The organism is Rubripirellula obstinata (assembly GCF_001642955.1).
Lineage (GTDB): Bacteria > Planctomycetota > Planctomycetia > Pirellulales > Pirellulaceae > Rubripirellula > Rubripirellula obstinata.
The window spans coordinates 1-57,671 of sequence record NZ_LWSK01000007.1; the positions used below are offsets into that span (position 1 = coordinate 1).

Here is a 57,671-nt window from a genome sequence, read left to right on the forward strand (position 1 = left end):
ACAACCGCAGTCGCTCGTCTTCGGGTAGCGCCCGGAAGTCGACCTCGGGATACGTCAACACGTAGTGAAAGACTTCGCCCAGTCCCGTCGCGACCGGTCCCATCTCGGGACGATTGACGCCTTGCGGCAACTCGACGGTCGCTAGTCGTTCGCCGACGACTTGCCGAGCGAAGTAGATGTCGGTGCCGTCTTCAAAGGTGACGACGACTTGCGAGAAGCCAAACTTCGATACCGAGCGAATGTTTTCGAGCGATGGCAAACCGCTGAGCGATTGCTCGATGCTGTACGTGATCTGACGTTCGATCTCTTCGGGCGAAAGCGACGCGGCGGTCGTGTTGACTTGCACCATCACCGGCGTCGTGTCGGGAAACGCGTCGATGTCCAGTTGAGCGAGCGCGTAGCCTCCGCCGGCGATCAGGACGACGACGCCGAGCAATACGGCGACGCGGTGGCGAAGCGATAGGTCGATGAATTTTTCGAGCATGAATCAGTGGCCGCAGGTGCAGCCGGCTCCCAAGTTGCTACGCAGGAGTTGAGCGCGGAGCACATCGCTTCCACTGCTTGCGACGACTTCGCCGGGCAACACGCCAGCGATGATTTCGACAAAACCATCTTGCTTCGCACCCGGACGCACCGAACGAGTCACAAAGAACTTCGGCCGGTCCTTTTCAAAGAATCTCGCGTCGCGAACAAACACGACATGGCTCGACCCATCCCACTGCAACGATTGCTCGGGAACAACGATCGCCGATGGTTCTTGTCGCAGAACGATCTCACCACGGCCGAACGACTCATTGCGAAGGCTTGCGTCTGCGTTCGATAGCTCGGCACGCACGCGAACGGTTCGAGTTTGCGGGTCGACATCGCTACTGATCCAAGTGATCAGGCCGTCGTGTTTGACTTGGCTGCCGTCGCCTTGGTAGCGAACCGGCAATTCAAGCCGAGCCAGCGATGCTTGTTCGGCGGCTACCCGAAGATCCAACCAAACCGTTCGCGTATCAGCGATGCGGAACATGCGGCTGCCGCGATCGACCACTTCGCCCACCGTGATGTCACGATCGACAATGCGCCCTTCGATCGGTGCCGTCACCGCGATCAGGTTGTCGCCACCGGTCGATGAATCAATTTGAGTCATTCCGATCTCACGAACCCGTCGCTTTGTCTCCGCGAGATTCGACGATTGCAGTGCGACATGATCGACGCTCACGCCAAGGTTGGCGAAGTCGCGAATGACTTGTTCGACGCCGACGATCGCTTTCTGCATCGCCGTTTTTACTTCGATCACGCGGCTGCCGGGCACCGCACCGCTGGGAGCGAGTTTCTCGACGCGAGCAAGCTGATCGAGTTGCAGGCGTTCTTCGAGGAGTGCCGACAGCAACTCCGACTTCAGCCGTCCGATGTCTTTGGAATCGACCACTGCCAACACGTCGCCAACTTTGACCCAGTCGCCGACATTGACCAGAACTTTGCGAACGATGCCGTCGGCCGATGGCGACACTTGGGCGGTCTTGGTCGCGTCGTATTGGATTTCGCCCGCCGCTTCGATCGACTCGGTGATGCTCGCCCGAGTCACCGGTTCAACGTCCACGCCTGCTTTGTTCATCGCTTCGATCGAGGCGAATTGAATCCGCGAACCCGCCGAACTGCTCAGCGGCAGATTCTCCGATCGCGGTATGAGCGACAACGCCTCGGCGGCTCGTTGCAAGTCCGCGTCGGTCACATCGACCGGCGTTTTGGTCTGTGCCAGTTCGGGATGATGTAGCACGCAACCATGGACGCCGTGTTCGTTACAGAACGTCAGTTCCGGCGGCGATTCGAGCAGCGACGGATCGCAAACGACGCAGTCATCTTCCGGCACGCCGTGGCTGTCGCACCACTGCGGTCCCGATGCAACCTCCGTCGTCGTAATGGAACTCAGCGATGGCAACTTCCAATCGTTGTGATGTCCATACCAGCCGATGCCGGCCAATAGGCTCAGCACCAAGACAGGCGGAATCCATCCAAGGATCGTTGAAGCGATGTTCGCCTGCTCGGTCGTCGCTAAATTTCGCTCGGCTTCCGGGACGCCATTTTGCGCCGGCTGTTTGGTCACCGGCGCATCGACGTCCGGCTTATCAAGAGTTGTAGACATACAGGCACACTCAAACGTTTTCGACTTTCAAAGATCGAGCGACGCCGACACAACATGCGCGCAGCAACCCGCTCAGAATTTGACGATCCGCTCGTCAAATGCGTAGGAAAGTCCGCTGCTAGATCAGCAGCGTGCAGAGAGTGGCCAATCGCTCGCCCGTCGTCGGCGGCCATTGACAGACATCGAGCCGAGCAGACGCCCGATGCAAAGAGGCCAGCGTCGACGCCAGCGTGTAGACAACGAAATCAAACGAGAGCGAATCAAGCGAAAGCGAGTCCAAAGCACTCGGCCCAACCGGCAGCGCCCCCGCACAGAAGCAATCGTGACACTCGCCACCCTCAGCCGGACAAGCCGGCTCCGGCAATTCGGAATCGTGGCAACAGCATGTTTCGCAAAGATCGACCGCCAGTGCGTCAGTGGACACGTCTGAACTTCCCGCATCGCAGCAGCGACCACCCAGTGCTGGACAGGCCAACACGGTGGCGATCATCAGAGTGCGAATCAATGCTTGAAACATGTCGTCATTATCGGTCGCGATGGTGTAAATGTAAAGCTCAATCCAATTTGTCCGACTGGGGATAAATGTCAAAACCAAACGACTTGCTGCATTGCATTGTGTTTGATTCTTCTGAATCACCCCGTCGGAACCAGTCGAAGACGTGATCGTGGCCTTCGATCCCGGTGACGGTGTGACGGGCGGGGGCGTCGAGGAATCCGGTGTGCTCGAAGCGTGATGTGATTTCTTTGTTGTGCGTTGGGTCCGGTGTTCGGTCGGAGTCCCAGCCGAGCATGAGATAGCCGCTGGGCTGTAGAACGCGGTGACAGGCTTTGATCATCGCGAGAACGTTGTCGGGCGAATCGACGCCGAAACCAAGTAAGCCATTGATGTGGATCATGTCAAAACGGACACCGCGAAAGACCTGGTCGACCTTGCACATGTCGCCGGTTCGATGGAGTTGGCCGTTGCCAAATGCCGCGGCTGTCGGATCGAAGTCAATCGTCCAGACGGCTGTCGTCTGGCGATCAAAGGCTTCCGGATACCGCCGCGTGTAGCGACGGGTTCCGGCGAGCAGCACATTCGCTGGCTTCATCCTCGCCATCGCTGGAAGCATGACTTGCCGCAGGTACACGCGATCGGGCAACGACTGCACTTGCATGTTGAATCTGATCGAGGCGACGGCGGACTTGGCTTTACGAGCAAGCGTCATAGTGTTTATTTAGCTCTCGACTCGATTTCCCAACCAGTTCACCAGCGTCGCCACTTCTTCTTGATCGCGAACGCCGACCGCCGTGACGCTGCGGGAACCCTGTTTCCACGTTGCCGCAATACTCGAATCGAGATCAACGAGGCAGCAATCCTTGTCGCCGCACATCGCCATGCTTGATGGCCGATCGCCGAACCAAGCGGCTTCTTCGTCGTCATGTTCAAACAAAACCAGCGTCGAACCGTCGCTACGTTTGCAAACTGCCTTCACGCAAGTGCAACAAGGCATCTTCAAGACGCTGGTCGACGCGAGCGAATAGCCCTCTGGCAATCCACCCGAGATGATCGGACGGTAACCGACCAACTTCACGGCACCATCCGAATCGACCGTTTCGCCGTTGTACTTCGACAGCAGCATCTGTTCCGCCGCGTCAGGATCGCTTGGCAATTTTTGCAAATAGTCATTCATCACGCCTGCGAACTCGACCATGTGCTCCGCCGACATCGCTTCTTCGCCGTCGTGCGAGTGCATTGCCATCGCTCCCCCACTGCCCATCTCCTTCACTCCCCCTCTTTCTTCGCCATACCACAGCCCCGCACCCAACAGCACCAAAACCGAAGCCGCCATCGACACCAAGCCCGCTCCGTAAGGTGACTCGCGAATCCAAGTCACGAACCGTCCTGACAGCATTACTGGCCGCCGCGACAACGTGACCGGCTCGGCTGGTGCCGGCAGCTCACGTTCAATTCGTTGCCACAAGTCCGACGGCCTTGCCAGCACGGGTGACTGGTCAAAAGCCGACCCGAGTGACTCGAACGATGCCAGTTCCGCCGCGCACGCGGAGCAGTACCCGACGTGCTTCGCGATCGCTTCGTTCTGCGCAGCCGACAACTCACCGTCGTGGTAGGCCGACAGATGACGCTGCACCGTTTGGCAATCGTTCGTTGACATGACCCGCTCGCTCTTCAGGGGGACGTTTCGTGTTCAGGGTTTTGGATGCTCGACCATCCCGTTTCTTCACCGTTTCGGCGGAAAAAGAAAATTCTTTCGGCACTGCGTGAAGAAAGCCACGCCCCAGGCATCGAAACGCACGTCCCAACCGATCTCCGCCCTCCCAACATCGCGAAGGCAAATTCATGAAAACGAAGCCAATCCTCTCCGCATTTCTGGTCGGCCTGCTCGCCATCGGCATCTACGGCTGCTCGTCGCCGGAATCCGATCCCGTCGCACCGTCAGCCACTCCCGCCAGCGACACATCCGACGATCACGCTGATCACGACCAAAGCGAGCACGATCACGCGGAACACGATCATGGCGATCAGGCCGACGTCGATGCCGATTCACCGATGGCCAAGATGATGCCCGGTTTGAAAGAGCTATCGCCAGAAGACTACAAGTCCGCGATGGCCCAACACATGTGCCCAGTCAGCGGCGAGATGCTGGGAACGATGGGAGCACCCGAGAAGGTCGACGTGAACGGCAAGTCGGTGTGGATTTGCTGCGACGGTTGCAAAGACAAACTGCTCGCCGATCCCGAGAAGTACCTAGCGAAAGTGAAGTAAGCATGTTGATGGCCACCGCGCAGTTCATGAAACGTGCCTTCACCAAAGGCCCATCCAATTCCCTGCAAAGCGTATTGAGCGTCGTCGATGACTATGCGTTCGATCGTCGACACCAACTCGACACGCGATCCGAAGTCGCGATCAACGACTTGGACATCAGCGACGAAGACAAACAACACGCCGACAAGTACAAGCCAACGCGGGCTCGATACTTTCGCAAGATCATGGCCAAGCTCGATCTGCCACGTGACGGCGTCTTTGTCGACGTCGGGTGTGGCAAGGGCCGGATTCTGCTGCTCGCCGCCGAACACGGTTTCGACCGAGTCGTCGGTTTAGAGATCTCTCCCGCGTTGTGCGAGATCGCCAAACGGAACGTCGCGACCTTCCAAGAAAGCACGCCCACCGCAAGCTCCATCAACGTCGTCTGCACCAACATCCTCGACTACCAGATGGACGGCAGCGAAACCGTCTTCTTCTTGTATTCGCCCTTCGACCGGCCGGTCACCGACAGTTTTCTGAGAATGATTCGGCAGTCACTCACTGATCATCCACGAGACCTATGGCTGATCATCGACGAGTTTCGTTTTCCCGAGTTGCTGAAGGACGACGAACTCTTGAAGCAATCGCTTGTCTACGAATACGGATCAGCCATCTTCCACGTTTATCACCACCACAGCTAATTCCCAACGGAGCATCTCCATGCGACATCCATTCATTGCCGCAATCGCCGCCGCCACGTTACTGACGACCTCGCCTTTCGCGACCGCCCAAGATGCCGTTGCCACGCACGGTCACGGACAGCACGCCGCTCAAGCAACCACTGGCCCACACGGTGGCACTCTGCAAACCGTCGGCGACCGTCGCGTTGAAACCGTGATCGCCGACAAAGGCATCATGTTTATGATCCTTGGCAAGAACGACCAACCGATCGCCCCACCCGACGCGACCGGCACACTGAAACTGCGAGTCGGCGACAGCGAGAAGGAATACACCTACAGGCTCAAGACGCTCAAGAACCTCGCGATCGGCGTCGGCGTTGATCTTTACAAAGTCGTCGATCAACCGTTGCACATGAACGTCGAGATCACCAACATCGGCAGCCAGCCGTTGGTCTTCCACACGATGGGCAAACTAGCCGGCGGCAAGCTGTCCGACGAACTCCTCATCAGCCTCCAAGCCACGTGCCCCGTCAGCGGCCAACCGCTCGGCAGCATGGGCAAACCACCCAAGATCACGATCGGCGATAAGTCGTTGTTCGTCTGCTGTGCCGGCTGCACAAAGAAAGTCGAAGCCTCATCCGACCAATACCTAACCAAATACTACACCGCCAAAGGCGAACAGGTCCGCGAAGGCGTCTTCAAATCAACGCTCGCAGACGCCGCCGCGATCGCCGCCCAGAAAATATGCCCCGTCATGGACGAACCACTCGGCGGCATGGGCGTCCCCGGCAAAGTGAACGTAAACGGCAAAGCCATCTACATCTGCTGCCCTGGCTGCGCCAAAAAGCTAACCGCCGAACCAGACAAATACCTCGCCGCCCTGAAAGCCAAAGGCATCACCCCGCCGGCGTTTTGATGAGAGGCTGAAGGGCAACGGCGTTCGACCGGTCTTCAGTTAACGATTCCGCAAAGTCATTGGACAGACGGTGTCTTTTGTCCATCGGCGACAATCGCGTCCCGGACGTGCTCAAGTAGTCTTCCAACGTGATCCGACATCGACCTCTTTGTTTCCTCAAGATCAACACCTTGTCGGTGGTGACTGATCTCATTTCGTAAGCGTGTGTAAACCGTTTCCATCACGCCGGCTTTGTGGTGCGGACTTTGCGACTCAGAAACGTCCGTTTCATGCTGACGAATAAAGGCATCAACGCGACCTTGATGATCACCGTGCAGCATCATCAGCAAGTTGTAGAAATGCATGAACCTCTCAACGCTTCCGTTGGATCGGATTGCTGAACGAAACATCTGTTTGTGGATCGACGCTGCAGGAGCCGAGTTCATGATTTGTTTTTCGATAGTTTGTGCGGAAGCACGGGTCAGCGTCGTTGCGTTGCAACTGAGGTGCAAAGTGACCCCAGATGAGATGCTTTGTGTCGCAGGAGATCGACTTTCATCTTCAAAAGCCTGCGATGATAATCGAGGCCGCCCAATCGCCATCCGTCGCTCGAAAGCCAATTCATCTAAAATCGTTTCAACTTCGTTAAGAGCGATCGCGACACCGTCTTCCTCTGACGAGACATTCGACACACTAACGGAAACACTGATCCCGTTCGCCGAATCCGCACGGAGATTCATACCCGAGACTTCGCCAGCACGGCCTGGGAGGTTCACCACGTCGAATTCGATGGGATTGTTTTCCACGGGGGCAGAATATTGAACAGTGCCATTTAACATTTTGTGAAGTCCTATTGAAAAACAGTAAACCGGCCGTCGTCGAGTTGGCGGACGTTGCCGACGGCGGCGAGGGTTTCGAGTAGTTCGGTGACTTGGGATTTGTTGGCGCGGGTGTAGTAGGCGGCGACTTCTTTGGCGTCGGCCGGGGCGGCGTGACGTTGCAACGCCGATTGGATCGCGACCATGCGGTCGGGCAGCGTTTTGGGCCACGGTTGTTTCTTCGGTTTCGCCGCAGCGGATTTTTTGGCCGGCTTGGTCTTGTCGTCGCCAGCGAACGCGGTTTGCGTCGCGCCGTCGGGATTTTGAAACTCGGGACGCAGCCAGCGAACGATGCCGCGCGATTCCTCTTCGGCCCGCTCGTGGTTCAGGTCGACCAGTCGCTCCAAGATCGCTTCGTCGTCCAGATCGTGAGGCCATCCGTAAGCGTCAAACACGGCGGCGTCTAAGTCGTCGTGAATCTGTTTTAGCACCGACACGAGTCCCTGTTCGTGGATCGTTTGATCCTTGGTCGTCAGCGTCTCGCCGGCCCGCAGTTTCTCCAGCACGTTGTACATCCCCGTCATCGTCAGCTTGGGATGTTTTTCCTGCTGCCGCTTGCGATGGGCGTCGAGCTGTTCAGCCAGTTCGGCGATGCGTTTGCGAGTGGCGTCGTCGGGATTGGGAAAGGGGAAGGTCTCGAAACAACGAGTTTTGTTGTAGCGAGGGTCGTTGCCGACACCCAATCGTCCACCGGTCGCCAATGCCCAGCAAACGTGAAGTTTGCTAGATAAGACGCCATGGAGTGATGCGTCGTCTACCGCGATTGCAATCAGCATGTTGTCGGGCAGCACAGACTCGTCGAGCATCACGAAGAACCGATGTTTCGCCGTCTCCGTGGTTGCGATATAGCGTTTGACGCTATTCAACGCGGGGCGGAAAGTGTTTCGCGTCTTCCCAAAAAGCCACCATTTCTCTGCGTAAGTGATTGAGTCTTTAGTGCCTCCCACTTTGTTGTCACGTTCTGATTTGACACGATCAACGACGTGTTGGTAGACCTCGGGATACTTTGCTTGGACTTGTTCAGCAGACAATCCGTAGAGATCAATCACCATCACATTCCGCGATCGCTGAGTGATGTCCTTTCCATTTCGATAGTGCCGGATGTGTTTTCCAAGACCTTCAAGGCGACCCAGTCCAAGCTGTACCGCTTCCTCCGGTGTCACAATAAAACCCGAACCGTGAAGCTTCACACCTGGACAGCTAACGTCCTCATTCGCTTGCAATGTGATCGCCGCTCCAACGTTTGCACCGACGCGCAAATCGGCCTGAATGATTCCGTCCTGAATGTCGAATCGAATTTCTGCCGCATCTTCGTCTCGCTCGGCTTCATGCTCGACCCGGTTTAGTTCACCGGTGCTTTCACCAGCCACGCCCACCGTCATCGCAATCCGAACCGCCGCGCACATTGCCGTATCGACCCAAGGGTGATCGGGGATGGCGAACAACAGCGACAACGGTTCTTTCGCTTGCAGGTGCGGCGTGACGACTCGACGATTGAACGTCTGCCGCAAACTGTTGGTGGTGATCAATCCGAATCGCTTCGCTTCGCCGGTTCGCACTTTCTCCGCCGCGTTGTGCCACCAATACATGACGTAGTCGCACGACTCGGGCAATTTGCTGAACGTCGACCGGATCGCCTTTGTGTAGCCGTCGCCGAGTGCCTCCCGCATTCGTGACGTGCCAATGAACGGCGGATTGCCGATGATGTAGTCCGTCTCAGGCCACTCGGCTTTTCGCGGATTGATGAAACGCAATTCTTGAACGCGAGCGTCTTCGTCGGGGACTTCTTCGCCAGTGACGCCGTGCGGCTTTGTTGTTCGTCCGTCCCAGCGGGTTACCGGATTGCCGTCGTCGTCGGTGACTGGTTCGATGCTGTCCCAATCCAGTACCGCGTCGCGGCACTCGATGTTTCCGTAGTCCTTCAAGATCGGCTCGGGGATGCTGACCGAGTCGCGGGTTCGCTTGTACCACTGGATCGAACCGATCCATAGCACCAACTCGGCCAGCGCCGCCGCTCGCGGGTTGACCTCGATGCCCAGAAACTGATGCGGGTCGATCGTCAAACCCGGCAACACGCCTTCATCGAAATCTCGCAGCGTGTTGAGCACTTCGCCCTCGAGCCGTTTCATCAACTCCATTGCGACGTACAGAAAGTTGCCGCTGCCGCAGGCCGGATCCAAGACTCGCGTTTCGCAAAGCCGGCCATGGAAATCACGCAGCAACTTGCGAGCTTCCGCCCGCTTGTCGTCTTCGTCCAACTGCATCGCCGCCGCGTAGGTCGCATCCCACTGCTCTCGCAACGGCTCGATGACCGTCGGCATCACCAACCGTTCGACGTAAGCCCGCGGCGTGTAGTGCGCCCCTAACTTGTGACGTTCGACTGGATCGAGTGCCCGTTCCAGCAACGTGCCAAAGATCGCCGGCTCGACTTCTTCCCAGCGATACTCCGCCGCTTCGACCAACAGTTCGACTTGGTCATGGTTCAGTGGCAAAGCGGTTTTGTCTTTAAAGAACTTTCCGTTGAATTGTTTGATCTTCTCTTGCAAGATCCCCGAGAACGTACCCTCGTCCATGGACGCCCAAAGGTTCTCAGCCATCGGTGCGAACTTGTCCGGTTTCGTCCGCAGCCCCAGCAACATTTCGGTGAACGAATTGGGACGCAGCAACTCGACGTCTTCTGCAAACATCGTGAACAAGCATCGCATCAAGAACCCGGCGACGACTTCGGGGTCATGCTCGGCTTCCAGACTCTTGGCCAGCTTCGCCAACCGCTCGGCGATCTCGCGAGTCACCTTGGCCGAAATCTTCGACGGGTCCAGCGAGTGCGGCTCGGTCCAAATCTTCGTCAGCAGATCGCGAGTCCGCTCATCACGCAGCCGATCCAGCGGCACGCGATAGCCACGCGGATCGGGAAACGGCACATAGTTCTTGCCGGTGCCCGAGAAGTCGGCGTAGATGTCGAAGCAAAATCCGACATCAACCACGACCAAGAACGGCGGCCATTCCTCGGGAATCGCTTCGGCGTAACCTTTGGCTTGCTTGTACGCCGCCTTCATCGCCCGGTCCCAACCGGCCGTGCCCCGCTTGGCCGTCCCACCCAGCTTCTTCGCCGTGCGAGTCCGGGTAGCCAGCGCCTCGGCAGCTTCGGCCGCCTTGCGTTCGCTGCCCTGTTTCGACTCCAACACAAAGCACTCGGCTTTGAACAGATCGACGCGTCCGTGACTGACCGTCCCATCGCCGTTGTTGAACTCGACCGCCTTTTCAAACACGTACCGGTTCGAGTCCGAATCGGACCGCGTCGGATCGGGCTGTGGCACCCCCAGCAGATCGCACAACTCTTTCAAGAACGATTGCGAATTAGCCAGCTCCGCCCCACCGGATTCCTTCCAACGATCAACAAATTCATCCGGCGTCATCGTGCTGCTGTTCCCTCACCGCATCGGTCGTGCTTGGCTATCGTTTTCCCGGCGTGTGCAAACCCCTCTGGTCCCGCGTCTTTCGCCGCCTCGTTCAGCCCCAGATTGTAGCGGTCCGCCCGCGCGTTGCCTTTCCCCCGTCAAATTGACGGAGATCCGATTTCGCTGTTCTGCTAGAATTACCGAGAAAATACACACTGCCGTGACCAGACGTGTCACGGCCGGCTCGTAGCCTTGTCTCCAAGGAGGAGAGAAAGATGTCAGAGATTGAATGGACCGACGAGACTTGGAACCCGGTGACGGGTTGCACCCAGATCAGTCCCGGCTGCGAGAACTGCTACGCATTACGCATGTCCCATCGTTTGCAAGCGATGGGCGTCGATAACTATCGCAATGGCTTCGAGCTGACGACGCACGACCATGTGCTGGAAAAACCGCTGTCGTGGAAGAAGCCGCGCAAGGTGTTCGTCAACTCGATGAGTGATCTGTTTCACCGCGACGTTCCCGTCGAGTTCATCGAGCGGGTTTTGGATGTTTGCCGGCGCGCGCATTGGCACCAATTTCAAATTTTGACGAAACGCACACAGCGACTTGCCCGCGAGGCGGATCGGTTCGATTGGCCCGACAATGTTTGGATGGGGACCAGCGTTGAATCGCAGGACTACACGTTTCGCGTCGATCATCTGCGTCAGGTGCCCGCCGCGGTTCGATTCATCTCGTTCGAGCCGCTGATCGGACCAGTCGATCGAGTAGACCTTAGCGGTATTGATTGGGCAATCGTTGGAGGCGAAAGCGGTCCTGGTTCGCGGCCATCGCATCCCGATTGGTTTCGCAAACTACGAAAGCTATGCGAAAAACAAGGCACTGCGTTTTTCTTCAAACAATATGGCGACTACGCGCCGGCACCGGAGGGAACGGAAGAAAAAAAGATTGTCAAAATTGGCCGTCAGGGCGATGTTCGTGACCGAGATGATAAGAAGCCGCGGAAGACTGACGCCGCGGTGGTCCGGATGGGCAAAGGCAACGCCGGACGAACGCTAGACGGCCAAACATGGGATGCTTATCCTGAAGGGGTTAGCTAGCACACCACCCAATCATCCGGAGGGGATCAATGGTCAAGTCACAGGACGCTTTCTCGTGGAAGGACGGCAATCGCCCTGTTTGTCCGATCCATAGTCAGGTCAAACTGGACATTCTTCGAACCTACATCGAAGCCTACTTCTCAACGGTTGCGGCGAACCCCGCGATTCCCGTCGTTAACATTCACTTGGTCGACGCATTCGCGGGCGGTGGGGTGCTGAAGGATCCGATCTCTGGTGGTCCGGTCGCCGGTTCGCCGTTCGTCATGTTGAACACCGTGCATGGTGCGCAGCAGACGATCAATGCCAGCCGGACGAGCACGAAGCTAGATATTCGGGCTCGTTATCACTTTGCGGACGCGAGCCGGTCGGCCGTTTCGGAATTGACCCGAGGCATCCAGGCATCGGAGTATGCGTCCAAGTTGCATTCGGGCGACATTCAGATTGACCGGATGAAATTCGACAACTATCTGCCGCATTTGCTGGGTCGCATTCCATCTAACGAAAAGACGAAAGCACTTTTCTTTCTTGATCAGTGTGGTTGGAACATCGCCACGCTAGATCACTGCAACGCTATCCTTCGGCATCTTCCCAAGGCGGAGATTATTTGGAATATCAGCGTCGAGTCGCTCGCGACATTCGCCAATGAAAATCAAGACTTTCGTAAAGGCATTGAGCGATTCGGGGTGGACCTCGGTGATGCATTCACCAGCCAAGCTTCATTCAATCACTTCAGCGATTGGCGAAAATCGCTTATCGCCATCTTTTTGGACAAGATTAGGAAAGGATGCGACGCGAACTACGTCAGCCCTTTTATGGTTCAGCACGATGGCTGGGGCTATTGGTTGTTGCACCTCAGCAATCATCCCCAGGCAAACAACGTCATGAAGGCGACGCACTGGCAACATCAAAACCATTCACTCCACGAGGGCTTCGCTGGGCTAAAGATGCTGGAGTTCAATCGCGACAATTTCCATCAAACGACGATGTTTCGCTTTGACGAAGCAGCAGGGAAATCGACCCACGAAGCTTTGTTTGTCGAGCTTGTTCCGAAATTGCATGAACTCGGCGGCAACGTGACGCGTGATGACTTCGTACGAGCGATCGCTAACGAGACACCTGCGGATGTTTCTCGTATTGACTCGGCATTCGCGGAATTGAAGGAAGAAGGGCACGTTCGCATCCGAGGCCCGAAAGGCGAACAAAGACGTGGCGGTCCGAAGCACGGCCAGGATCGCATCTCGCTGCCTCCGCAGCCGAAGCTGTTCCTGCCAATGAGTAATTGATTCGTCTGCTCGCCGGGCATGTGGCCCGAACTGGCGATCTGCCGACGACGCTCATTCGGCGATGACGACCTCTCCTCGTTTCTCCTGGATAGGTTCGATTGAGCGACGATGCCTGGCCGCATCGTTCAGCGGCACGACGCGTATCCGCCCTGGCATCGCAAACAGCCCGACGTCGTGCGTAAATCTCCGTCGACATTCCTCGCAGGATTTCTGGTGGGCATAAGTTCTGGTCCGCACAGCCAACTCGGACTCCAGCTTTTCAATCGTCAGCCAAGCCCGGTGCAGTTCACCCTTCAACGCCGCCAGCATCTCTTCGTCAACCACGCCAGCCAGCTCGGGGAGCTCTAAGCCGGTCCGCCTCTCCGCCGACGCCCAAGCGTTAATCGAGTACCGAATGTAGGTCCAGCAGGTCTCGCACCAGCGATCGCCCGGTTCTTCGTCATGCTCAAAACGTGATCCGCAGCGGGCACAATCCATGTTCGTTTCGGGGAGATCGACGACAGTCATTTCGGTTCGCCTCCAACGAGTGCATGCGAACCGTTGCAACGTGCCTGAACGTCACTGATCGCGTCCACCAACTCATCGTCCGAAAGCTGGCCCGCGACACGGATCAACGCCGGCATGGTGGTTGGATGCCGGCGAATGATCGGCTCCAGATCTTCAGGAATCCGATCAGCCAGACCGATCCAGAAATCAGGATCATCGCCAAGAATTTCAGCGATCCTCGCCGCACGACTTGCCGTCACGGGAGGAAACTTCTGCTGCTCCACTTGCGACAGATACGTCGAACTGACGTCGATCATTTTGGCAAACGTCCGCAACGAATACCCCTGGTTCAATCGAGCTTTTCGGAGCTGCCCTCCGAACCCATGTTTCTCAAACACTGCATTCCCTCATTGGACCACGCAATCTCAAACAACGCGGCAGGCCAATCCCGCCACGCAAACAACACCGGAATGCTATCCATCGCCCGTGACACGTCTGGTCACGCCTCCGACAAATCCACCAGAAAACTTCCGCCGCGAATAACCCAAAGCCCAAAACACGCACTTCACCGCCGGGTTATTCGCAAACCCAACGGCTCATCCATAACCCAAATGCCGAGAGATTTCGCAGGATCACGCAATGATCCCATCCCGACAAACGCCTATGATCTACGCCCGCAACGCCGCGCACGGTTGCCGATGTTTGTCGGGAATAGTCGGCAACGGAAACTGGAACTCCGTTGCATTGTTCCAGCAGGCGTTTCCGTTCCAAGCCAGCCGCCGGCTAGCGTTCCCGATGCACAACAGAACCAGCGTTATCTGACTCTCTTTGACGCCGCCGCAAAACTATTTTCCGAAGCGCGAATAACCACATCTCTTTTTGGTACACTTTGTGCTCACGGTCGCTGACCCGTGTTGACCACTCAACTTCTCTGTTTGGTTGGAACAATTTCCGACCCTCCAGTAAACGAAAAGCCGTCGTGGCTCCCACGACGGCTTTTTTCGTTTTTTGCCCAGCGTTTCGCGACGTTTCCGCCCGCCGGCCAGTTTCTCAGAACCGCGATTCTCTCACCCGTCGTCGCCACTCCGGGTAATGGACCGCCCCCGTTTTCGAGTGTTTTGGCCCGTTCTCTCAGACCTCTCTGTCCCTCGACCGTTTCGGGTGAACACCCGTCTGCATCGCTCTCCCGAGACGAACCCCCAAGGTTCCGCTCGGTGAAAGACGCGAACAAAACTCGTCTCGTTCGGGTTATGAACGATGCGAAAAATTGATTTGGCACTGCGAAACACAGTGTTTCGAGCAACTCGGCTCGGATTCTCGGGGCGGCGTAAAGTTCTTGGCCTGCTGGCCGCTCCGCTGGGTGGCACGGTCTCTCAGCCAAGATGCCATTTTGTCGGATAGGTATATCGAGAGAGAACCTGTGGGTATCGCCTCAGTACTCAAACGGGCGGCGAATCTTCGGTGCCATTCACCTCGATCAGAGTGGCTTCCAGTTTTTCCGCCCCGAAACCCGACTTGCGCACGCGGTCAAGCGTGCCTATTCAGTCAAGTCGTCCGGGGTACTTTCGCTCTGCTCTAAGTCGTAGAGAGCGGCGTAGTCGCCGGCGAGGTAAGCCTCGAAAGGTTCCGTGTAGGGATGCCAATGCTGGTCGACCACCGCCTGACGTCGGTTGGCCGTTTCCTTTCGCTTGCGAACCATTTCTTCATCGTTTTTTTCACGCTGGGCCAAGTACGCCGGATCAAGCTGGACGCCGAGTATTTTCAGTTCAGCAGCCGCACAGCGCCAATCGACGCCGAAGTGGTTGCAGTAACCACGCAGAATATTCTTCCCCGTAAATGTTGGCAGCCATGTCTTTGCCGAAGCGAGCCGACCCGCACGATTCATGCGTTTGACTCTCGGCGGTAACGGTTTACGTTTTGCCATGCTCGGTCAATCGTCCCCAAGCAAATGCGTCAGCATCCGACGTGGATTATCCAGGAATGATTTGGTGACTCGGTAGTGCTCGGTGTCTTCGTACGCGATCGGGTTAATGCCGTCGTCGCCGAACGAATAGATCTGGGCGTCTGGGTAACTCATGATGATCGGCGAGTGCGTCGCGATGACGACCTGGGAGTCTTGTTTGACGATGCTATCGAGCAACACCAGGAATTCAAGTTGGCGTTGCGGCGATAGGGCTGCTTCAGGTTCGTCGAGAAAGTACAGACCTTGCCCGAAGCGGTTTTCGACCAGCGTCATGAACGCTTCGCCGTGCGATTGTTCGTGCAACGACTTGTCGCCGTAGCTGCCGCCGACGCCGAGGTTCTCGATCTCGGTCGCGACGTTGAACAGACTCTCTGCTCGCACGAACCAAGCATCCGGGACGAGCGCGTGATATCGGCAGAGCTTCAAAGCCTTATGCAATTCCGAATGGCTCTCGCGCGTCGCAAACATCATGTTCCGGCTACCGCCTTCGGCATTCAGCCCGTTGGCGATCGCGATCGCCTCGAGCATTGTCGACTTGCCCGATCCGTTCTCGCCGACAAAGAACGTGACCTTCGGATGCAGGTCGAGTTTGCGAAACGATTTCGTCGACGGCAAATTAAATGCGTAGTGCGTCGGGTCGTAGATCCGTGACGGATCGAGAAAAACAGACTCGATGAACGGTCCCGGCGTCACGCCTCGTTTGATGGATTTCATTAGACTACGTCGAACGGTTTTTTATTTCCAAACTGGCGAGCAATCCCATGGCATGGCGACCGACGCATTTGATGCAAAGCGGCGAACTTGACAACACCACGCCCGGCTGGACGATCGGCTGGTTGAAGCTAGACGGTTTTGAATCGCCGCTGCAGTTAAAACTCGCCGGCAACTGCCACCCGGATCTAGCCGGCTGGAAGTTTCGCATCCATCGTATCGAACCGGAATTGATCGACGAAGACGACGATCACAACCCGGACTATTCAGGCATCAAACTCGATCAGTCCGGCCACGTCGGCGACATCACCGCCGATCAGATGATCAAGCACTTCGACATTCCAACGAGCGAACTGCTCCGCCGCATGCGAGCCGGCGAAAAACCGCCTTTCACCTGGCGGAAATGCCTGTATTTGGAATGGTACAGCAATGCGAACGGCCGAGCGGTGATCCAGAGCACGCGACTGGAGGTCGAGCGTGTCGGCGAGCGAGCGTTCGAGCTAACCGAGGAACAGTGGAAAGAGCAATCGCTTCAAAATGCTGACGAGATGAATCACTTCATGGCACAACTCGGCGACGCATTAGAAGAACGCGACTCAACGGATGACGCATGAAAGATCATCCGGATCGACTTCCGATTGAGAGGTGCCAACACGGTTGGCTGTATCGTGTCTACTCTCGCAATCTGAACCTCGGCGTCTATCGCGAAGAAGAGCGTGGGTTCGTAGGCATTCGGCATAAAATGGGCAGCCGGTATCTGTTCACGGAATACCACTGGGACATTGGCCCACCGTACGGCACCGCCAATCCGCTCGAAGCGATCTGCCAGTGCCCAGTCGATCGCCTTGACGAGTACTTCCGCCCGGTTTCTGGTTCGGAAATCGACCCAAATACCGAACTGTTTGATTGGATCGAAGAGCAAGGCAAGCTCTTGAACATCACGCCCGAAAGCTGTTGACGTTTACGAGGTCATCTCATTGATTGCCCGCTGCCAACTACCGAACGTTCGTCGGATCGCCATCGCCTTGTCTCGGTTTTCGAGACAGACTTCGCTGTAGACCAATGACTGGCTGGCGGCTTGACGCTCACGGAGCCAGAGAATCATCGTCTCGCGGTCGAAGTTTTCTGGTCGACGGCGGGAGACGTTGGACAGGTTGATGCCGGCGGCGGTGAGCGCGGCTCGCCAACTGCCGTGGTGACGCAGGGCGGCGTCGTAGAGCGGGCGGTTGCGGGATCGGTTGACCATCGCCGCTAGGTCGTAGCCTGTGGTACACAGACGCCGGAGTTGTTGTGCGGTCCGATCGGCCGTGAGCTCGCGACTGCGGCCGACGTCGCGGGCACGGACGCCGGAGTATTCCAGTGCGGTCTCCCACGAACCGAAGTCTTCGATCGCGGCGGCGTGCAAGAGTTCGTCGCTTGTGCGGACTTCGTCTTCGAGCAGACTCTCGCCGGCGACGTCGCGTTCGACGATCTTGCGGATGATGGCTTCGCGAATCATGACGCCACCTTCTTCCCATCGGGCGAAACAACGCCGGCGGCGATCAAGCCTTTCTCCCAAGAACCAAAACGTCGCCGAGTTCGGTTCAAAAGATACTTGCATCCCGGATCGCGACTGTCCAACGATAACCCCTCCCGGTGCCGCTGGCGGATCATCGCCAAAACTTCAGCCGATGTGTGGCGTTTGCATTCCGGTGTTAGGCCCGCCGCTTCGATCGCTCTGTTCCATGAACCAAAATGCGTTTTTGCTCCGATGAAGAGCGACGGGAACTCTTGATGAACGTGGATCAGCTTGCCACCTTTTGCTTTCCACTTTTGGATCTCTGCGAGGACACGGGCTGGATCCCATCGACGTGGGTTCGGCTTGAAGTTGACCTTGTCTTTCAATCCGGCCGCCGCAACCGCAGCCAGCCATGATCCGAACAAGCGTTTTGCCGCATCGCCCAAACCGCGATCGCCGAATCCAAATTGGTCTTTGGGATCGCCGGCCAAGAAACGATCTTGGATCGCGACCAGCACACGTTCCTTCGTCCAAACGCGACCGTTGCGTCCGTTGGATTCGCGTCGCTCGATGCCGGCCGCTTCCATCGCCGCGACGTGACTGCCGAAGTATCGGTAGCAAGCGGACGACAGACGCGAATCAGACTGGACCAAATTTGTCGCGGTGCCTCGTTCGTGCCAAACCCGCAATCGTTCAATGACCCGTTGTTTGTTCCATCGTTCGGTCCGGATCGGTTCGATGCCAGCCGCTTTGATCGCCGCCCGCCAAGAGCCGAAGTGATGTCGTGCGGCCCCATTGAGCGATTGGTCTTCTTGCCATGTCTTGTGAAGATCCAACCCATCGGCCTGGCGTTTGAGGATAGCCTTGATCACTTTCTCTGGCGTCCATCGTCTCACACGTTTCACCGAAACGCCGGCCGCCTCGCAAGCGTTCAGCCACGATTCAAACCGACGCCTCGCCGAGCGATAAAACATCTCGTCTCGCCGAAGTTCTAAAACGTCGCCGCCGCCGGCAGCGTGGTCTCGAATCGTCGCGACAACCTCTTCTGCCGACAGCTTACCCATCGGCGGACGCGGGTGGCCCGCCGCCGCCCGAGCGTTGCCCCAAGTGCCGAACAACCGAACCGCCGTCGCGTACAGCCGAGGGTCTTCATGCGTCGTCAATTGCAGCGGCCGGCCGTCGTCATGTCGTTTCTTGATCGCCTCGATGACCATGTCTCGGTTCCAATCAAGATGAGCCAGCTTGCGGCACAAACACCGAACGCCCGCGGCTTTGCAAGCAGACCGTAAAGTGCCGAACTCCGACCGCGCCGCAGACACCAACGTCGCTGGCACGGGCAGTCCTTGTCCACGTGTCCGTTGCAGTTCCAAAATGATCCGATCGCGATGCCACTTCTTGCGAGCCGGTTTGATCCCAGCTTCATCGAGCGTCATCCGCCACGAACCAAACAAGTAGCATGCCATCGACGTCATCGCAGAATCTTGCCGAGACAGTGCGTTCGCCGGCACGCCTTCCTCGTGCCACTTTCGCAGCCGTTCAACGATGATCTCCTTCGTCCATTTGCGTTTTGTCATCTTTCAACCCTCCGTGTTTTCGAGGATTTGTTCAAAGATCGTCGTCAGCTCCGCGTGATGTTCCGTCAAATACGCTTTCACCTCCGCGTTGCCCAGCAACTGCCGAACGTAAATCACCGTCTTCAGCAAGTTCGTCGTGTACTGCCGGTAGAGACCCGAATAGAAATCCTGTTGCTGTTCGGCTTCTTGCAGTTTTTTGAGCAACTGACTTTTCTTCTCGTCCGCTTCCGTCCACGGCGACTTCTTACCGTTCGCCTTGGTCCGTTTCGCCACCGGCGTTTTCAATACCAACCCGCGAGCGAACGTTGTCGAGTAGTCATTGCACGATTGCATCAGCTTCAAGATCTCAAGCTGGCGGTCCTGCTTGACGTTGGTCAACTCCTTCGCCGTTTGCAGATTGATCTTGTTCGCGTTGAAGGCTTTCACCACTTCAGGATGCAACTTGGTTAAGAGGCCTTTGTTCAGCCGGTGGCCGATGCCTTGCATGCCGAGCGCCGTCGCGATCGTCTTCTCATCGAGTTCTTCGAGCGACTTGCGAAGCATCCGCATCTCTTGCGACGCCGAAAGCTGATTCACCATGCGGTTGCTGGTGAAGCCGTCGCGTTCTTCGTGAATCAAACATGGCACGGTTTCGACGCCATGTTCAAGCAAGATCCGATACCGAAGCGTCCCATCGAGGATCTCGTAAGTGTCGCCGAGCGAAAAAACGATCAGCGGCTCGATCAATCCCACCGCCCGCAAGCTGGCCTCTATCCGCTGCGAGTACTTCTTCGCCACCTTACGCTCGTTCCGCGGCACAAGCTTCACGATCGAAATGTCCTGGCCCCGCGGGCCACCGTTACCGGAAGTCATGATTGGCCTCCTTCGGTCGTGATCGGTTCAAACTGGAAGTCGCCCGAAAGCACCGGCTGTTTATCCAGCTTCGCTTTTCGCAAGATCGCCACAAACGCGTCGTCTTTGAACAGCGTGTTGATGCCGGACAACAACGTCATGAACCGGTTCTCTTTCGACTTCGCCTCGCGGACGTACGACGTTTTGACCTTCGTCGTCTCGGCGATGTCGCTGACCAGTTGGTTGACGGTGTAGTCCTTGTCGACGTTCGCCTTCTTGGTGTGCTTGGCCCGCGCCGAGATGATCCGCCGAGCCTGGCCAAAGTTGTTGGTCGTCACTATGCCGCGATCGAACGCGTCCATCAAGATATTCTGCATCTGCGAATCTTCCGTCGCCGAAACCTGGATCGCGAACTTGATCGGAAACACGCCGCTCTCGACGCCGTGGATCAACCGTTCCTCGCCCTGTTCGACCAATCGGATGTAGTTGCGGATGTAGTCTTCCGTTTTGCAGGCAACCTTAGCGATGCGTTTGAAGTCCCAACCTTCGTCATGCAGCCGTTTCAGTTCCCTCGCAAAATCCATACTGCCGGGTTTGGTCCGAGCGATGTTCTCGATCAACGATTGCAGCAGTGCCTCTTTCCGCGTGCAGGTCACGACCTCGGCCGCGACGTGCGTCTTGCCGAGTTGTTTGTGGGCCAGCAACCGGCCTTCGCCGCAGATCAATTCGTACTTGCCAGTCGTTTCGAGAAACTTGTCGTTGACGCGGATCGGTTTCATCAACCCAACGCCCTCGATGCTTTCGACGTTCATGTCGAATTGTTCTTGGTCGCGATTCCGCGAGTTGATCACCTTCACCTTGTCGATCGGCACGTCTTCGTAACGCCGCTGGGCGATGGGGCAAATGTTGTTGAGTGGTTCCATGATGGTTTGCTTTCGTTAAAGAAGTTGTTGAAGAAACTGCAAATCGGTCCGGCCGAACAATTCGGTGCGGACTGATGAACTGGTGAAGCGAATCGGTTTGGAATCCGATCCAAACCGCGGCAACGCGATGAAGCCGAGAATGTTGAAGTCGGCGGGCTCGGACAGCAGCACGCCGAGCGTCATGTCGATGACCGGCCGAGGGTCGCGGCGGATCGGCCAGTACGATTCGTAGCCGTGCGGAATCGGAACCGCCGGTTGAATCGAAACGGTCAACTTCTGGTCGAGCACCAGAAAGTCCGAGTAAGCGGTCACCTCGGGAATGTGCCCGCGGATCTGTTCGTGAACGTTCTCGCGAGCCTTCCCGCGTTCGCCGTCGAACAGATTCTGAAAGGCTTGGTCGAGCGAACCGAACTGTCGCGAATACGCCCCCGACGAAGGCAGCTCGTCATCCAATCGCAATAGCCCCGGCCGCACCATGCCGCGCGACCGATAGAGCTCATCGAGCACCCGCAACATGTAGTCCGGGTCGTATCGTTGCTTGCGTTTCTCGAAGATCTCCTGCGCCCGAAGAAACAGATCAAACTCAATGATTCCTGAGAATGCGTCCGTCGTCCGCACCCACTTCTCGACCGGGTTAGGCAGACTCGGCGTCTTCAGCTTGCCCGACGTCCGGTTGTAGACCATCGTGCCGGCGTACTTCTCGTTGCGAAGCCGGGCGACCACGCCGCCCGCGCCCCAACGTCCGTTGCTCGGCGACGGGATTCCGTCGTCGTTGAGCCCCTCGGCGATTTTGAACTCCGAGTATCCCTTCTCAACGAACTCTTCAAAGATCCGCCGAACCACCGCGACCTGTTCCGGCGGCCCTTCGGTCAACGTCACCCGTTGGTTTTGGATGCCCTTGTGTTGGCCGGCTTCCAAAACGTGCAACGGTTCGCGTTTCTCATCGAGCAACAACCGTGACAAACCATACGGAGGTTTGCCGCCGGCGAGATACCCTTGCTCGGCGATCTTCACGCATCCCCGCCAAACCTTGTCGCTCAATTCGCGACTGTACTGGGCGGCCCGGAACCGCTCGAACTGGACGTAGACCGGATAGAGCGGATCGTTCTCTTTCGGCTTACCGATCGTCGTGTAGATGACCTGCTTCTTGTTCTTCTTGCAGATCGCCGAAAACTGAGCCGACAAGTCGATGTCTTGAAACCGACCCCACCGCGAAACGTCCAAGCACAACACGTACTCGAAATCATTCCGCTTCGCGATCCATTCCTCCATCATCTCCGTGAACGCCGGCCGGCCTTCGGAGTTCAGCCCCGATCGCCCCGCGTCACAAAACTCGCGAATGATCTCGACCCCATGTTCGCGAGCCCAAGCCCGCACCTGATCCTGTTGAATCGGGATCGAGTTTTCTTGCCGGTCCTGAGCCGAGTGCCGGTAGTAAGCCACGGCCCGCACCAGAGGCGGAGCGTCCGCATCCGGGATTTCAATTTCCCACCAATGATTCACGTGTGAGATCCTTTCGCAAAAGTCAAAGTCGTGGCCGCGAACCCAACGTTCGCGACACCGACAAGACAGTTACGAGAGCACCCCCACATGCCTCAAGCGGCTAAGTCACACCTGTCGCCCAGATTCCCGAGACTTTGTCACACGATGCGAAACCGACCGACAAACCCCAACAAAAATTCTCGCCGACGGCCACCCCATCGACGAGAATCAACGTTCAAAAACCAAGACCTGTGCCTAATCAATCAACAACATCGTCTTCCCATTCTCTTCGCAAACAGCGGCAAGCTCCGCACCCCCATCGTCAACCACCCGCCCCAGCCGACTCCGATCAAAACAAATCACCGCATCAAAATCATCCCGCCGCGCAACCCACTCCTCCATCAACTCAACCAACCCCGGCCGATCCTCCGCTGTCGCCGCCCCCGAGTCAAAAAACTCCCGAACAATCCGCACCCCATTCGCCGCCGCCCACCGTCGAACAAAATCACGTTGCACTTCAACCGATCGTCCCTCGTCATCCAACGAGGACCGAAAGTAAGCCACCGCCCGAGTCCCCACCGACTCCACCGCCGGCACCGAATCCAAATTCAATTCATCAACCACGAGAACAACTCCCTCGCAAAGCCAAGATCAAGCCGCCGACCCAACGCCAACGAACCCAACCCAACACTTACGAGAGCACCCCAGCAGTCATCAAGCGGCGATGTCTGATTGGCCGCCGAGATTCCAAGCGTTTCAAGACGCTGGCACGACATCACGCCCAAGGACTTCACGCATCCGAGAACACATCACAAAACGGACGCAGGTATCGACGCTGCTCGGACCAATCGGTGATCGCGAAAGTCACGTGTGAGAATGCTCCGGCGAAGTCACCTTCGAGTGCCTCGCGGAAATCCGACGCCGTTTGGTGCGGGTCGTTACCAAACACACCGCAGCCCCAAGCACCCAATACGAGTGACTCGTACTCATACGCTCGGGCGATCGCCAGGACACGGTGGATCCTCCCGCGAAGCATTCTCGCGGAATCCGTTCGTCCAATCGCTGGAGCGTACGGTGCCGCACACGTCAGAAAACTGAGCAACCAAGGTTGGTCGCATTCCATCCCGGCGTCGTTTCGGAAAACGGGAACGTCCGGAGACAAGATGGCCCAATCACTCGACGCAGCCGGATCGTTCTCGCGATGGAATTCATACATCGGATCGCCAAACAACGTCGCGTACAACGCACTCGACCGACAAAGCGTCTCCTCCTGTGCCGTCGCGCCCCGCAGAAACCCACCACCCGGCTCGACACCGTTGGCAAAGTTGAGTGCCAACGGACGAAGACCACCCGCGATCAAAGCACTCGCCGCCGCCAAGGTCGTTTGATTCACGACCGTCACCAGCGTCTCGTCCAACAACTGCCTATCATGATCCGGCAACGAAGCATCCGGTGGAATAGACACCTTCGCAACTTCAGCCGCTTTGATCTCGGCCGACCAATTCACCAGCCCGTGGTCACTCAGGTATTCCCCGTTGTCGATAGCTTCGAGAGCCGATCGCCCGAGCGATTCAGCAATCTCGTACCGGATCTCGAGCACACGCCGATTCCGACGAGCCAAATCATCCGAATCCGTGCATGGGCTGCACTTCAACAACGATCCACTATTCATCGACTTCACTGGGAAGTTGCGACTGTCTCCAATCGCGATAGGTTTGTCTGGTGTCGGCGGTCTTCCAAAGGCCGGGACCGTTGGAGTTGCCTGCAGCGACGATGGCCGCACCGGCACTGGGACTAGCCAAGTAGACGTCCTCGGCGAAGAGTAATAGGCCCTGTCCAGAAACTTCGACCAGCTTTTTCTCGTCGACCAGCTGCTGACGAAGCTTTCGATAGCTCGTCCAGCTTGCTCTTGGTTCAAGTGTGGCTGTCGAACCTTTCAGCACGACAAATTCGCCGTCCACCTCTTTCGCTGTCGCTTTTGCCTCGCCGGAAGCGAACTCAAAAAGCGGTGATTCGTCATCACCAAGTGGTTCGCTGGAATCCGGTCGATTGACTGTGGGCTTCGGTTTCAAAAAGGAGAATCCGATCACAGGAAGAGTCAATTCAATGTGTTCGAGAAAACCTTCCATGTCGGCCAAGTCAGCTTCGGGCAGATGCGTCGGGGCTGGAGCCGTGCTGTTATGAATCTTCGCCCGACCGGCAGCGTATCCCAACGCGATCAACCGACTCTCGAGGTAACGAACATGGGCTTTGGTGAGATTCAAGTCCTTGCTGATCACGCAAACACAGCGAGTCCAGAAGTCCTTTGATTCGTCTTTGTTGTGCTTCACCAAACGCGTCATCACGTTGTCACCCTCACCGATGTAAACGATTTCATTCATCGGGTTCTCGGGATCCGGACCGGCCAGGATGTAGATGCCTGTTCGGGTCACCTCTTCACGTTTGGCAAGATCAGCCAAACGGCTACGCGGCGCGACAAGCATCTTGCCCGACCAGTTCATCACTTCGGCTGTGAACAGCCCCGACGGGTCACCGTCGGGAAAAAAGAGGCGAATGGATCGTCCGTTCATTTTGAATCTTTCAACGGTGCTAATTGAGTTCGGTGTTTAAATCGTGGAGTCAGTGCCCAAGCTGGTCGCCGATTCGGCTTCCAGTCGGAACGCTAGCTCTTGGGCAGCAATCAGGGGAAATGGAATTCGCTCGGAAAGCTTGTCCGTGCTTCGAGCATCGACTCGGTATTCCTCTCCCATGACGACGTTGAACCAACGCTCGCGATCCATCACCACGCGATACATTTTCTCATCTTGTGTCTCACCGATATAGGGGATGAACACTTGGATGGATTGACCAACGCGTTCGGCCTTCGCACCAATACGATCAACTCGCCCAGTTCGTTGTTCAAGATTGCTGGGGTTCCAGCACAGGTCGTGATGAATAATGTGCCGGCAGTTTAGATGCAGGTCGACTCCCTCGGACATCACACTGCTGGCAACAAGAATCTCGGGATAGAACGGAGTATTGAACGTCAGCATCAACCGCTGCCTCGTCTCGCTTCGCGTTCGACCGTTGACCAATCGCACGTTGGGGAGGAGTTGTTCCGCCGTATCACCTTGAAGCTCGTCATCATCATATTCTGACGCTGAGTCGACTCCGAAGTGAGCCCCGGTTTGGATACGCTTCACCGCGTTGATGTAGGCATCTCGCTGGTCTGTGCCGCAACGCTCGACCAAGAACGTGAAGAACTGCTTTACGACGGTTCCGAATGCTAATCCGGATTCATCGGTTGCGTTAAACGTCGCTTGCATCAACTGATCTGGTTCACTGTCTTCAGCAAGTGGAAAGAATCGCACCAGAAATGATGGTGTTCGCAGGTTGCGTCGAATGATTTCGACCAACGCGACTTCGTGCGCTCTTAAGCTCGGATATTTGGTCAGCAATTGTAGAGTCTCGCGATCGCAGGCACGCCGAAGCGGACCGTCGTCGTCGAAGAAACGCTTTCCGATCCGCGACAACTCGGCTGCCGCTTCATCCGTCGAGCACGACAATTTGTTGGCACCAAGTCGGAGGATCTCATCGCCTACCGCATTTGAGATGCGTCGGCGCAGCGTTCGCCCCGTTTGGACGTAATGACAAAAGACGACCACTTTCTCACCTCGCTTCCAGATATCGACGGATCGTGCGACGGTGGCGTCGACCTTTGGGTGCGCCAATGAACCGGTGTCGCTTGGTGCTATCAGGCCATCGAGTTTGTTCAGGTACCAATCTGTTTGCTTGGTATCGCTAATATCAGTGTCACTATCGTCATCGTCGTCGATCGACTTCTCACCGCTTCCCATTCGTGTGTGCAAGAACGCTTCGTAGCTGGACGATAGACCCTCCGCAAACAGGGGACGCGATTCGGGTTGAGCTGACGACGCTCGACATGCCAACAAGAACGGCAACAATGCTTCGCCGGTAACGCTCAGTCCTTGTTCTTTCACAGGTCGTTCGGTTTCATCATCCGATTTCAACGAGATGGCTGCACCAACCCGACGTTCGCGCCGCGGCAAATCCTTCTCGCCCGGCAATTCCCGTGATTTCAAATGGCGGATCACCCATGGTTGCAGAAAACGCTCCGCCTCCCGCAAGGATTGCTTCGCTCGATCAAAACAGACAACGACATCTTCAGCGGCTCCACTCAAGCCGTTTGCGTTTCTTGCCGCGGGCCACCAATCCTGGGCGTCTTCGTAGGACTTACCCTCGACCCGCAAATCGTCACGCGTTAACCGCCCCCAAGCGTGATCGAGACACAACGCTGCTTCTTGTGCCCGATCGAGACTTTGCCGCAACGACTGTCGTGCTTCTGCAAAGGCGTCCAATCCATCCGACGGAGCCGACTTGCCTGTCCAATGAATTCCTTGGAAGCGATCGAGCACACTACACAACTCACCATGCCCAAGCTGAAACGGTGTCGCCGTCAAGAACAGCATCCGCTCAAACACACCAGACAAAGCTCCTTGCGAGATCGCTTCGGCATCCGCCAGAGAATCTTCCGATCGAAAGAGCTTTGCAAGTCTCGTGTCGGCATTCTTCAGGTGGTGAGCTTCGTCTAAGATCAACAACGGTAACCGCTGACGGAATCTTACGAGACAATCTAGCCAGACTTCGCGTAGCTGTTCCTTGATTGCATGCCGCGCCGCCACCAGTTTTGCATCAAAGTGCTTGGTGCGACGCTGCGGAATGTCTTGCAGTGCATCGAACACCGCCGATGTATCGAGTTGCGGCAGTAATTTTGCAATCGCCTCGGGCACCGGATCATCGTCCGCGCCGGTGATATCCTTGATCAGCGGCAGCCAATTGCTGGGCGGCGTCGCGAGCAGCTTGTTCCAAATGCCCTCGTCTTTGCGTGTGAGGTCCTTCTTTTGAAGCAGGTCGCCGAGGAACCGACCCAATGCTCGCTTCAAGCCGCTCGTGTTTCTTCGTCGATGCAGGCTACGCTGGATCAGAGCCAACATTACCCAAGGGTCATTCAATCCGCGACTCATCGCGCCGTGCGTCATGAAGATGATCGAGCAGCGTCGGTCCTTCGGGTCGTCCAAGAGTTTCAGGAAATCGACCGCCTTCTCCGCCGTCTTGAACCGAATGCGTTTCGCGATCTTGTTGGGCAGGCAACGCTCGCAAAACAAACCGAGATCCTGCGGCCATTTGTCTTTCAAAGTGGACGGCACCATCACGACAACCGGCCGGCCGCCTCGGTTCGACAACGCGACCGAGACGGCAACGGAGATCGCGACGAAAGTTTTACCCATGCCCACTTCGTCGGCCAGGATGACGCCCGGCTGATCGGCTAGACGACGCAAGATCGCCGCGGCCGTCTTGGACTGACGGGATGCGTCGGCCTTGGAAATCCTGCCGGTCACGTGCAGGTTGATTTCAGAATTTAACGAGTACGAGAGACTCATGCTGTCACCTCATCGAACACCGAAGCGACGTAAGCTTGTAGATTGGCCGGCGCGTTGGTTCCTCCATCAGCCTCAATCAGAGTTCGCAATTTCCCGCAAAGCTCCTGCACTTCGCTGCGGTGGACTGCCACGTCGACACATCCCTCGCACGCGACGACGTTCGCTCGCGACAGCTCCAGAGTCAGCTCGGCGATCAAGAACGCGGATTCAGTCGGCGAGGTTGCTTCGCGAGCAATCGCCTCGGCGAGAGCCATGACGCCAACCGGGCCGTGCAATCGCCAATGGAGCGTTTCGATCGTTGCGGCGGGACGCTCAACTCGCTCCCGCATCCGAGTCAGTGCCCACGACAACCGTCGCGTGCGTTGCAACAAGAAACCGCTGGTGTCGACCCGTTTGTGCGGATCAATTGCCGTGACAACTTCATCGTGATTGGCTTTCGATTTCCTGGACAGGTAGTCCGCCATCACGCGATGCAGCGGTCGCGATGACCCAAGCAAATCCATCAACACACTAAGCGGCAAATCTTTCAGTTCATCCGGTGGCGGCAACGATTCTGGTGAAGCCACGTTGACGGGCCACCAAGCGGTGCCGGCTTGATCGCCCAGCCGCACCTCGAAACCACTCGGTGGTCGCGTTTTCGTCCAAGGCAGCGTCACCTTCGCGGGTGACCCTGCCGCTTTCCACCGTTGGCAGTCGAACCACGCCTCTTCAGTTCCTTCGATCGACAGGCTAAACGCTTCACTGCGATTACCCACGAATTCCAGCGAGACGACGCCATTGTCACTGGCACTATTGCCGTCACTTGCATCGAGCGAGTAAACCGCATCGCCAAAGAATCCTGGCAACGCAAGTTGTTCCAGAGCATCCGCGTCTTCTTCGTTCGGCGGAGGCTGCCAAGTCACGTCCGCAGCGTCAACCACCTCGCTTTTCGGAAACGTTGCCTCGACAGCTTTGAATAGCTTTTCGTCCCGTTTGCTGTCGAGCACATAAACCAGGTTGGCTTCCAAGTTCGATCGTTTTCCAATGCCCATGCCGGCACTGGTGAAATTGCTCGACCCGATTTGATAAGCCGCGTAACGATCGTCTTGCAACCAAATGCCCTTGGCATGAAGTGGTCGAGAATCTGGAGCAGTGACTCTGGCAAACTCGACAACAGCACTTTGCCGAGGTGTTCGACGCAACGATTCGGGGGCTTGCAGCACCCATCGCGAATGCCCCAGTTCTTCCCATCCAACACATTGTTCACCAGCAACGTGATAACCGACGGTGACTTCACCGCGACTGCGAAGCAATTGCCAGATTCGATCAACCGGTGTGTTCTTCGATTCCGGCGGATCAAAAAATGGACTGACGATGTCCGCCGACTTCGGACCGACGCCGGCCGGCCAGATCTCTTCCAGTTGATCGAACCCGGAATCGCCAACGTCACCCGCTTTGCTCGCTGGTTCGACGAACAGCGTCTTTACCTGCACCGCTGGCCGCTTGCGATCGGTTTCGCGCGTTCCCCACCCGGCACAATCGCTCTCAACTCGATCAATCAGCGTATTCCAACGCAGTGCAGCCGGCGTCGTTGTTGAGCTGTAACGAACAACTCGCCGCAAGAAGCTTGCTGTCTCAAGCAAGCATTCAATCGGCGAGTCACTGCCCGCATGAAAATCGAGGACGCCGAACACTTCCAAGTTCCGTCGATAGCCGTCTTCCGTCAGGTTCGCCGACCCGATCATCAAGCGAACGTGGTTCGACCAAACCAACAAGCTGACCTTGGCATGCTGAATCCCTGGCAAACGTGCCGGCAGCAAGTCCCAACGCAGACTACGCGACCCGCGACAATGATGAGCGTCGACCAATACCGACGCGCACTGCAATCGCGCCAGCTTATCTTCGCGTTCGATCAAATACGCCGGACCGTCGTCGGTCGGATTGGTTTCTAATCCGAGGAAGCTCGCCAAGCATTCCTCTTCAAAGAACGCCGCGTCAAACGTGAACGACGTTGCAAGCACGCCGATTGGATCGCCCGCGTTTTCCGGTGGAACCCAAGCGTCCAACAGTTTGCCGAAACCTTCCCGTGATTTCCGACGCTTAGCCAACTCCCACCTCGCCGGAAATCAAATTCAGGTCGCTCGCAAACGACCACAACGAATGCGTTCGATAAGCATGCACGTACTCGGATGCTGGTCGCGGATTGTAATCGCGGATGTAACCTGGCCGGATCAGGTAGGAACCATCATCGAAGCGATCGAACCATGGCGCTTTACCGGCGGGCGGTTTGTCACGTTGGACCTTTGTGTGAAACGCCAACAACTGGTCGGCCCACAACGCGGGAGTGGCCGAATCAGCGAACGGATCGAACGAGCGAGTGAACCGATCGACCAAGCCCAATGGAGCAAGGGCCTCGACAACGCTTGGATAAACCCCAGCAGTTTTCGTCGCTGCCTCCTTCACCGCGTCTAATTCGGTAAATTCGCCCGCCTTCACCCGCACTTGCTGCTCCACCATGTATTTCAAGCAAGCATCGAAAGCACTTTGCAGATAGCGAGCGAACTGCTCGTAGCAGGAGATCGCATGAAGCAGATCACGAAGCGGCTCGCTCGCACGCGGCATCAACCATTGGTGGAATCGCCGCTCCGAAGGCCAGTCCGACTCACGCTCCCTTGCCCAAACCTCTTGCCCCGCACCCGACGTCAACGCATCGAAGATCTCACCCCGGTAACCATCAACCATCTTGCCAGTATCGGAGGACGCGATCGCGGCACGAATTGCCTCGGACTCCTGCGGTCCCGCAGCGTAGATCCCAAAGTGGTCAACAAAGAACTTACCCCAGGACTTCCGCGCCGTCGCACCCGCCACCAGACCGTCCCGGATTCCTTCACGCAATCGTTCGCGATGATTGCGGCCCGGCCCACCGCCGCTGCCCAAAAAGCCCTCCAGTTCTTGATCCGATTCCCATGCCGACAAAATCGAGAACCCGGCATCACCGAGCCGCCCCGCTTGCTCGACACCGATCTCGCGTGCCAACGCACGATAGATCCCATGGAATCCAAACGTCCGCGGCCCCTTCAAGTAGCCACGCGCTGACATAGGAATACCCTCGGCGCGCAACTTGTCCGCTTTATCGCGCCCCGGCAAACCGCGCAGTAAAGACTTGTCCTTGGTCTCCCGAGCCAAGCCTTCAACCACGTACCACTCGAACACCTGCCACGGCTCACTCACTCCGTCCTCGGCAACGTGCTCTTCATCAAACGTGCTGCACAGCCAAAGCGACGCCGCAATCACCGTCAAGAACCTCGGATGTTGCTGCCGTTCCCGCACTCCCGGCACCATCCGTGACGCTAGCGAATCCGCAATCGGGTAGATCCCCAGCGGATCAATCGACCCTTCCGCCGATTCCGCCGGATCAGCTTCGCTCAACATCGGCATCAACATGATTCACCACCGGTTAAGAACTGAGAGTTCGCGAAGCCACCGACCGTGCTCACATACAGTTGGTCCCTTGCGCGTGTCGCGGCAACATAAAGCAGGTTCTGTTCAGCAGCGATGTGGCGATCGCGTGCTCGCTGGTCCTCGTCTCGCCCTCGAAACTTCGTCGGAAAGACCGCATCGGCCAGTCCCGCGATGATGACGCATCGGAACTCAAGCCCTTTGACTCGATGCATCGTCGCCAATTGCACTCCGCTTCCGACGGAGGTGTCGCCATCAAGCACGGTGAACTCTACACCCTCTTTCTTCAATCCTGATTTGAGTTTTTTCAACAGCCAACCTGCTCGGACAACGATTGCAATTTCTTCCGGCGGAAATTCGTCCTTGAGCGAAAGCACGAGCTCGGCAATCGCGTTAGATTCGGATTGCTGGTCATCGTGTTCGAGCAGAACAGGTTCTGGACCGCTGAATAGAGAATGAGTCGAAATTTCGGACCACGAAGAATCACATAGGTCCGCAGTGGTCAACGCACTGCTTCGTCCGGTCGCCCAACTGCGAATCTGTTCGGTCGTCCGATAGTTGATCTGCAAGCGATGAATTCGTTCCGAAATATGAATGTCACCGTCGGCAAGTTGCGTGGGTTCGTGATAAATTCTCTGCCGAGGATCGGCAACGATGAACAGATCGTCGGCAGCCGGTCGCACCAATGACCGGATGAATCGCCAATCGCTTGCGGTGAAGTCCTGGCCCTCGTCGACAATGACGTGTCGATAGGTTGGCGACGCGGCGGTAGCGGACAGATTGCTTGCGGTCGTAGTGACACCGACCCAACTCAGCTTTCCGCTCAAGCGAAGCGCCTCGTCAAAATTCTCAAACGCTTTCCAGACGCCGGCTTTCTCACGTCGTGACAACGATGGCGTCCGCCCGACACGCGACATTTGCAGGTATTCGTCTCTGGTGGTGACGCCTCGGATGGCGTGCGTGTAGAACCACTCATCACGCAGAACATCCGTTTCTAGTTTGGTGGGATTGTCGATCGCAACTTGATCCCATGCGAGCGAAATGTCGTCGTCGGATGCGACTTGAACCGGACCGGAAGTTCGCAGCCATGACATCGCGTGCTCGTGGATGTGTTGAACTTCGATGCGTTCGTACTCATCGCCACAAAACGTCCGTAGTACCGACCGCACATTTTCTGCGAGGTTTTTTGTAAAAGTCGTGAAAAGAACTCGCTCGTCGGGCGAGAGTTTCAAGGCGAGCTGTCGTGCCCGGTGCATCGCAACGATAGTTTTTCCGGTTCCCGCACCACCCAGAACTAACGTCGGCCCGGCGAACGACTGCTGAGTCATCTGACGTTGGTGAGGATGCAGGAACACTCGCCATTGTTCCAGCGGTGCAGAAAGAACACGATCCAATTCATCGTCACTATCGACTCTGCGAAAACGTCTAGACGACTGATTGCTCGCCAGTGCTCGATCTTCTTCAGCAATCTCGTCGAGTGACGATTTCTGTTCCTTCTCTTCGAGCAACAAGCCGACATACTCTTTGACGCTCTCGATCGACTCGCCCTCGGCAAGCCACACGAGCGATTCAAACGCCTCGGCCGGCAACACGTTCTGTAGCTGCGTGAGCTGTTCCTTTGATTGCAGTTGCCGAACCGCCGGCAGCAAGACGGGGGGAATTCCGAACGAGAGGAAAGTCGCGTCATCATGAGAAAACAGTGCGTTTTCATTGGCAGACGCCGTCGCCGCTTGGGCGACCGCCTGCTGGACTTGTTCGACATTCAAAATTTGCAGTGATTGAGTCTCCGGATGGACCTCGAACGTGCGGTTCCTGGCCCAATCCATCGCTTCGTCGTGGTTGTCGACCCAAACCAGAACGTAAGTGTTGCCCGAATCAGGGTGCAGCACGACGGCCCGGTACTTTTGATCAATCCGAACGGTGCGAACGCGATCGTCCGCCATGTTGTGGATCTTCTCGTAGTTGATCGCCGCCGATTTTGGATCCGCTCTAAACTTTTTGGCAAACTCTTGAACCTTCTTTCGTTGCGACTTCGGCAGTCGCGCCAGAGCATCCATGAATTCGTTGCTGATGGCCAATCGCGGAACACTCATGCCGTGCCTGCCTCCTTCAGTGCAGATTGAATTGCCTTCGCATCAGCGGCAACATCTTTACTGACAACAATCGTCCAGCTACGTGACTTGAACTGCTCCGCTGAACCTTCATCACCCTTGCGGAAATAGGCAACCGATTTGTCGAGCCACGCCAACTCGCACTCGGCAATCGTGACGCCGTCTTCATCGTCCAATGGGTGCCCCGGTTCGGGGACCGGGATTTTTTCTTCGGCGAGTTGAAGCACCAACTTGCGGACGTCGCCGCTAACTAGATCGAGAACCTCTTCGTAGTCAGCGGAGAGCTTGGTTGTGTGTTTCGCGATCGAATCGGTCGTGGATTTTGATAAAGATCCATTGGTCTGAGGATCTTTAGCAAGATCCACTACCTCAGAAACCGAACCCAAAGCCGCAGTCAATTCTGCGTTCTCATCCAGCGATCTTGCAAACTCTTTCCCCACCAGCAATCGGCCAAGCTTTTTCAGGTGACGGCGCATCGCACCGCTATCATCCAAATCAACCCGTGTGATTTCCAACACGTTGTATCCCTTGCTTCGTAACCACGATCGGATCTCGTTATCCTTGGCCGCAGTCGCCGCGTTGCCGTGGATGTGGTTGCTCATGCCATCGAGATAGATGCAAATCCCCATTTCGTCAGGGTCATCGGGATCCGGATCAAAAAAGACATCGGGAGTCGTGCTGCTCAAATTCGGACTTGGCCGAAACTCATGCCGAAATCGAATCTGTTGTTGAAACGAGCCGGTTGCAAAGCCTGCCGCTGACAACAAATGCTTCAATTTGGCCTCGGCATCGTTGACTTCGCCCGCCGGCGCGACGGGGTTGTTGTCCGGCGACGGTTGTAGGGATGGAATGGGGTGCTCTTCGACAAGTTGGTTACCCGCTCGCTCGAAGAACTCCAACCCTGCGTGACGATCGAGATAGCGGTGGTAGTACGCATTACGAAACGTTTGCAGACAGTGATTGCAGGAACTTCCACAATCCGATGGGCAGCCCGCCAACATCTCCGCCGCCGTCGAGACGATGCGTGGAAAGTTTTCAAGCAATTGAGCCAGCAAGCCTGAACCGCCCGGCATCGGATCCCACAGGCTGCCATCGACCTCATCACGATCAACATGGCCAACAACAAGCACCTGCAAGTCATCCAAATGCATGTCCAACACGGACGCCGCCGCTTGACGAATGGATTCAAGGATTGTGTAAGCGGTTGATTGATCCTTAACGCCCACCATCGTGATCGAGTCCGCGACCACGTCGGCATAGAAGCCAACATTGACCGGCTCCTGCCCGCACCACTCGGTGTGCTTGTCGCGGAAGTTTTGGATCTGGCGAACCGAGGAGAGCGGAGACACGCTCTGCCCGCAGATTTGGCAAACCGGGTATCCCATTTCCGGCGGCGTTCGATCCACCAGCGAAGACGCACCCACATTCACCATGCGGTAGTGAACGCCCCGCCGGAAATGCATTGGGCTGCCGCCCCAAGCAAACGCTTGGCCGCCGTTGTGCCGTCCCTGTTCGCGCCCGTACGTCGCTACGGATAATTGAAATCGGTTCTCTTCCTCGTCCGAAATCTGGGACATGTGAACCAAGTCCACGTCGCAAACAGGAATGGCCATTAACTCGATATCGCTCAGGCTGCCCGCGGCGCTGCTGCGGTCACTTTCGATAATGGCTTCGCGATCGACGTTCACCGCAAACACGGGTGTATCGACTTCGTCCATGTCAGCTTCGCGGTGGAATCGACGCGCAACAAAGCGATGTCCGTTCGCGTAGATCAAATTCCCTGGCACGTACTCGCGGAGTGCCATCGACGCGGCCCGCGGCAAATTGAAATCCATCGCCCCCATTTGCCAACGCGGCACTTCCGCCATCCCAACGATCGCGCCGCCATCTAATCCATAGCCCGGCAAAAAACCTTCCTGCGACAGAACGCTGAAAGTGACCGTGTCGTCAACGCCATCGGCATCGCCACGACGACGACGCCCCATGCCTTTGAGCTGTTTGACGAGTCGATCGCAACGTTTGAAGTGCGCTTCGTCGTCATAGCTGAGCGTGCCCTCGTCGTCACGCACCCGATTCAAACGGCGAATTTCACGAATCGCCCATTGCAGCCGTTTGCGCAGCCGACCGATTACGCCATCCAGATTGTTCGCCACTTCGTCGATGTGCCTAGCGATCTCGTCAGCCGTCGTTACGTCGGCGTCCTCGTCCGGCCAACCATCCCGAAACGCTCGACCAACGTACTGCAACAAATCATCCCGATGTGATGCGATTAAATCCTGCAGCGGCTGAACGTTGAACGGTTGGCTGCGCAGTTGTCCCGATGCCGTGAACAGGTAATGCGTGATGCGCGACGGCAGCGTTTCCTTCAACGTATCGTGAATCAATTCTCGAGCCGACTCGGGCAAACCAGACGCTGGACGGGCTAATTGATTCAGTCGCGTGATCACCGTGGCCGCGACGTGTTTGGCAACCAAGACATTATTTCGCAAGTTGAACGCCGGCGGGTCGACCCTTCCGCCAAGCATTCGCATCGGATCGTTGAAGTACGACCGGTCGTGCGATGCCGGCCGGCAATAAGTGATGTTCACCGCCATCCGGTGACGACGTCCAGCACGCCCGGCACGCTGCCAATAGTTGGCCGGTAACGGCGGAACATTGCGAAGCAAAACCGAGTCCAAAGCCCCGATGTCGACACCAAGTTCCAAAGTGGGCGTGCAAACCAATGTGTTGACTCGATCGCCGCTGCCTTTGAACCAGTTTTCAATCTTCTCACGATGCGCCTGGGGAACCATCGCCGTATGCTCTTCCGGGCGTAGCATCGCGTAGCGCTGGTCAAGCACCTGCAAGTCGTAGTTGTCAGGATCTTCGCCCACAAATTCCAAAGTGCCATCGCATTGCCAGGCCAAACACAGACTGCCCGGCGTCCGTCGGGTCACCCGGCGGCGACAACGATTGCAGCAGTAATAGCCGTGGTTCTCGGTGATGCGAATTTTGTCTGAATCAATTTGATAGACCCCACTGCATCGCGGCAAAGCCCTCCCTTTGTTACTGCGCAACGTCACCGGCACGAGCAACGCCTTCGTCGGATCCGTGCAGAAAGCCCACAATTCTTCGATGAAGTCGCCTACATCGTCTGGCGGCACACCCCACTTACGGACAATGGACCGGATCAAGTTGTTTCGCTGTGACATCCAAGCCGTCACCCGTTCTCGCTCGTCAGCACCGCTGAGCTCGAGCTTCATTCCCTTCGGACCGGGCAGGATCGGCAAATAACCGCGTTGGATTTCCAGATCGCCGTCATGCCAATAACGCGAGAAGATTTCGTTATGTGAATCTCGCAACAAACGTCGCCGACGCAGCATATCCAACAGCGTTTCAACTCCGATCTTCAGCTCGTCCGCCGGCATCGCCAATCGGTTCGCCCAAGACTGAATAAAAGCGTCCGAAGTGCTCAGCCCCTCATACGACACCGTGATTCGCCCCCACGGCTCCAAGCCCTTGCGTTGATTCGATGCCATCGTGATCTCACGCAGCATCTGAATCCGCAGGAAGTAAGCTCGCTCGTCCGCATGCGATCCGCCGCTGCCCTCTTTCGGTGCTACCCGCCAAACTTCGGGGATCAACGCTCGCGAATAAGAATCATCCCGATCAAGCCCGTCGCTCATCTTCAGCGCAACATCGCCGATCGACACCGCGTTGCCCGCGATCGCTTCGGCCATCAAACCCCGCAAACGAAAACGCCGGGCATGGTCCTTCATCCAGCCGGCTTGGAAAGCCGCGTCTTGTCGATTATCCGCAAACAACAGCAAGCGTTTCCGCTCTGCGTGATGCACCATGTCCTGCGCAAGAACATGCACGTCGGCAACTGAGGTCGCCCGGACTTCGCGAATCGGTTCACGATAACGTCGCCCATTGGCGCTGCCCAAAGCCCGGCAAGAAAAACAGCTTGTCAGATTGCCGGGATGCGAATCATTGCTTTTAACAGCATACAGCCGAACCATCTCCGACATCGTCCCACAGGCTTGGCAACGCGACTTCGCATTCGGATGCCCCGCACCACAACCGCGGCAAAAGTACAACGCCGTGGCTCGCGCATGATTGTCGAGGCCTTGACCATCTTGATTGACGATCGTGTCCAGCAAAACCACACGAACGCCTCCGTGCTTCTCTTCTTGCGGAGCCCAAAAGTGGTCCTCGTCTTCGCCCATCTCTCCGCCACCCGGCGTGTTGCCGGTGTACTGGAAATCCTTCAAGTGAGTGGTCAGGTAATGTTGACCACAGGTATTGCAGGAAAACAGTCGCGGACGCCACCACTTCTCGGCGCTCTCTCCGCGTTCCAGTTCCTCGGCGCTGCTAAGCGAAAGCTTCGGTTCGCTTCCCGTTTCAAACGAGACCACGCCACCCGTGATACCACGCAAGAAACCGTGCACGACCGGTCGCATCAAGGGCCGGCCGTCCTTCAGCGATGCCGCCCCCAGCGTCAGGTAGCACAACAATTCTTCTTCACCGACTTTGCGACCGACCGTGGTCTTCAATTCACTCAGCAAGGTTGACAGCTCGCGAGGCCCCATCAACGAAGTGCGGATCTGCTTGGCAATTTCGTTTTGGCGAAGATCATCGAACAACGCTTCCTGCCAATCTTCACCACTGATCTCACGCTTCGTCAGCCGCCGGTAAACCGACGTGACTTGCTCTTCCGGATTGAGCGACTCGACCGCGGTCAGTGTGTCGGCCAGCAGTTTGGAAAGTTCGCGAGGTCGCTCGGGACGATAGCTTGTGCTGGCCCATTCGTCGTTTTGGTATTCTTCGTTGACCGTCACGACCGATGCCGCATCGACGCCAAAGAAACGCGAAGCAAATTTTCGGGCCGCGTCCGGTTCCGTTTCGTCCACGATCGTGGCGGAAGTTGCAATGCAAGTCGTGTGCGAAGCGTCCTTGCCACAGAACGCTCGCAGTCGTCGGATCAGGCAAGCGGTCTCGGCCCCCTGAATCCCGGTGAACGTGTGAGCCTCGTCAAAGACCAGAAAGTCAAGCATCGCGTTGTCAAACAGTTCGACGTCACGCTGTCGAGTCAGCAGCAGTTCCAACTGTTTGATATTCGTCAGCAGGATGCGTGGTTGGCTGCCGCTGGTCCGCATCATCTCTCGCGAGCAAACCTCCTCGACCGGGTGAACCGAATCGCTCAGTCCCGCCTCGCGAGTTTCGCGGATGCGGAACTCATAATCGCCGCGGCTCTCACCCACCTCCATTCGATGGCCGTGAACCTCCCGCTCGTTTTCGGGCGTCTTGCCGACGTACATTCCAAATGTGATGCCACTGCCGGCCAACAGCCCACGCATCCGGTCCAATTGATCTTCGGCCAGCGCGTTCATCGGATAGACGATCACCGCTGTCACGCCCGCCGGTGCGTTCTGGTCACGCAGTTCCAAACAGCGACTGATGATCGGAAACAAAAAGCATTCTGTCTTTCCCGATCCCGTTCCCGTGCTGACCAGTGTCGGGCTGCCATCCACCACCGATCGGAAGGCCCGTTCCTGGTGCCCGTATGCTGCCGTGAAACCGCTCGGCACGATCCGTTTCATGTGCGGATGAAAAACCCCGTCGTCAATCAACTGATCAACCGATGCGCCTTGGCGAAACCCACGAGACAAACTGACGTAGGGACCGCGCAGCAGCGGTGATGTTCGGACGGTATCGAGCCGCAACTGATCCCGCATTTGGTCGTACAAACGAGGATCAGCCAGCGCGTAGCTGGTCAATTGATAACGAAGGAAGCTCCGAACAATCTTTTCGGTATAAACAATCGGATTCAGCGGCATCGGTGCCCCATCGTGAATGGTCGCTATCGGCGGGTGGGTGGACGAGCGACCATCATAAAGGTTCAGCCCTCGGTTGACCTTCCCCCTCAAAACTGATCAACCTCCACCAAACGAAGTTTGGGGGAGGTCGAGCGACGACGTTCAGGAGTTTGCGAGGGAGGGGGCCGGATGCTTATTTTGTACGGTTGACGAACCAGCATGTCGGCCCCCTCCCGAACAAGGCTATCGCCTGTTCGACCTCCCCCAGCTTCGCCGGGGGAGGTAAACAAAAACCTCTGCCCGCGCAGCGGGAGGGGTCGAGCGACAGCGAGGGGGACGGTTAGGACCATCGCCACAATAAGTGGCGTAGCGAAACTCGCCAAGAGTTTCGGCAACTCGACAAACCGAAAGTCTTGGCGACTTTCGCTACCAATTTTCCCGCCACGAATTGTTCCGACGGTCGTTAGATAACGATATGGTTTCCACCACGACGCAACTTGCTAAGTTCTCTGGATAGTGGACCCCCACCGGCGACATGTTGTCGTCGGTGCTTGTTTCTCAAGGATGTCTTCCTCGATCAATGTTTGAATTACCCTTCTCGGTCAGTCTGACCCGCGGTGACACGGGAAGGCCGGAGGCCGCAAAGATCGTCGAACTCGATCGCACCTTGGCGAAAACTCAGATTGATGGCCGATGGTGGAAGATCGAATCAGGCCGAACCGCTCGTTCCGAAGAACAAGACCATCATTGGCAATGGGTGAAAGTGCTTGGTGAACAACGAACGAATCTCGCCTACCAGGCAATCGCTGTTCAAACGCCAGACCAGGAAGTTCAGGGTGCCGCGACGTATTTCGTCGATTCCAAGAGCAGATTGGAGGAGGGAGAAGGTACCATCAATCTCGACCGGATCGCTACAGCTCCTCGAAATCGTCCGTGGCTTTGCGAACCCCCTCGTTTCAAGGGTGTCGGGTATTGTTTGCTGCTAGCTGTCGTGCGGCACAGCTATCTCCTGGGCCTTGGCGGGCGAGTTTGGCTGACGTCTGTTCCGGACCAAAAAACGCATGACTTCTACCTCGCAAGGGGATTTGAGGTTATCTTTGAAGATGAGGATGGAATTTTGGATTTTGAAATTTCCGCCTCCGGGGCGTGTGCCTGGCTCGCTGAAGAGGGCTATCCGATATGAAAAGCAAATCAAACACTCAGCAGATCAACGACGACTTCGCACCCGTTTCAGGTGGCCGAGGGCAGGCGGATTCTTATCGGCGTGATGACGTCGACGACTTGGCGTCGGTCAAGGCAGACTCGCAACTCGATCGACACATCGTTCGGCTACTCGCACTGCACAAGAAGCTGCGAGTCAGGTTCAAGAATCAGGACCTGAGCCAGTTCAGCGATGATGCCAAACGAGTTCTGCTAGCCGACATGAATGATCTGCTTGGCATCAAAAGCTGATTCAAGTCGGTGATTTCTTTCGATGACGTCGAGTCGTACGCTGCAACCCATTTTCCAGCGGCTCCCGAACAGCTCGTCAAGGACTTTGGCATCGAAGTCCGCGCATCCAATACGCCTGGATGCGACGGATGGTGCCTTCAATATGACGATCGAACAATCATCCGGCTTAACGGCGAACTGACTCGGCACCAACGGCGATTCACGCTTGCTCATGAACTCGGGCATTTGATCCTGGGGATTCCGTCAATGTTCGGCGAATCGTTCGAGGACATGCTTTCATCGGACAGCGACGAAGAGAGACGGGTCAACGAGGTTGCATCCTGTTTGCTGATGCCGCTAACGGAAGTTCGCAAGGACGCAGGCCGACTTCCGGTTGTCGCGGCAGCGCTAAAACGACTCGCCAAGCGTGCCAAGGTGTCGGAACTTGCCGCCGCGGTGCGAGTGTGTAATCTCACCGAACAACTGGGACTGCTCAACGCATCGGTCGTTGCGTTTTCCGGGGACGAAATCCGTTGGCAATGGTCGCGTACCCTGCGTATGTCCGAGCAGACCGCTTTTGATTTGCGTCAAGAAGCACAAGCCATCAGCCCCGATGCGTTTCGAGCGGACCACAACGAGAGCCAAACCGTCGTCGCATCCGTACTCGAAAATCCGTTTTTCGGCACTTCCACTTTGTTCGTTCAACTGCTGCCGTCCGAACAGGGAAACCAACTTTCGATCGAAGAACGACGAGCGGCGTTTGAACGAATGCAGTTACGCGATGACGACGCATTTCGCAATCAGCTCTCGGGAATCCTCGGTGCTTTCAAAGCTAAGTGTGTCGGCCTCTCGCACGACGAGGCCGTCCGGCTTTTCTGGGAAAAGAACGAGGCTCGGCTACAGTCAACCTGCATCAATACCGACGAAGGACGCGACTACATTAAGATCCGAATCGGCCAATTGCTTTAGCAACCCGGAGAAAGACATGTTCGCCAAAGAACTCACCGAACTCGATCAGGAAGAAACGATCAATGAGGCGCTCGACTTGGCTTTCGATCGGATTGACGATGCGTTTTTGGAAGGACGCTTTGAGTGGGTCGATCAATTCCTGAAGAACGCCGATGTCGAAAGCATGTCGATCTCACTACTGGTCGGTATCCTGACGGTGACGGCCGCCGCCGAAAGCAAGCTGCCCCATCGAAACGAATTCCGAGACCGATCCGAAAGCGTGATTCGCAACCGCGGACGCTATGACGACAAAATCCTGCGTGATCTCTGATCAACGCTACGCCGCAACTTGGCGAAGCAATTCATTAACGTTGCGTGTTTGACGGGGCGGCAGTGTGTAAACCGCTGATACACCGTTGCGGTCGGTATTGTCAGGCTGCATCAATCGCATATTCAACGCGAGTTCCCGGTCGGTCGGATTGAGCTGTTTTGCTTCCCGCATCAAATAGATCGCTTGGTGTGGCCGATCCGACATCGCGTAACCAAGTGCCATCAGATGCCGCACTTTGGACCGATCGCTTGCTCGCGCCGCGAATTGCAAACCATCCGAAGCTACCACGATTGCTTGGTCATGCATCCCCTCGTGCAGCAACCAGTTTGCATACTCCAAATAGGCAATCACGCTCTTTGTGCGTAACGTTACAGCCTGCTTAAAATCCTCGATCGCGAGCGAGTAGTCGTTCGTTAAATGAACGATACCTCTCGCAGCGTGAAGCTCGGGATTTCGGGAGTCTTCTTGAAGCCACTGATCGAGCGCGGATGTTGCCTCATCGGTTTGACCCAGATTGAGGAGTGCAAAAGCGAGAGTCACAACGGCGGAAGCGCTTTGCGACTGGCGAGCCTCAAGGGTCTCAGCTTGCTCAAGGCCACGTTTCAAGTACTCGACAGCTCTCTCATCATGGGTCTTATTCCCGGTGTTGATTGCTAGATCGTGGCAAGCTTCACCAGCAGCCAACAGCACGCCCGCGTCCTCGGGGCAATCAGAAACGTATTTCTCAGCAAGGCTTGCGAGCGAGTCCCAATCTTTCATCTTCTTGAGTAGTTCCAACGCTAGATGCTTGTATCCGGAATCCGCTGGATCGAGGCGGATCGCGTTTTTCAGGAATACGAACGCAACTTCGGGATAGCCGAGTTCGGCCCAAGCCCGATAACGCATGTAATCCACGACGGACCTTTCCATCATGCCATCTTGGTATCGCAGCACGCAAACAAGTTCTCGCCAATTCGCCGTATCGTATGCCACTTGCAGACGGGTTGCGACTTCATCTGGCGATGGCTTGGTATCGCAATTTGGTGGCCGCTCTTCGTCCAGCAATGAATACAAATCTGCCGACAATCCCCAGACATCCAGACGCTGCTGATCGCTGAGCATTTCGTACAGTTCTAGACGCTCCTCTTCACGTTCATCGTCTTCTGGAAAGTCCCCATGCTTTATGCGATGCTCGAAACGATCAAGCGTATCGTCCAAATAGAAACGAAACGCGGACTCGGGGCGGTGGATCAGTTTAACAATCATGCGTCATTCTCTCCGTCTTCCCAAAGTTCTTTCGTATCAGCAATTGCCTGTCTGTACTCGTCCATGGGCATCGTTTGGTCTGGCTGAATCGTCCCGTGGTCTGGACTCACCTCGCCATCAGGAACCAAACACAAGCCCGGCGCAATTCCGCCTTGCTCGTAGTCCCCCTCCCCCAGTCTAAACACTCGCAGCGAGTTCGGGCCAGTTGCACCGATCACTCTTTCGGAACCATGTAAACGCTTGGGCACCATGTCCGGCGGAAAGCGATCAGGAATCCGGCGGCCAATCCCTGCGATCGAGGAAAAAACCGACAACCCACCGACGCCGGGAACGGCATCGCCGTTTTCGTCGGCTTTCAAGTCCCGCTCGCGTATCCCCAGCTTCGTCGCCGACTCCCCGACTACTGGCTTCGGCGGATCGCCCTCGGCTTTCATGATTCGGTAGGCTTTCGGCATGGCTTTTAGTGGCTCTCTGGTCCATTGATGCAATCATGGAATCGTCGTCGAGCCACAACGAATGCGGTCGTAGTCGGCGATGAAGTCAGCGAGTGATTGCGTGAGTTTATTTCGCGAGGTTTGAATTCCATGGTTCAGCGTTTCAATCGCTTTTAGGTCGGTTGGCGTCAACTCCGCTCGTTGTAACTTGCAAAAAGTTCGTTGTCCGCCGGTCAGTTGTCCATTGATTGCCCGAATGGTCGATCGAAGCTGATCCCACCAAGGCGAGACCACATTCCAATGAGCACGGATATCGCTGGGCGCGTGACTGATCCGAAGACTGCGGTCCCCGGTCAAATAGCTTCTAGATTTATGAATCATCGCAATCGCCAAAGAGTCATCCACTGTCAAGCTCTCGTTGGCAGCGTCGGCATAGTGCAAGGCTTCAAAGAGCAGGTCTTCAAGTTGATCACCTGGAAACACAATTCCAAGAGTCTGATTCCTACCTGCAGCACGGTAGACAAACTGGGATCCTGAACCAATGGTTCCAAAGCCTTGCTCAGGCCCAAAGTGCTTGAATTTCCCCGGCTCGAATTCGGACACCGACGTATTACCGTGACTATCACATCCAATCAGCAAAGTGACGCAGTGTCCGTATACAAACGGTTGCACCTCATCTGAAAAGAATTGTTCAATCGCGGCACGCACATCTTTGACATTGTGCTCTGTCGTATATCCAAGCGACTTTTCCAAATGTGCGAACTGCCGCATGATGATATCGCCGGCACCCGCCATCCCCACCAGAAAATTTGCTCCGACAAACTGCTTGTGGAAGCCATGACTTTCGGCGTCTGTCGTCGATCCTTGACTATCGGAAAACAGAACCGCACTCTCTCGGGATGCGATGGCGATGTGAACGGTCATTGGAAAATCCCACGAAAAAACCCACTGCAATCATTACAGTGGGCGATTGTCACACAAATGGATTCAGCGGTCGATCAGTGGACCGCTTCAGGCTGAAAATCGTTTACCCATTCTTCGATACTCTCCTGCTGAAAACCAAATTCAGTTTTCCACTGAACCTTGCGGGCTTGGTCGAGTCGCAGGGGTGCCTGCTCGTGAATGGTCTGCAAGAAAGAATTGACGAACGACGAGATCAACATCGCTGCATCGACGTCCGTCATGTCGAGGGTCAGCGATTGCCAGTCGACGTCTTCTTGCTGCAGCAATCGGGTAGCCAACTGCGCACCTTCGTCAACCGGATAGCCCATTCCGATTAAGCGATTTCCATTGATCACGTTCATGTTTCTAGCCGATTCAAGAAGCATCACAAAATCCATTCTCCATGGTCGTCGTATCAAATGTCGTGCCGACACGGCAAGAGCGTCCTCGTCAAATCCGTAGGTTCATTACCGATAGTGTACCTTGCAGAAAAGGGTTTGTCGTCGGTCCACCGTCCAATTTCCGGCTGTAACAACGGCCGTTGGACACGTGAAAAAGGCCGTTTCCGCTGAGAATCAGCAGGCGACCACCGTTTGCCTTCACCGTCTCCACCTGCTTGAAAAGGCCCGCACCCTGGTTGGACAGGTGGCGTTTCGAGGTGACCTTACGTTTGCAAGCAAAGCCTATTCGTTTGCCGTCGTGCTGGGCGATTTGCAGGCGATCGGCCAGCGGACCGATCGTCGCGGGTATCGACCGCCCGAAGTCGATAGCCGCCAATTGCACGGATTTCTGCTTGCGGTTCGACTGACCGGCTAGCAGCAGATGCCCGGCATCGTCGAGCCCACCGATCCCATGTTGAAAGCCGTTGGTGGTGACTTCGCCAATTTGCAGCTTCCATTTCGCGATTTCTTCACGCGAGGCCGTCGTTTCTTGACCAACTGATTTGGCCCACTCCGCAATATCCGTCACCATTTCGTCCTTGCTGTCGATTTCACGCAGTAGATAGTCGCCTTCGGCACGTTCACAGGTCGCCCTGGCATCACGTTCACGCAGGAAGTGTTCCAAATGACGAACGACAAGGTCCATTGCTTCCCCCGTTCCGTTCACGCAGGCTTGCCACCCCATTCGCGATAAGCAACGCCCGGCGTACATCAGCAACAAAATGCCGCCCGCGTCAATCTTTTGACACTGAGTCAATTGGTACACGGCTGTCCCCGCATCGCTGGAAGCCTCAGCTCGATTGGTTAGGCCGATGGCAACACGGTAGCTGGCCATCAAAGACTTCGGGCATGCCGTCAGCATTTGCTCGGGACACTCGTTGATCAGGATCTTGCCAGTCATTGTTTGGTCCTCGAGCCTACCTACCGACGCCGTTTCGACGGCTTGGGTTCACCGGTGAGCCTGAACGGCTCTTCTGGTGGTTGGTTGTTGGTGGCCGGTGGTTGGTTGCTAGTGGTATGTGTTTGGTAGTCGGCGGATTCTTCACCAACCATCGACCCTGAGTCACCATCTACCAGCCGGCGGTACGCTGGCTCTCCGAGGAGGTTTCGGGCGTGGAGGTGGCATTCGGCCCAGGATTCTTCGGGGGTTTGGGCGAGCTGCCAATCGTAAAAGCGAGGCCCGAAACACTCCCGCACCGGTTGAGCCTGCTTCGCCCGCTGGTCATGACCCAACCCATAATCCGATAATCGCAACGTCTCAGGAAGCTGCCAACCCTCCCCGTCGTTCTGGGTTAGGAAGTCCGCGACGCCGGCGGATTCACTCCCAGACGTTTCGATTAGATTTTTTAGATCGTTAAATGCAATTTGAGACAAGACCGTTGAACGGATTTCCGGTCGATTGTCCTTGGCGATCCGCCAAAATCCCTTCGGGTCGCGATTCGATGGCATTTGTCCTACTGCAAAGTCACAGTCTTTGAAGATCCATCGAAAATCATCGCTGGTTAGTTGAAATGCTGCACCAGCGATCGCTTCTAGAATGCACCTGAGCCGCATTCTTTCGTGCGGTGTCGCGGCGAGTCTGGGCGTCTCCAATTTTGGGACGATCCGAACCAGGTCAGATGCGAACACTCGATTTGGAATCAGAAGTTGAGCCGCAACACTCAATAGACAAAGTCGTAACTTTTCGTTCTTGCTTGGCTTTGGAAGCGGCGTTTCGCTAATTACAAAGTCGCTAAGATTCAGTCCCCCAACTTTTTTCCGCACGATGAAATCATATGCAAATGTCCCTATGATCGAGCTAACGCAAAGTGCCGTTTCAGAACTCATTTTTTTCGGAACATAAAAGAACACGCTGTCGCACGCGGGTGTGTCACGCAAATACGTTGCAATCATTGTGCGAGAGTTTGTTGTTGATGAAATCCGCATGTAAGAGATTTTTGGTCCGTCCGGTGCTTTGCCCGACAACGATTGAACAGTTTTCCCCATCAAATACTGCGGCGAAATCGTCTTATCCGCCGGGCTGGTTGGCTCCCATACTGCTGTTCGCCCCTTTCCGCTAATCCATCCTTTCTCACTAAAGTCTGCAATACCAATCATCCGCCCTTCATAGAGCGGCATGGCGATCGCAGGGCCAACTGGTTGAACTTCCTCGGTCTCGCCATCCTCGTTTTCAATCTTGAAGATAATCGGCTTCCCGTTGGCTTGGGTGAACTCTTCCACGTCGATGTCTTCTTCGTGGATGAACTGTTCTCCGTCGCGGCTGAGGAAGATGCCAGCGGGGATTTGGGTTCGGGGGCAATTCGGTGGGGCGGGGCTGGTGGATGTGCGGGATTGCCATTTGCCTTTGATCCAGCGGCTGTATTCGTCTGGGATGTAGCCGCGTTCTTCCCACCAAGTCCGTGGCGGAAACAACTTGCTGTCGTTGGTCATGTCGAATTCACGCGAGTACGTGATGCCCCAACCGTCGGGGCCGTCGTCGCCCAGCAGCACGCTGCCCGAGTAGATCTTTTCGAGCACTTCCAAGTCGCGACGTGACTGGATCTCCAAGATCGCTTTGCTGCGTGGTGAGAACTGAATCACTCGCTCGCGCGGATACTTGGTCGCGTATCGTTCGCCCGATTCCCAATCCTCGATGTCGCGACGCATGAACGCCGTCTTGATCGACTCGGTGCGGCCACCCTTGGTGATGATCAACGGGTTGAACTTGAACGAACGGTGAATGTCGAAAATGCCTTCGCGATTTTCAAACCCGAACAGCCATTCCCATTGGCATCTATCCAGGAACAACTCTCGCAAGTTTCGCGTGCCGTGGTCGGAATAGATGCCCGATGGCACGATCATGCCTAACCGGCCACCAGAGTGCAGCAAGGCGTGCGATTGTTCCAGGAACATTTTATAGAGGTTGATGTCGCCGCCGCCCTGATGACGGTACCCGCGATCGTCTTCGAGCTGCATCGAGTAGCCCGAGAGTGCTTCGCGATTCTCTTTCCATTTGTCGTGCCGACGCTGAGACGATGCAAAACTGTCTCGCCCACGATCGCCCAGATTGATGTCGTGGGTTTGCTTGCCGTCGTTGGCCGTGTTGACGCGATTGCCGAACGCATAGCCGCTGCCCTTGAGCCAATTCGACAACGCTCGGAAGTCGGCGTTGTAGAGCAACCAGTTGCGTTCCACGTCGGCGTCGGCCTCGAACAAGTTCTCCTGAACCTTGTTGGCAGCCTGTTTGCCGTAGCTGCGATACAGCGGATCGAGTGCCGAGAAGAATTCTTTGCTGTTGGGTTTGGCGATGTCCCAGGGCGGATTGCCGATCACACAGTCAAAACCACCGTCACTTGCAAACACGTCGGGAAATTCGAGTTGCCAGTGAAAGAATCGCAGGCGGTCGGCGGTCTCGATGACGATCTGACGCGCTGGTTCGGACATCTTGCCATCGTAGAAATTCAAGACGCCGGGACACTGGTCAATTTGTTCGGGCGGCCAGAACCAAGTCGCACACCATTGGTCGAGTGAAAACTTGGCGGCCCGGTAGGCGTCCGATTCCAGCAACTCGCGATACTGTTGTGCCCTGGCTTCGACTTGGTGAATGCCCAACGCGTGGATTTCTTGCAGTGCCCGTTCGGCGTCATCATGAACGGTTTGCACGTCGACCAAATCGACTCCGGTGTAAAGCTCTTGGGCACCGTCGATGTAGTCCTTCAATTCATTTTTGACGTCACCAACACCGGCCTTGATGGCTTTGCCCCAGCCGTCTTTTTCAAAGTGAACACCGTTGGAATGGTTTTTGTCGCCGCCTTCACGCATCCATGCCATCGCGGGGTAGTGCATGAATTGGTCGAACCAGGTTCCGACCAGCGAGTTTCCGCACTTGATCTTGTGATCCAGAAAGGTGAACGGCAAACGGCGGTCGAGCGTTTCGATCCAAAGGCTCAATCGACAAAGCTCGACGGCCAGCGGGTCGAGATCGACGCCGTAGATGCAGCGTTCGACGATGTAACGTCGCAGTACGGCTTTGGTACGCGGCTCGAACTCGGCGTCGTCGGGACGACACGGCAAAGACTCGGTGGCTAGTGGCTGGTGATTGGTGGCTTGTGATTGGGAGTCGATTGGTGGGTGGATGAGTTCGATTACTGTGTGATCGGCATAGTCTTTGAAACGTTTGTGATAGACAAGAGAATGGTAGAGGGCATCGGTAAGAAAACGCAGCGCCGCAAGCGGGAACGAACCACTGCCGCAGGCGGGGTCGCACACCTTCAGCGAAAGAATCTCTTCCGGTAGCCGGGGGATGGTGGTTGGTGATTGGGGGATGGTGGTTAGTGATTGATTTTCTCCAGCCACTAAACACAAATCACCAACCACCACTAAAGGACGCAACGTTCGGTGGACGGTGGGGATGGCCAGTTGCGGACGGGTGTAGAACGTGCCGCTGCCTTTTCGTGTGCCGCCCCAACGGACGAGGTAGCGTTCGCCGGGCAACACGACTTTGGTAATGATCTGCTTGGCTTTGCGGTCGATCGCGGCCTGATGACCGAGTTGCTTTTCGGGCGTCATCGCGCCGCGTGGTTTGCGGACCAGCTTGCCGACTTCGATCGCTCGCTTGGCCCAGGCTTCTGCGGCGGTGCGGGCGGTGTGGCGGATGTCGTCGGCGGATTCCTCTTCGGTGTCGTCGCTGGTTTCGTCGTCCTCGTCGTCTTCAGGCTCGCCCTCCCCCTCGCTGTCGCTCGACCCCTCCCGCTGCGCGGGAGGGGTGTCATCCTCATCTTCGTCGCTCGCTTCCTCTTCGTCGTCACCGGATGAAGTGTCCTTCATTTTCTCCAGCAGGTTCTTGAGCGACTTGTCATCCATCGCTTCGAGGGTCGATAGCGGCAAGGCGGGTTGGTTGCCAACGGCCAAGAAGATGACGGGGCCATCATCACCAGCGACTCGTAGTTCAAAGTCCAACAGGCCTTCGTACAGGATGCCGATGTATTCGCTGTCGAGTGATGAGAAATCGACGGGCGAGGGAACCCAGGTGCCACCGCGGCCTTGGCGAATTTTGACCTTGGTCCGCGAGAGCAGATCAAGAATGGAGTAGACCTTGGCGTCGCTGATGACTTCGTGTTCGTAACAACCTTGTTCGAGCACGTGCAGGGCACGGCTGACGCCGTCGCTGCTGTCGGCTTGGCCAGGCGCGAACAGACTGCCGCCATAGCTGGGTACGGCGAGGGCTTCGTGGGAACTGCCGTCGTGGATCAGCCGAAACAGGGACACGACGCGTGGGTAGGCGGAATAGCTGCCCGCACGACGACTTGGCGAAACGCGTTCGAGTTGGTCTCGCAGGCCGGACAGAGAATAACACTCGTGAAAGATCGGGTTGTCTTTGGGCAGCAAGCCTTCCCGCGATTCGGCGAACAGGCCGACAACCAAACGCATGACCAACCGCACGCCGGCTCGGTAGATTTCCTGGTTGCTGGGGGCTGGTGGTTGGTGGCTAGTGGTTGATGAATGGGGTTTTCCATTCACCAACCCCAAACCACTAGCCCCTTCCTCCCTAGCCACCAACCCCCAGTCACCAAGCACTGGCCCATGAGCTTGGATCAGGATTTCGACGGCTTGCCGCACGCGTTCGCCCAGAACGGCCGACAAGTCGGCTTGCCCCTTGCGGCTGTCGGCGATGGCTTCGACCAGCGGACTGCTTTCGTCGCTCGATGACGGTGTCCAGATTGGTGGATTCAACAGCGCCCGCAGCCCAAACAGCTCGGCGGATGTCTGTCCGCTCTCGAGCCAGCGGTCGATGTCCCATTCACAGAACGCTTCGTAGTCGAGACCCGCCATGACGAGACGCCACTGGCGACCGTTGGTAACGACGGCCAGTTTTTCGTCGCCGCCACGTAGCCACTGGATCGCCGCGGTGACGGCGCGTTTGCCGCGACCGACGCCAACACGTTTTTCGGCGTCGATGAACACGGGCAGGATGGCTTCGGATGGACCACGCCACAGATGGTTGGGTTTGACGTCGTCGCCGGCGATGGTGCGGCGGGTCCAACGGGCGGGATCGACGGAGGTGCCGCGATCCCAAGTTCCGGCGCGGGCGAATCCGCAAATGGAATCGAGCACGTAACTGACGAACTTGCCTCGCCCGGCGTTTTCATCTTGCTCGAACGAAACGATGCGGCGACGGAGTCGATCGGTTTCAAACGAGCTGAGCGGGGGCGGCGGATCGGAGATCAGCTTGGTGAGCCGAGTCGGATCGACGAGCATGCCGCCGTGACGAAGTGCGTTCCACCAGTCGATGGTGGTGGTTGGGGGCTGGTGATTGGTGGTTGGCATACGGGTAGTTGGTGGTTTGTAGTTGGTGATTGGCACACGGGTAGTTGGTGGTTTGTGGTTGGTCAGTGGGCTAAGGGTTGACTGGCGATTGGGGAACGGCCAAGGCAATTTCTCCAACCACCCACCAACCACCAGTCACTAACCACCAGCCACTATTCACCATCCACTACCCACCAGCCTCCAATTTGCGTCGAAGTGAACGAATCAGTCCCGAGAGCATTCGGCCAACGGTCGCAGCTTCAGCGGCCAACTGTTCGTCGTCAGGATTGGGGATGTATCCAAGTCGTACTGCAATTTCAATTTGAGTCTCAATTTCGGCTAGTGAACCGCGTGCAATTGACAGATGGTGCACAAACTCTTTTGTCGAAGTTCTGGACTGACCTTCGGCAATATTCGAGGGGACCGATACAGCGGCACGCTGCAACTGGGAACAAAGTCCAAAGCGTTCATCTGCCGGAAACTTCTTCGTCGCGGCGTAGATCGCTACAACCAAATCCATTCCCTTCTGCCAAACTTCTAATTCTCGATAACTACGAACCATTCGTCTTTCTCCAAAACAAGACACCAACCACCAACCCCTAACCACCAGCCACCAAACGAATCTCGACGGCCAACGGGAACACCGATGCATCGCCGTCGATGCTGAATCGCCGGGGCAGCAACCGATTGATGACTCGTTCGCGCTCGCGGGTCAGTTGGCTGCGGACTTCTTCATAGTGCCGCGTGCGTCGCTCAATCTCCTCTTTCTTCTTGGAGATGTTGCGGTCGATCTCGTCCAGGGTGTCTTCGCTGTCGAATAGCCGACCTTCCTGCCGCTGGCGTTTGAGCGTCTTGATCTCTTTCTCAATCTTCTCAAGCGTGTTGTCGGCGATCAGCGTCGATACTTCGCCCTGTCGACTTGCAAAGTTTTTGTTCTCTTGTTCAATCGCTTGCTTGCTGTCGATGGCAAGCTGTCCGACAAGATCGTCGGTCAGCTTGGTTTTCAAACCGGCGATGGCGTCGAGCAGATCGAGTTCGATGTCGGCGAAGATTTCGGCCGCGCGGTCTTTCAGCGTCTCGTCGGTGGTTGGCGAAGCACCACGGAGTTGTCGTGCAGGGACATGCGGCAAGGCGGACGACAGTTCACCGCCTGCGACGGTAAACGTCACCGTGCGAATCCAGTGGTGGAACGTCTCACGGAGTCCGTTGACGGCAAGTTCTTCCAGGTGAAGCAAGACGAATGCGTCAGCCCCGGTGGGAACTTCGCCGGTGCGAACGGTCCAGCGGCTGACGGCGGACGGGCCGGGATAACGACGTCGACTAAGCGAACCGATCGCCTTGGCGACCAGTGGATGGCCGAGGTGCATCATTTGCAGATTGCCGGGAGGCCGAAAGACGAGCCGGTTGCCGATCTGTTGCAGGCAGGGATCGGCGGTGAATGCGAGATACGGCAGTGCCCCGACAACGCCGCCGGTACTGCCGCGGCGAATCGTCTGGTCGATCGTGTCGCTCCACATCGGTAGCCCAGGGTTCAAGATGCGGCAGCGTCCCTTGGCGTCGGGCTGGCCAAGTTGCGGTCGCGATGCGCCCAAGCCCATCGCGACGTCCAATAGTTCGTACTCGGCGTCACCATCAAAATCGAGTTCCGCGGCGAGGGCTTCCAGACGATCAATGCTCGCATCGTCATCGTCCATCTCGGCGGTCGATGCACTGTCGTCACCTTCAAATTCGGCTTGCCCCTTGGCCGATTCCAACCGCAGTTCGAGTTGTTGCTGATCGACGGTCTCGCCCTTGATCATTTGGCGGTGCATCGCTTCGTCGAGAATTTCACCGACGGCACCAAGGTCTTCTCGCATCTGATCGACTTTATGGATCAGTTTGGACATGAACCGCAGGTCGGCGTTCTCTTGAGAGATGAAGTGATAGGTGAACACGTCTCGGGCTTGGCCGTGACGATCAAGCCGGCCATTGCGTTGTTCGATGCGGGCGGGGTTCCAAGGACAATCGAAGTGCAACAGATGGCGAGCGGTCTCTTGCAGGTTCAATCCCTCGGATGCTGCGTCGGTGGCGATCAACACGCGGACATGAGAGTCGGGATCGTTGAATTGTTCCTTGATTTGTTCGCGTTGCTGGTCGTCCATGCCTCCGTATAAAGAGAGGAAGTTGTCTTGCTGGTCCGGGAACTTTTCGCGAACGCGGCGAAGCAGATAGTCGAGCGTCGTTTTGTATTCGGTGAAAACAACCAAACGCTCCTCATCGTCCCAACCGTTGTCGTCTTGAAGTTGCGTCTCGATCAGCTCGATCAGCACATCGAAACGGGCGTCCGCTTTGGGATTGATCGTGTGTCGTGATGAAGACAATTCCAGATCTTCGGCCGAGGCGGGCAGTGGAAAGCCAAGAGCCTGGACCGCTTCGTCGATGGCGGCGATTTCGGCCGCGAGATCGTCGGCGAAATGATTCAACCAAGCACCGATGACGGTCGTGGCGGATGCTTCGCGTTGCTGCGATTCGTTGTCGTCGGCGGTGTCCTCGGCAACGCTGCGGCTGGCCGCTGCCATCTCGCCATCATCCGCCTCGTCTTGTTCCAGCAGGCCGAGTTTGCACCGGTACCAGCTTTCGGCGAATGTTGCTGGTCCGCTGAGCAATCGCTTGCCCAAGATTTCGATGGCGAATGTGCCCGACATCCGACGCCGACCGCGAGACTGGGCAACGATCTTGCGAACTTCATCGCGAAACTCGTCAACCGCGGTGATCAGTTGGCTCTCTTTCTTCGAGAACGACAACGGAATTGCTTGTGGCTCTTTCCGTTCGGAAAACTTTGGCGGATCGGTGCGAGCGTTGATGTCGCGTTTCAATCGCCGGACGACGACTTGTTCGATTCGTTTGCGTTCGGCGGGTTTCAGTTCATCGGTTTGGCTGAAGCGAACAGGATCCAACATCTCCAGTAGGCCGGAGAACGAACGCGTGCGACCGTTGTGCGGTGTGGCTGTCAAAAACAGACGATGCTCGAAATACGGCGCGACCAACCGCAGCATCTTGCACAAATCACTGTCCTCGCCCATCGCCGACGGCATCAGGTTGTGGACTTCGTCAACGATCAGCAAGTCCCAAGGAAGATGAGGAGAGTCTTCGCTGACCTGGCATGCACTGTGGAACTGTTCCAGGACATCGGGTTGTTTCAGGTAGTGATACGAGGTGATTGCGCGGGCGCTCGATCGCCACGGGTTGGCGTCGATGCCAATCGTTCGCTTCAACTTCTGGGTCGCGTCGCGGTCGATAACATCCATGGGCAACGAGAACTTGTCCCACATTTCATCTCGCCACTGAACGCGTAGCGACGCCGGCGTCAACACCAACACGCGGCGGATTCGTCGACGGATCAACAATTCGCGAAGGACCAAGCCGGCTTCGATCGTTTTCCCCAAACCGACGTCGTCCGCGATCATCATGTTGATGCGTGGCATCCGCAGCGCTTTGAGCAGAGGCACCATCTGGTAATCCTCGACCTGCACCGCTCCATGAAACGGCGAGCACACCGGCATCCGGTCCAGCGGACCATCGCCGTCGGGATCCAGATAGGGCGACAATGCGGACCAACGACTCGCGCGGACAACGGCATCGAATTCGTCCGGTGGCATTGGCCGGTCGGACGGCAATGGAACGGCGGCCGGACTAAGGAGCTCTCGATGCGGTTCACATTCCCAAAGCAATTGCTCTGTTTCAGGCGACTCGCTGTCTTTGTATTCCAGCCTCACCAAGTGGACGACGCCATCGTCACCATCAAACGGACGCACTTCACTGATGACGGCCCGACGTTTCCGCACGATCGCCATCATGCCGACGCGAGGATTCTCAGCGGAGGTTTCAACAAGAGATGCCATCATGGCCCCATTTGCAACGAATTTACTAACGAATGAGGCAAGTCAACTCGAATGCACACCTCAAAGCGACGCAGTTTATCGTTTCCAAAGTGGCCTAACGAGATGGCTAGCTTTCATAGAAGTGTCCCAATATTGCATTCGGCTCCTGACATTGGAAAGGTCAAGAACTCCACAGGGACCGCATCGACCAGCCAAACTCCGTTAGCCGACAAAAAGAAGCGGTGTCCGTCTTGGTGCATCGCTGCTGCGTCGACTTGAAGAATGATCGGCTTGCCGCGCCGCGAGCCGACTTTGATGGCTGTCGCTTCATCGGTTGAAAGATGCACGTGATTGCGAGATCGTTTCTCGAGGCCAGTGGACCGGATGCTTTCGATGAACGCGGCGACGGTTCCGTGATACAGCGTTGCCGGTGGCGTCGTTTCGGCGAGTTTCAAGTCGACGCTGGCGACCGAGTGCCCTTGGCTGGCGCGAATGCGAAGTCCATCGTCACTTAACGCGAACCGCTTCTTGTCATTGGTCGCGACGACTTCGTGAAGGAGTTCGAGTGACAACTGCTTGCCATGCTGATTCGCCGCGTCGATCAACGCGTTGATCTCAAGCCAGCCTTCCTCGTCGAGCTGCATGCCGACAACTTCGGGTTGATGACGCAGGACCAAGCTGAGGAACTTGCTGGTTGAAACGAGTGATTTATCTTTCATTGCAATGTCGATTGGTTTGTCATTTCTTCGCGACCAATGCCACGCCGATGATCGCGACGGACATGCCGATGAAATGATAAGGTGTGGACGGTTCTTTGAGCAATAAAATCGCCAACAGCATTGTTAACACCGGCCCGGCTGATCCGATCACTGATGTTCGAGTCGCTCCGATACGCACGATGGCTTCGTTGATCAAGTAACTTGGGATGACGGTGCAGCCGATTGCGAGTCCCGCTCCATACACAAACACCAATGGGTTGGACTGGAAGAACGAGGCGAGCGGTCGCGTTGCGGCAAATTGAATCGCAACGAATACCGTCGATCCCATCATTGCCAGCGACGTGAACTCGCGGCTTCCGATCGCCTGCATCGTTGGTTTGGCAAACAGCACATAGATCGAATAGCTGAGTGCCGCTCCCATTACCAGGATGATGCCTTTCGTAGTATCCGCATCACCGGCGTAGTTGCGTTCTTGGCTGTACATCAGCCAAACGCCGACATAGCAAAGTCCGATCGACAGAACGATCTTCCAGCTCAGCCGCTCGCCCAGGAACATCCAAGCAAGAACAGCAATGATGGCAGGGTAGCTGAACAGCGTCAGCCGCTCCATCTGCGCCGAGATGTACTCCAGCCCGAGCAAGTCCAGGTAAGCCGCGAGGTAATAGCCGAAGAACCCGAGCAACAACGCTCGAAAGATTAATCGTCGCGAGATCGGTTTGGCGGATTGTTTCGCGGCAGCACGGCGTTTCAATGCCAACCAGACGAACAAGTAGACCGGAAACGAAAACACCATTCGCAACGTCAGCAGGCCGGTCGCATCCAAGCCGAGTCCGTAAACCAACTTCGCGACAATCGACTTCGACGCAAACAGAAACGTCCCGATGATCGCCATCGCAACGCCGGAGACAAAACGATGGTCTTCAGCGGATGAGTTGTCGCCGGGCGTCCCGTCGTCATTGCTGGCTTGGGGAGCATGCGACAAAGATCTAAGTCCGAAAGGGCTGGTGAAGTCGTGATGGCACGACAGATTCACAGAACGTTACCGAACCCCGCACATCCGCTGTAGACACCTGGGCGCGTTAAAAGTTCGCTGATTCGTAAATGCCTTGAAAAACTTCGCATCAGAGAGATCGCTGGATCAAAACGATAGGGGACGGCGTTACGAATTCCGAAACGCCTCCATCACACCAACCTCTGCCTCAACCGATAGATCACCCATTGAGCTGCCGCCCAAACTTGTCACCGCGCACGAAAAACGGCTGCATTGGATTGTCCAATGCAGCCGTGGCGTGAATTCAGTTGGTAGAGACGACTATTCTTCGTCGTCTTCGTAGGTTGGCGGCCAGTCGTCGAGGATGCCGGGGTATTTGTACCAGTCTTCGCCCCAGTCGCCCGGATGCACAACGGGATAATCGGGCATCGCGGGGTAAGCTTCGCCAGGGTGGCCGGGTGGAAGGTTGTCCGGGTAAGAGTGACCCGGCGGCAGGTGGTACGGGTGGTCGGGCGGTAGTCGCGGCCAAATGTGTGGCGGCAATGTTCCTTCGATGATTACCGGCGGTTCGGGGCGCGGCGGCCACCCGTGTTCTTCGGGGTACCACGGCGGACGCGGGCCAGGATCAGGATGGCCGGGCGGATAGTCGTCGGGCCACACCGGCGGCGGTGGCGGCGG

General features: G+C 56.5%; 46 protein-coding genes (1 of these 46 running past the window's edge). 11 read left to right on the plus strand and 35 right to left on the minus strand.

Annotation, left to right across the window (positions count from 1 at the left end):
- The 5 genes from RC85_RS03585 to RC85_RS03605 form a co-directional block, all read right to left on the minus strand.
- Positions 1-484 (minus strand): efflux RND transporter permease subunit (locus RC85_RS03585; RefSeq protein WP_202907960.1); only part of this gene is annotated, 484 nt, incomplete at its 3' end.
- Between the two features lie 3 nt (positions 485-487).
- Positions 488-2,131 (minus strand): efflux RND transporter periplasmic adaptor subunit, encoded by a 1,644-nt coding sequence (locus tag RC85_RS03590; RefSeq protein ID WP_068258737.1) that lies wholly within the window; start codon positions 2,129-2,131, stop codon positions 488-490.
- Between the two features lie 118 nt (positions 2,132-2,249).
- Positions 2,250-2,648 (minus strand): hypothetical protein, encoded by a 399-nt coding sequence (locus RC85_RS03595; RefSeq protein ID WP_149752576.1) that lies wholly within the window; start codon positions 2,646-2,648, stop codon positions 2,250-2,252.
- A gap of 37 nt (positions 2,649-2,685) precedes the next feature.
- Complete coding sequence (locus RC85_RS03600; protein ID WP_068258741.1) at positions 2,686-3,339, minus strand: class I SAM-dependent methyltransferase; 654 nt, start codon at positions 3,337-3,339, stop codon at positions 2,686-2,688.
- A 9-nt stretch (positions 3,340-3,348) separates the two neighbouring features.
- Positions 3,349-4,287, minus strand: a complete 939-nt coding sequence (locus tag RC85_RS03605; RefSeq protein ID WP_068258743.1) for a zf-HC2 domain-containing protein — start codon at positions 4,285-4,287, stop codon at positions 3,349-3,351.
- Between the two features lie 185 nt (positions 4,288-4,472).
- Here RC85_RS03605 and RC85_RS03610 point away from each other — a divergent pair, with 185 nt between their 5' ends.
- Genes RC85_RS03610 through RC85_RS03620 form a run of 3 tightly spaced genes read left to right on the plus strand, consistent with a single transcriptional unit; the run spans position 4,473 to position 6,473 of the window.
- Complete coding sequence (locus RC85_RS03610) at positions 4,473-4,898, plus strand: hypothetical protein (RefSeq protein ID WP_068258745.1); 426 nt, start codon at positions 4,473-4,475, stop codon at positions 4,896-4,898.
- A 2-nt stretch (positions 4,899-4,900) separates the two neighbouring features.
- Complete coding sequence (locus tag RC85_RS03615; RefSeq protein ID WP_068258747.1) at positions 4,901-5,578, plus strand: class I SAM-dependent methyltransferase; 678 nt, start codon at positions 4,901-4,903, stop codon at positions 5,576-5,578.
- Positions 5,579-5,597: 19 nt separating this feature from the next.
- Positions 5,598-6,473, plus strand: a complete 876-nt coding sequence (locus RC85_RS03620; RefSeq protein WP_068258749.1) for a hypothetical protein — start codon at positions 5,598-5,600, stop codon at positions 6,471-6,473.
- Positions 6,474-6,529: 56 nt separating this feature from the next.
- Here the strand turns inward: RC85_RS03620 and RC85_RS03625 are convergent, their stop codons facing one another.
- On the minus strand, positions 6,530-7,291 hold the full coding sequence (locus RC85_RS03625) for a hypothetical protein (RefSeq protein ID WP_068258751.1): 762 nt from the start codon (positions 7,289-7,291) through the stop codon (positions 6,530-6,532).
- An 11-nt stretch (positions 7,292-7,302) separates the two neighbouring features.
- Positions 7,303-10,746, minus strand: coding sequence for a class I SAM-dependent DNA methyltransferase (locus tag RC85_RS03630; protein WP_068258753.1), 3,444 nt, complete (start codon positions 10,744-10,746; stop codon positions 7,303-7,305).
- Between the two features lie 257 nt (positions 10,747-11,003).
- Between RC85_RS03630 and RC85_RS03635 the strand changes: the two genes are divergently transcribed.
- Positions 11,004-11,828, plus strand: a complete 825-nt coding sequence (locus RC85_RS03635) for a DUF5131 family protein (RefSeq protein WP_068258755.1) — start codon at positions 11,004-11,006, stop codon at positions 11,826-11,828.
- 29 nt (positions 11,829-11,857) lie between these two features.
- A complete protein-coding gene (tcmP, locus tag RC85_RS03640) occupies positions 11,858-13,111 on the plus strand; it encodes a three-Cys-motif partner protein TcmP (protein WP_068258757.1) in 1,254 nt (417 codons plus the stop codon).
- Between the two features lie 51 nt (positions 13,112-13,162).
- On the opposite strand, the gene RC85_RS03645 is transcribed toward tcmP, so the two are convergent.
- From RC85_RS03645 to RC85_RS03660, 4 genes are all read right to left on the minus strand, one after another.
- Positions 13,163-13,618, minus strand: coding sequence for a hypothetical protein (locus RC85_RS03645; RefSeq protein ID WP_068258759.1), 456 nt, complete (start codon positions 13,616-13,618; stop codon positions 13,163-13,165).
- Positions 13,615-13,995: a helix-turn-helix domain-containing protein gene (locus RC85_RS03650; RefSeq protein ID WP_084422321.1), complete on the minus strand. Its 381-nt coding sequence runs from the start codon at positions 13,993-13,995 to the stop codon at positions 13,615-13,617. Before RC85_RS03650 ends, RC85_RS03645 begins: the two co-directional genes overlap by 4 nt.
- Before the next feature lie 1,139 nt (positions 13,996-15,134).
- Positions 15,135-15,521: a hypothetical protein gene (locus RC85_RS03655; protein ID WP_149752575.1), complete on the minus strand. Its 387-nt coding sequence runs from the start codon at positions 15,519-15,521 to the stop codon at positions 15,135-15,137.
- 6 nt (positions 15,522-15,527) lie between these two features.
- A complete protein-coding gene (locus RC85_RS03660; protein WP_084422322.1) occupies positions 15,528-16,274 on the minus strand; it encodes an AAA family ATPase in 747 nt (248 codons plus the stop codon).
- A 47-nt stretch (positions 16,275-16,321) separates the two neighbouring features.
- Between RC85_RS03660 and RC85_RS03665 the strand changes: the two genes are divergently transcribed.
- Positions 16,322-16,885: a hypothetical protein gene (locus RC85_RS03665; protein WP_068258765.1), complete on the plus strand. Its 564-nt coding sequence runs from the start codon at positions 16,322-16,324 to the stop codon at positions 16,883-16,885.
- On the plus strand, positions 16,882-17,229 hold the full coding sequence (locus tag RC85_RS03670; protein ID WP_068258767.1) for a hypothetical protein: 348 nt from the start codon (positions 16,882-16,884) through the stop codon (positions 17,227-17,229). The genes RC85_RS03665 and RC85_RS03670 overlap by 4 nt, the downstream gene beginning before the upstream one ends.
- A gap of 3 nt (positions 17,230-17,232) precedes the next feature.
- Here the strand turns inward: RC85_RS03670 and RC85_RS03675 are convergent, their stop codons facing one another.
- The 13 genes from RC85_RS03675 to RC85_RS03740 form a co-directional block, all read right to left on the minus strand.
- Positions 17,233-17,769 carry a hypothetical protein gene (locus RC85_RS03675; protein WP_068258768.1) on the minus strand — a complete coding sequence of 179 codons (537 nt, stop codon included), beginning with the start codon at positions 17,767-17,769 and terminating at the stop codon, positions 17,233-17,235.
- A complete protein-coding gene (locus RC85_RS03680; protein ID WP_068258770.1) occupies positions 17,766-19,343 on the minus strand; it encodes a hypothetical protein in 1,578 nt (525 codons plus the stop codon). Before RC85_RS03680 ends, RC85_RS03675 begins: the two co-directional genes overlap by 4 nt.
- Positions 19,344-19,346: 3 nt before the next feature.
- Positions 19,347-20,195, minus strand: coding sequence for a ParB/RepB/Spo0J family partition protein (locus RC85_RS03685; RefSeq protein WP_068258772.1), 849 nt, complete (start codon positions 20,193-20,195; stop codon positions 19,347-19,349).
- The gene (locus RC85_RS03690; RefSeq protein ID WP_068258774.1) at positions 20,192-21,097 is read right to left on the minus strand and encodes a ParB/RepB/Spo0J family partition protein; all 906 of its coding nucleotides are present in this window, start codon (positions 21,095-21,097) and stop codon (positions 20,192-20,194) included. Before RC85_RS03690 ends, RC85_RS03685 begins: the two co-directional genes overlap by 4 nt.
- 15 nt (positions 21,098-21,112) lie before the next feature.
- Positions 21,113-22,600 carry a recombinase family protein gene (locus tag RC85_RS03695; protein WP_068258776.1) on the minus strand — a complete coding sequence of 496 codons (1,488 nt, stop codon included), beginning with the start codon at positions 22,598-22,600 and terminating at the stop codon, positions 21,113-21,115.
- Between the two features lie 234 nt (positions 22,601-22,834).
- The gene (locus tag RC85_RS03700; RefSeq protein ID WP_084422323.1) at positions 22,835-23,203 is read right to left on the minus strand and encodes a recombinase family protein; all 369 of its coding nucleotides are present in this window, start codon (positions 23,201-23,203) and stop codon (positions 22,835-22,837) included.
- Between the two features lie 166 nt (positions 23,204-23,369).
- Positions 23,370-24,251: a TIGR02452 family protein gene (locus RC85_RS03710; RefSeq protein ID WP_068258956.1), complete on the minus strand. Its 882-nt coding sequence runs from the start codon at positions 24,249-24,251 to the stop codon at positions 23,370-23,372.
- Positions 24,244-25,149, minus strand: a complete 906-nt coding sequence (locus RC85_RS03715; RefSeq protein ID WP_068258781.1) for a GIY-YIG nuclease family protein — start codon at positions 25,147-25,149, stop codon at positions 24,244-24,246. The genes RC85_RS03710 and RC85_RS03715 overlap by 8 nt, the downstream gene beginning before the upstream one ends.
- A gap of 36 nt (positions 25,150-25,185) precedes the next feature.
- Entirely contained in the window at positions 25,186-28,020 is a 2,835-nt protein-coding gene (locus RC85_RS03720; protein ID WP_068258783.1) for a DEAD/DEAH box helicase, read from the minus strand.
- Complete coding sequence (locus RC85_RS03725) at positions 28,017-30,065, minus strand: phospholipase D-like domain-containing protein (RefSeq protein ID WP_149752574.1); 2,049 nt, start codon at positions 30,063-30,065, stop codon at positions 28,017-28,019. Before RC85_RS03725 ends, RC85_RS03720 begins: the two co-directional genes overlap by 4 nt.
- Before the next feature lie 34 nt (positions 30,066-30,099).
- The gene (locus RC85_RS03730; protein ID WP_068258787.1) at positions 30,100-31,443 is read right to left on the minus strand and encodes a hypothetical protein; all 1,344 of its coding nucleotides are present in this window, start codon (positions 31,441-31,443) and stop codon (positions 30,100-30,102) included.
- On the minus strand, positions 31,437-33,551 hold the full coding sequence (locus RC85_RS03735; protein WP_068258789.1) for a 3'-5' exonuclease: 2,115 nt from the start codon (positions 33,549-33,551) through the stop codon (positions 31,437-31,439). The genes RC85_RS03730 and RC85_RS03735 overlap by 7 nt, the downstream gene beginning before the upstream one ends.
- Complete coding sequence (locus RC85_RS03740) at positions 33,548-39,388, minus strand: DEAD/DEAH box helicase (protein WP_068258791.1); 5,841 nt, start codon at positions 39,386-39,388, stop codon at positions 33,548-33,550. The genes RC85_RS03735 and RC85_RS03740 overlap by 4 nt, the downstream gene beginning before the upstream one ends.
- Positions 39,389-39,947: 559 nt before the next feature.
- Between RC85_RS03740 and RC85_RS03745 the strand changes: the two genes are divergently transcribed.
- From RC85_RS03745 to RC85_RS03760, 4 genes are read left to right on the plus strand one after another with little or no spacing between them, the layout of a single operon-like run.
- The gene (locus RC85_RS03745) at positions 39,948-40,550 is read left to right on the plus strand and encodes a hypothetical protein (protein WP_068258793.1); all 603 of its coding nucleotides are present in this window, start codon (positions 39,948-39,950) and stop codon (positions 40,548-40,550) included.
- Positions 40,547-40,819 carry a hypothetical protein gene (locus RC85_RS03750; RefSeq protein ID WP_068258795.1) on the plus strand — a complete coding sequence of 91 codons (273 nt, stop codon included), beginning with the start codon at positions 40,547-40,549 and terminating at the stop codon, positions 40,817-40,819. Before RC85_RS03745 ends, RC85_RS03750 begins: the two co-directional genes overlap by 4 nt.
- Before the next feature lie 9 nt (positions 40,820-40,828).
- A complete protein-coding gene (locus tag RC85_RS03755) occupies positions 40,829-41,767 on the plus strand; it encodes an ImmA/IrrE family metallo-endopeptidase (RefSeq protein ID WP_068258797.1) in 939 nt (312 codons plus the stop codon).
- 16 nt (positions 41,768-41,783) lie between these two features.
- On the plus strand, positions 41,784-42,077 hold the full coding sequence (locus tag RC85_RS03760; RefSeq protein ID WP_068258799.1) for a hypothetical protein: 294 nt from the start codon (positions 41,784-41,786) through the stop codon (positions 42,075-42,077).
- 6 nt (positions 42,078-42,083) lie between these two features.
- Here the strand turns inward: RC85_RS03760 and RC85_RS03765 are convergent, their stop codons facing one another.
- The 11 genes from RC85_RS03765 to RC85_RS03815 form a co-directional block, all read right to left on the minus strand.
- Positions 42,084-43,322: a tetratricopeptide repeat protein gene (locus RC85_RS03765; RefSeq protein WP_068258801.1), complete on the minus strand. Its 1,239-nt coding sequence runs from the start codon at positions 43,320-43,322 to the stop codon at positions 42,084-42,086.
- On the minus strand, positions 43,319-43,777 hold the full coding sequence (locus RC85_RS03770; protein ID WP_068258803.1) for a hypothetical protein: 459 nt from the start codon (positions 43,775-43,777) through the stop codon (positions 43,319-43,321). Before RC85_RS03770 ends, RC85_RS03765 begins: the two co-directional genes overlap by 4 nt.
- A 33-nt stretch (positions 43,778-43,810) precedes the next feature.
- Entirely contained in the window at positions 43,811-44,680 is an 870-nt protein-coding gene (locus tag RC85_RS03775; protein WP_149752573.1) for an Ntn hydrolase family protein, read from the minus strand.
- A 74-nt stretch (positions 44,681-44,754) separates the two neighbouring features.
- Entirely contained in the window at positions 44,755-45,084 is a 330-nt protein-coding gene (locus RC85_RS03780) for a hypothetical protein (RefSeq protein WP_149752572.1), read from the minus strand.
- A gap of 64 nt (positions 45,085-45,148) precedes the next feature.
- Positions 45,149-46,039 carry a hypothetical protein gene (locus RC85_RS03785; RefSeq protein ID WP_068258809.1) on the minus strand — a complete coding sequence of 297 codons (891 nt, stop codon included), beginning with the start codon at positions 46,037-46,039 and terminating at the stop codon, positions 45,149-45,151.
- A gap of 20 nt (positions 46,040-46,059) precedes the next feature.
- Positions 46,060-51,444, minus strand: a complete 5,385-nt coding sequence (locus RC85_RS03790) for an Eco57I restriction-modification methylase domain-containing protein (protein WP_068258811.1) — start codon at positions 51,442-51,444, stop codon at positions 46,060-46,062.
- Between the two features lie 166 nt (positions 51,445-51,610).
- Positions 51,611-51,985, minus strand: coding sequence for a four helix bundle protein (locus RC85_RS03795; protein ID WP_068258813.1), 375 nt, complete (start codon positions 51,983-51,985; stop codon positions 51,611-51,613).
- Between the two features lie 37 nt (positions 51,986-52,022).
- A complete protein-coding gene (gene drmD, locus RC85_RS03800; RefSeq protein WP_084422325.1) occupies positions 52,023-55,307 on the minus strand; it encodes a DISARM system SNF2-like helicase DrmD in 3,285 nt (1,094 codons plus the stop codon).
- Between the two features lie 110 nt (positions 55,308-55,417).
- Positions 55,418-56,002 (minus strand): RNA 2'-phosphotransferase, encoded by a 585-nt coding sequence (locus RC85_RS03805; RefSeq protein ID WP_068258815.1) that lies wholly within the window; start codon positions 56,000-56,002, stop codon positions 55,418-55,420.
- A gap of 19 nt (positions 56,003-56,021) precedes the next feature.
- Positions 56,022-56,984 carry a DMT family transporter gene (locus tag RC85_RS03810; protein WP_235033159.1) on the minus strand — a complete coding sequence of 321 codons (963 nt, stop codon included), beginning with the start codon at positions 56,982-56,984 and terminating at the stop codon, positions 56,022-56,024.
- Between the two features lie 330 nt (positions 56,985-57,314).
- Positions 57,315-57,671: the 3' portion of a hypothetical protein gene (locus tag RC85_RS03815; RefSeq protein ID WP_068258817.1), read on the minus strand. 123 nt of this gene lie beyond the right edge of the window; only the last 357 of its 480 coding nucleotides appear in the window; its start codon lies beyond the right edge, outside the window; its stop codon occupies positions 57,315-57,317.

What these genes read in the sequence shown, in the direction of transcription:
- RC85_RS03610 (WP_068258745.1), top strand. Translation starts at nt 4,473, where the DNA reads ATGAAAACGAAGCCAATCCTCTCCGCATTTCTGGTCGGCCTGCTCGCC.
- RC85_RS03645 (WP_068258759.1), bottom strand. Translation starts at nt 13,618, where the DNA reads ATGACTGTCGTCGATCTCCCCGAAACGAACATGGATTGTGCCCGCTGC.
- RC85_RS03710 (WP_068258956.1), bottom strand. Translation starts at nt 24,251, where the DNA reads ATGAATAGTGGATCGTTGTTGAAGTGCAGCCCATGCACGGATTCGGAT.
- RC85_RS03590 (WP_068258737.1), bottom strand. Translation starts at nt 2,131, where the DNA reads ATGTCTACAACTCTTGATAAGCCGGACGTCGATGCGCCGGTGACCAAA.
- RC85_RS03655 (WP_149752575.1), bottom strand. Translation starts at nt 15,521, where the DNA reads ATGGCAAAACGTAAACCGTTACCGCCGAGAGTCAAACGCATGAATCGT.
- RC85_RS03615 (WP_068258747.1), top strand. Translation starts at nt 4,901, where the DNA reads ATGTTGATGGCCACCGCGCAGTTCATGAAACGTGCCTTCACCAAAGGC.
- RC85_RS03625 (WP_068258751.1), bottom strand. Translation starts at nt 7,291, where the DNA reads ATGTTAAATGGCACTGTTCAATATTCTGCCCCCGTGGAAAACAATCCC.
- RC85_RS03680 (WP_068258770.1), bottom strand. Translation starts at nt 19,343, where the DNA reads ATGACAAAACGCAAATGGACGAAGGAGATCATCGTTGAACGGCTGCGA.
- RC85_RS03715 (WP_068258781.1), bottom strand. Translation starts at nt 25,149, where the DNA reads ATGAACGGACGATCCATTCGCCTCTTTTTTCCCGACGGTGACCCGTCG.
- RC85_RS03605 (WP_068258743.1), bottom strand. Translation starts at nt 4,287, where the DNA reads ATGTCAACGAACGATTGCCAAACGGTGCAGCGTCATCTGTCGGCCTAC.
- RC85_RS03665 (WP_068258765.1), top strand. Translation starts at nt 16,322, where the DNA reads ATGGCATGGCGACCGACGCATTTGATGCAAAGCGGCGAACTTGACAAC.
- RC85_RS03675 (WP_068258768.1), bottom strand. Translation starts at nt 17,769, where the DNA reads ATGATTCGCGAAGCCATCATCCGCAAGATCGTCGAACGCGACGTCGCC.
- RC85_RS03775 (WP_149752573.1), bottom strand. Translation starts at nt 44,680, where the DNA reads ATGACCGTTCACATCGCCATCGCATCCCGAGAGAGTGCGGTTCTGTTT.
- RC85_RS03780 (WP_149752572.1), bottom strand. Translation starts at nt 45,084, where the DNA reads ATGCTTCTTGAATCGGCTAGAAACATGAACGTGATCAATGGAAATCGC.
- RC85_RS03730 (WP_068258787.1), bottom strand. Translation starts at nt 31,443, where the DNA reads ATGTTGATGCCGATGTTGAGCGAAGCTGATCCGGCGGAATCGGCGGAA.
- RC85_RS03760 (WP_068258799.1), top strand. Translation starts at nt 41,784, where the DNA reads ATGTTCGCCAAAGAACTCACCGAACTCGATCAGGAAGAAACGATCAAT.
- RC85_RS03785 (WP_068258809.1), bottom strand. Translation starts at nt 46,039, where the DNA reads ATGACTGGCAAGATCCTGATCAACGAGTGTCCCGAGCAAATGCTGACG.
- RC85_RS03620 (WP_068258749.1), top strand. Translation starts at nt 5,598, where the DNA reads ATGCGACATCCATTCATTGCCGCAATCGCCGCCGCCACGTTACTGACG.
- drmD (WP_084422325.1), bottom strand. Translation starts at nt 55,307, where the DNA reads ATGATGGCATCTCTTGTTGAAACCTCCGCTGAGAATCCTCGCGTCGGC.
- RC85_RS03690 (WP_068258774.1), bottom strand. Translation starts at nt 21,097, where the DNA reads ATGGAACCACTCAACAACATTTGCCCCATCGCCCAGCGGCGTTACGAA.
- tcmP (WP_068258757.1), top strand. Translation starts at nt 11,858, where the DNA reads ATGGTCAAGTCACAGGACGCTTTCTCGTGGAAGGACGGCAATCGCCCT.
- RC85_RS03740 (WP_068258791.1), bottom strand. Translation starts at nt 39,388, where the DNA reads ATGCCGCTGAATCCGATTGTTTATACCGAAAAGATTGTTCGGAGCTTC.
- RC85_RS03635 (WP_068258755.1), top strand. Translation starts at nt 11,004, where the DNA reads ATGTCAGAGATTGAATGGACCGACGAGACTTGGAACCCGGTGACGGGT.
- RC85_RS03670 (WP_068258767.1), top strand. Translation starts at nt 16,882, where the DNA reads ATGAAAGATCATCCGGATCGACTTCCGATTGAGAGGTGCCAACACGGT.
- RC85_RS03660 (WP_084422322.1), bottom strand. Translation starts at nt 16,274, where the DNA reads ATGAAATCCATCAAACGAGGCGTGACGCCGGGACCGTTCATCGAGTCT.
- RC85_RS03735 (WP_068258789.1), bottom strand. Translation starts at nt 33,551, where the DNA reads ATGAGTGTTCCGCGATTGGCCATCAGCAACGAATTCATGGATGCTCTG.
- RC85_RS03770 (WP_068258803.1), bottom strand. Translation starts at nt 43,777, where the DNA reads ATGCCGAAAGCCTACCGAATCATGAAAGCCGAGGGCGATCCGCCGAAG.
- RC85_RS03600 (WP_068258741.1), bottom strand. Translation starts at nt 3,339, where the DNA reads ATGACGCTTGCTCGTAAAGCCAAGTCCGCCGTCGCCTCGATCAGATTC.
- RC85_RS03790 (WP_068258811.1), bottom strand. Translation starts at nt 51,444, where the DNA reads ATGCCAACCACCAATCACCAGCCCCCAACCACCACCATCGACTGGTGG.
- RC85_RS03795 (WP_068258813.1), bottom strand. Translation starts at nt 51,985, where the DNA reads ATGGTTCGTAGTTATCGAGAATTAGAAGTTTGGCAGAAGGGAATGGAT.
- RC85_RS03630 (WP_068258753.1), bottom strand. Translation starts at nt 10,746, where the DNA reads ATGACGCCGGATGAATTTGTTGATCGTTGGAAGGAATCCGGTGGGGCG.
- RC85_RS03805 (WP_068258815.1), bottom strand. Translation starts at nt 56,002, where the DNA reads ATGAAAGATAAATCACTCGTTTCAACCAGCAAGTTCCTCAGCTTGGTC.
- RC85_RS03685 (WP_068258772.1), bottom strand. Translation starts at nt 20,195, where the DNA reads ATGACTTCCGGTAACGGTGGCCCGCGGGGCCAGGACATTTCGATCGTG.
- RC85_RS03720 (WP_068258783.1), bottom strand. Translation starts at nt 28,020, where the DNA reads ATGAGTCTCTCGTACTCGTTAAATTCTGAAATCAACCTGCACGTGACC.
- RC85_RS03595 (WP_149752576.1), bottom strand. Translation starts at nt 2,648, where the DNA reads ATGTTTCAAGCATTGATTCGCACTCTGATGATCGCCACCGTGTTGGCC.
- RC85_RS03765 (WP_068258801.1), bottom strand. Translation starts at nt 43,322, where the DNA reads ATGATTGTTAAACTGATCCACCGCCCCGAGTCCGCGTTTCGTTTCTAT.
- RC85_RS03745 (WP_068258793.1), top strand. Translation starts at nt 39,948, where the DNA reads ATGTTTGAATTACCCTTCTCGGTCAGTCTGACCCGCGGTGACACGGGA.
- RC85_RS03750 (WP_068258795.1), top strand. Translation starts at nt 40,547, where the DNA reads ATGAAAAGCAAATCAAACACTCAGCAGATCAACGACGACTTCGCACCC.